The following is a 54,363-nucleotide window of genomic DNA, read 5'->3' as shown; positions in this document are numbered from 1 at the left end:
GGCAGGCGATCGAGGTGCCCGGATCGGTCGAGACACCCGGCCGCTCGGGCTTCTCGTTCGGGTCGAAATCGGGCTCGGCGCCGGCCTTCTGTCCAGGCGTGAGCTTCGGCCATTCCACGCCCTCGTCGTCGTCCGGCTCGCCGGGCGCGGGCAGGGTGCCTTCGGCGGGCGGTGTTGCCGATGCGGGGGTGGCGCCCGGCGTCTCTGTCGACGGCGCGGCAGGCGGGGTGTCCTGAGCCGCGCTGCGAGTCGGGGGGGCCGTCGTGGTGGGCGCTGCCGAGGGCACGACGATATCCGGCAGCTTCGGCGTGCCTTCCAGATCGAGATCGAAGGGGCGCTGCGGCGGCAGCGGCGCGCGCACGCGCTCGCCCTCTTGGGCAATGGCCGTCGTCGTGGAGAGCAGGACGAAGAGCGCCGGGGCGAGACGGGCGCGCAGGCAGGCAGGGTTCATTATGCCGCCGGTGCCTGTGGGAGTTCAGGTTCGGGGGCGGGCGGAAAAGGTCGAAACATCGAAGGCCTTTCGGAAGGCAACACCCGCCGGGCCGCAACGATTCGGCACGGTGAACGGATTGATGCCATCCTCGCGGAGCTGCAAATACGCGTTTCGAGCCGATTTTCGCCCCGGATATCCGAAGCGCTGCCCGAGCGCCTGCGAATTCTGCCCCATTCTGCGCTGCATTCAACCCACTCGCGCAATTGTGCGGCGCGGCGGAGTCTTGCTTCATTCTAATCGAGGGTCTAAGCGACTGGGACAGCGCGTCGCCCCGCGGCCGTCTGAAGTGAGTCCGACCATGCAAGCTGTTCCGGTGCCATCCATCCTGAGTGACTACCTGCCGCTGGTGCTGTTCATCGGCGTCTCGGCGGTCATCGGCCTGGCCCTGCTGATCGCCCCATTCGCGATCGCCTATTCGAAGCCGGACGCGGAAAAGCTCTCGGCCTACGAATGCGGCTTCAACGCCTTCGACGATGCGCGCATGAAGTTCGACGTCCGGTTCTATCTGGTCGCGATTTTGTTCATCATCTTCGATCTGGAAGTCGCTTTCCTGTTCCCTTGGGCCGTCGCCTTCGGCACCCTCGGCTGGTATGGTTTCTGGTCGATGATGGTGTTCCTCGGCGTTCTGACCGTGGGCTTCGTCTACGAGTGGCGCAAGGGCGCGCTGGAGTGGGACTGACTGTCCGGTCGCGAGGCGGCGTTCCGCTTCCTATCTGACAGGCTGAAGGTCACGAGGATTTAGTTCATGGCAATCACAGCGATCGATCGCGGCGACCCGCTCGTCGCGCCGGCACCGAGGGGGCTGCTCGGCCCCGACGGCAAGCCCATGGGCACGCGTGACCCGTTCTTCGTCGAGATCAACAACGAGCTTGCCGACAAGGGCTTCCTCGTCACCGCGACCGACGATCTGATCAACTGGGCCCGCACCGGCTCGCTGATGTGGATGACGTTCGGCCTGGCATGCTGCGCCGTCGAGATGATGCAGCTCTCGATGCCGCGCTACGACGTCGAGCGCTTCGGCTTCGCGCCGCGTGCCTCTCCGCGCCAGTCCGACGTGATGATCGTGGCGGGCACGCTGACCAACAAGATGGCTCCGGCCCTGCGCAAGGTCTACGACCAGATGCCGGAGCCGCGCTACGTCATCTCGATGGGCTCCTGCGCCAATGGCGGCGGCTACTATCACTACAGCTATTCGGTGGTTCGCGGTTGCGACCGCATCGTCCCGATCGACATCTATGTCCCGGGCTGCCCGCCGACGGCCGAGGCGCTGCTCTACGGCGTGCTGCTGCTGCAGAAGAAGATCCGGCGCACCGGCACGATCGAGCGCTGAGCGCTGTTTCGGTCGATGCCGCAGGCGATGAAGGTGAGACGATGAGCGAAGCGCTCGTACAACTCGGCGAAGAGATCAAGGCCGCGCTGCCCGGCGCGGTGACGGAGGCGGTCGTCGCCTTCGAGGAGCTGACGATCCATGCCGAAGCAGCCTCGATCGTCGAGGTACTGCGGACGCTCTACAGCGATCCGCGCTTCCGCTTCGTGAACTTCACCGACATCGCTGGCGCCGACTATCCCGGCCGCGAGAAGCGCTTCGACGTCGTCTACCATATGCTGGCGCCGCACCATAACCGCCGCATCCGCGTCAAGGTCCAGACCGACGAGGCGACGCCCGTTCCCTCCGTGATCGACGTCTTCCCGGCGGCGAACTGGTTCGAGCGCGAGGCCTACGACTTCTACGGCATCCTGTTCTCCGGCCATCCCGACCTGCGCCGCATCCTCACGGACTACGGCTTCGAGGGCTATCCGCTGCGCAAGGACTTCCCGCTGACCGGCTTCGTCGAGGTTCGCTACGACGACGAGCAGAAGCGCGTCGTCTACGAGCCGGTGAAGCTCAACCAGGAATTCCGCAACTTCGATTTCCTCTCGCCCTGGGAAGGCACGGATTACGTGCTGCCGGGCGACGAGAAGGCGAAGGGCGCGTAATGGCGGCTGGCGCGGAAAAACTGTCCGGTGGTTGTCTCTGCGGCTCCGTTCGCTTCACGGCTGTCGCCGCGAAGGCGGAGATGGACGTGTGTCATTGCGGCATGTGCCGGCGCTGGAGCGGCGGCGTGCTGATGACGGTGCCGTGCACGGATGTCGCGGTCGCGGACGAGGCGCATCTCGGCGTCTATCACTCCTCGGAGTGGGGCGAGCGCGTCTTCTGCCGCAATTGCGGCACCAGCCTGTTCTGGCGGCAGCGTTCCGGAGAGGGGCATGTCGCGGTGGCGTTCCCGAGCCTCGACAATGCCCCCGGCCTCGCCTTTGCCGAGGAAATCTTCATCGACGAAAAGCCTGAACTCTATGCCTTCGCCGGCGAGCGGCGACGCAAGACAGGCGAGCAGGTGGTCGCAGAGTTCTTCGCTGCGCAGGAAGGCCGGCAATGACCGAGCACAACATCCGCAACTTCTCGATCAACTTCGGCCCGCAGCATCCGGCGGCGCACGGCGTCCTGCGCCTCGTGCTGGAGCTCGACGGCGAGGTGGTCGAGCGCGTCGATCCGCATATCGGCCTGCTGCATCGCGGCACTGAGAAGCTGATCGAGGCCAAGACCTATCTGCAGGCCGTGCCCTATTTCGACCGGCTCGACTATGTCGCGCCGATGAACCAGGAGCACGCTTATGCGCTCGCGGTCGAGCGCCTCGTCGGCGTGACCGTGCCGCGCCGCGGCCAGCTCATCCGCGTGCTCTATTCCGAGATCGGCCGCATCCTCTCTCATCTGCTCAACGTCACCACGCAGGCGATGGACGTCGGCGCGCTCACGCCTCCGCTCTGGGGCTTCGAAGAGCGCGAAAAGCTGATGATCTTCTACGAGCGCGCCTCGGGTTCGCGCATGCATGCGGCCTATGTCCGGCCCGGCGGCGTCCATCAGGACCTGCCGGTTTCGCTGATCCACGACATCGCCGAATGGTGCGACCCGTTCCTCAAGGTCTGCGACGATCTCGAGACGCTGCTGACCGACAACCGCATCTTCAAGCAGCGCAATGTCGATATCGGCGTGGTCGATCTCGAGACCTGCTGGAAATGGGGCTTCTCGGGCGTGATGGTGCGCGGCTCCGGCGCGGCGTGGGACCTGCGCAAGTCGCAGCCCTACGAGTGCTACGAGGAGATGGAATTCGACATTCCGATCGGCAAGAACGGCGACTGCTACGACCGCTACCACATCCGCATGGAGGAGATGCGCCAGTCCGTGCGCATCATGAAGCAGTGCTGCGACAAGCTGCTGGCTGCCGATGGCGGCGGGCCGGTCTCATCGCTCGACGGCAAGATGGTGCCGCCCAAGCGCGGCGAGATGAAGCGCTCGATGGAAGCGCTGATCCATCACTTCAAGCTCTACACCGAGGGCTACAAGGTGCCGGAAGGCGAGGTCTATGCCGCCGTCGAGGCGCCGAAGGGCGAATTCGGCGTCTATCTGGTCTCCGACGGCACCAACAAGCCCTATCGCTGCAAGATCAAGGCGCCGGGCTTCGCCCATCTCCAGGCCATGGATTTCATGTGCCGCAAGCACATGCTCGCCGACGTCTCCGCGATCCTCGGCTCGCTGGACATCGTGTTCGGGGAGGTCGATCGGTGAGCCGTCCCTCAGCCGTCTCTTGCAGAATCGTCGCCATCTGCCAGCGAGTCAGAGATGCTCGGGTCAAGCCCGAGCATGACGCGCGTGGAGTGAATTGATATGTCCGTCCGTCGTCTCGCGCCCGATCCGGTCCAGCCTGCCTCCTTCGCCTTCACCGCGGCGAATGAGAACTGGATCGACCAGCAGATCGCCAAGTACCCGGAAGGCCGGCAGGCCTCGGCCGTCATTCCGCTGCTGTGGAAAGCGCAGGAGCAGGAGGGCTGGGTTTCGCGCGCGGTGATCGAGACCGTCGCCCGGCGCCTCGGCATGGCGCCGATGCGGGTGCTGGAGGTTGCGACCTTCTACACCATGTTCAATCTGCAGCCGGTCGGCGAGTATTTCGTCCAGCTCTGCGGCACGACGCCCTGCGCCCTGCGCGGCGCCGAAGCGCTGAAGAAGGTCTGCGAGGACGTCATCGGCCCGCAATCGACCGTGACCGCCGACGGCAAGCTCTCCTGGCTCGAGGTCGAGTGCCTGGGCGCCTGCTGCAATGCGCCGATGGCGCAGATCAATGTCGACTATTACGAAGACCTGACGCCCGCCAATTTCCGCCAGCTCCTCGACGATCTGCGCAGCGGCCGCCCGACCAATCCCGGCCCGCAGAACGGCCGCACCGGCTCCGAGCCGGAAGGCGGCGGCGAGACCTTGAACGACAAGGCGCTCTATGACGGCTCGATGATCGGTGCTGGCGACTGGCAGAAGCGCATCGCCGAGCAGCGCAAGGCTGCGGCGGAAGCCGCAGCTGCCAAGGCTGCCGCAGAGGCGGAAGCCAAGAAGGCCGAGGCGGCCAAGGTGGACGCTACTCCGGCGGCCGCCGCCAAGCCGGCGAGCGAGACCGCCGCGCCGGCCAGGCCGAAGCCGTCCGACCCGGCTCAGCCGACCAGCGCCGCCCAGGATACGCCTTCCGCAGAGGGCAAGCCGAAGCCCACCYGGGCACGTGCTAAGACCGCCAAGAGCGGCGACAAGCCGGCAGAGTGAGGCATTAGGACATGCTCGCAGATCGCGACCGCATCTTCACCAATCTCTACGGCCTTCACGACCGCTCCCTGAAGGGTGCGATCCAGCGTGGCCATTGGGACGGCACCAAATTCATCCTGGAGCAGGGCCGGGACTGGATCATCGACGAGATGAAGAAGTCCGGCCTGCGCGGGCGCGGCGGCGCCGGCTTCCCGACCGGGCTGAAATGGTCGTTCATGCCCAAGCAGAGCGACGGGCGCCCCTCCTATCTCGTCGTCAATGCCGACGAGTCGGAGCCCGGCACCTGCAAGGACCGCGAGATCATGCGCAACGACCCGCATACGCTGGTCGAGGGCTGCCTGATCGCTTCCTTCGCCATGGGTGCAAATGCGGCCTATATCTATATCCGCGGCGAGTATGTCTGTGAGCGCGAGGCGCTGCAGCGAGCCGTCGACGAGGCCTATGAGGCCAAGCTCATCGGCAAGGACAACGTCCACGGCTATCCCTTTGATCTCTATGTGCATCACGGCGCCGGCGCCTATATCTGCGGCGAAGAGACGGCGCTGCTCGAAAGCCTCGAGGGCAAGAAGGGCATGCCGCGGCTGAAGCCGCCTTTCCCGGCGAATGTCGGCCTTTATGGCTGCCCGACCACGGTGAACAATGTCGAGTCGATCGCGGTCGCCCCGACCATCCTGCGCCGCGGCGCGGCCTGGTTCTCCTCGATCGGCACGCCGAACAATGTCGGCACCAAGCTCTTCTGCGTCTCCGGGCATGTGAACAAGCCCTGCAACGTCGAAGAGGCGATGGGCATTCCCTTCCGCGAGCTGATCGACAAGCATTGCGGCGGCATTCGCGGCGGCTGGGACAATCTCAAGGCGGTCATCCCCGGCGGCTCTTCGGTGCGCATGGTGCCGGCCGAGCAGATCATCGACACGCCGATGGATTTCGACTCGCTCTCGAAGCTGCGCTCCGGCCTCGGCACGGCGGCGGTGATCGTGATGGACAAGTCGACCGATATCGTCCGCGCCATCGCCCGCATCAGCCATTTCTACAAACATGAGAGCTGCGGCCAGTGCACGCCCTGCCGCGAGGGCACGGGCTGGATGTGGCGCGTCATGGAGCGCATGGCCGAGGGCCGCGCCCAGAAGCGCGAGATCGACATGCTGCTCGACGTCACCAAGCAGATCGAGGGCCACACCATCTGCGCGCTCGGCGACGCCGCGGCTTGGCCGATCCAGGGCCTGATCGCGCATTTCCGCCACGAGATCGAGCAGCGCATCGACGACTATGCCGCCAACCCGCACAGCGAGCCTGTGCGCCTGATGGCGGCGGAGTGAGACCATGACGAAACTCCTCATCGACGGCATCGAGGTCGACGTTCCGCCGGAGTACACTGTGCTCCAGGCCTGCGAGGCCGCGGGCGCCGAGGTGCCGCGCTTCTGCTTCCACGAGCGGCTCTCGATCGCCGGCAACTGCCGCATGTGCCTGGTCGAGGTGAAGGGCGGGCCGCCGAAGCCGCAGGCCTCCTGCGCCATCGGCGTGCGCGATCTGCGCCCCGGCCCGAACGGCGAGCCGCCGGTCGTCCTGACCAAGTCGCCGATGGTCAAGAAGGCGCGCGAAGGGGTGATGGAGTTCCTGCTCATCAACCACCCGCTCGACTGCCCGATCTGCGACCAGGGCGGCGAATGCGACCTGCAGGACCAGGCCATGGCCTATGGCGCGGACACCTCGCGCTATGCCGAGAACAAGCGCGCGGTCGAGGACAAATATATCGGCCCGCTGGTCAAGACGACGATGACGCGCTGCATCCAGTGCACGCGCTGCGTCCGCTTCACGACCGAAGTCGCCGGCGCCTCCGATCTCGGCGCCATCGGCCGCGGCGAGGACATGGAGATCACGACCTATCTCGAGCAGGCGATGAGCTCGGAGCTGCAGAGCAACGTCGTCGATCTCTGCCCGGTGGGCGCGCTGACCTCCAAGCCCTATCAGAACAAGGCCCGGCCCTGGGAGCTCTCCAAGACCGAGAGCATCGACGTGATGGACGCCGTCGGCTCGGCCATCCGCGTCGACTCGCGTGGCAAGGAAGTGATGCGCGTCCTGCCCCGCCTTAACGAGGCGGTGAACGAGGAGTGGATCTCCGACAAGACCCGCCACATCGTCGACGGCCTGCGCACGCAGCGCCTCGACCGGCCCTATATCCGCGAGAACGGCCGGCTGCGCCCCGCGAGCTGGAACGAAGCCTTCGCCGCCATCGCCGCCAAGGTGAAGGCCGCCTCGCCCCAGAAGATCGGCGCCATCGCCGGTGACCTCGCGGCGGTCGAGGAGATGTTCGCGCTGAAGGCGCTGATCGCCTCGCTCGGATCGGCCAATCTTGATGCGCGCCAGGACGGCACGAAGCTGCACCCGAAATTCGGCCGCGCGTCCTACGTCCTCAACGCCGGCATCGCAGGCATCGAGGATGCGACCTCGCTGCTGATCATCGGCTCCAACCCGCGCCGCGAGGCGCCGATCCTGAACGCCCGCATCCGCAAGCGCTGGCTGCGGGGCGATTTCAAGGTCAGCGTCATCGGCGAGAAGGCCGATCTCACTTACGCTTCCGACTATCTCGGCGCCGGTCCCGAAACGCTCGCCGAAATCGTCAAACCGGCCGAGGCCAAGGGCGGCAGGCCGATGGTGCTGGTGGGGCAGGGCGCTCTCGCACGCGCCGACGGCGAAGCGGTGCTCTCGCTCGCGGCCAAGGCGGCGCAGGCGCTCGGTGCCGTAACGGAGGGGTGGAGCGGCTTCGGCGTGATCCACACCGCGGCGTCCCGCGTCGGCGCGCTCGATCTCGGCTTCGTGCCCGGCGAAGGCGGCCTGGACGTTGCCGCCATGATCCAGCCCGGTGCGCTCGACGTGCTCTTCCTGCTCGGTGCCGACGAGATCGAGGTGCCGGAAGGTGCCTTCGTCGTCTACCAGGGCACACATGGCGACAAGGGCGCGCATCGCGCCGACGTCATCCTGCCGGGCGCTGCCTATACCGAGAAGTCCGGCACCTATGTGAACACGGAAGGCCGTGTGCAGATGGGCGACCGCGCCACCTTCCCGCCGGGCGATGCCCGCGAGGACTGGGCGATCCTGCGTGCGCTATCGGCCGCTCTGGGCAAGACGCTGCCTTTCGACTCGCTGTCGGGCCTGCGCAAGGCGCTCTACGAGGCGCATCCGCATTTCGCCGCGCTCGATGTCCTGCCGGGCAATGATGCGGCCGGCATCGGCCAGCTCGCAGGCCTCGGCGGCAAGACCGACAAGGCGGGGTTCGCCCCGGTCATCGGCGACTTCTATCAGACCAACCCGATCGCGCGTGCCTCCGCCGTGATGGCGGAATGCTCGGCGCTGGCCTCCGGCCGGCACCAGCAGGCGGCGGAGTAAGCGGCCATGAACTGGGACCTCGTCCTCGATATCGCGATCATCCTCGGCAAGAGCCTGCTGCTGCTGGTCTGCCTCTTGGTCTTCATCGCCTATATCCTGCTGGCCGACCGCAAGGTCTGGGCGGCGGTGCAGCTGCGCCGCGGCCCGAACGTCGTCGGTCCCTGGGGGCTGTTCCAGAGCTTCGCGGACCTGATCAAGTTCGCGCTCAAGGAGCCGATCATCCCGTCCGGCGCCAACAAGGGCATCTTCCTGCTGGCGCCGTTCATCTCCTGCCTGCTGGCGCTTGGCGCCTGGGCGGTGATCCCGGTGGCCGAGGGCTGGGCGATCGCCGACATCAATGTCGGCGTGCTCTACATCCTCGCGATCTCCTCGCTCGGCGTCTACGGCATCATAATGGCCGGCTGGGCCTCGAACTCGAAATACCCGTTCATGAGCGCGCTGCGCTCGGCGGCGCAGATGGTGTCCTACGAGGTCTCGATCGGCTTCGTCATCATCACCGTGCTGCTCTGCGTCGGCTCGCTGAACCTCTCGGCGATCGTCGAGGCGCAGCAGAACCGCGGCCTGGCGCATGCGCTGGGCGTGCCCTGGCTCAGCATCCTCAATTGGTATTTCCTGCCGCTCTTCCCGATGTTCATCGTCTTCTTCGTCTCGGCGCTGGCCGAGACGAACCGGCCGCCCTTCGATCTGGCCGAGGCGGAATCGGAGCTCGTGGCGGGCTTCATGGTCGAGTATTCCTCGACGCCGTACCTGCTGTTCATGCTCGGCGAATACGTGGCGATCATGACCATGTGCTCGCTGACGACGATCCTGTTCCTTGGCGGCTGGGCGCCGCCGGTCGCACTGCCGCCCTTCACCTGGCTGCCCGGCGTGTTCTGGTTCGCGCTCAAGGTCTGCCTGGTGTTCTTCATGTTCGCGCTGGTGAAGGCCTTCGTGCCGCGCTACCGCTACGACCAGCTGATGCGCCTGGGCTGGAAGGTCTTCCTGCCGCTCTCGCTCGCCAGCGTGGTGATCGTGGCGCTGGTGCTGCAGCTGACGGGCTGGGGTCCGGTCGCCGGATGAGTTGGGCCGGCCCGCTCGGCGCCCTGATCGGCTTCGGGCTCGGCCTGCTGGAATACCGGCTGATCTCGGCCGTGGTGATCGGGGCGCTCAGGCGCACGGATCGCTCGGAGACAGAGGCCGAGAAGGACGATTACGAGCGCCGCATCCGCATCCTGCGGTGGGCGCTGATGGCAATGACGATCGGCTTGATGCCGATCCTGGGTTTCGTGATCGGCCGGGCGCTGTTCGGCTGAGGATGGAAGGACGAAGGCGATGTCACTCGCGCAAGCCGCAAGGGGCCTGCTGCTGAAGGAGTTCGTCGGGGCTATCGGCCTGTCGATGCGCTACTTCTTCAAGCCGAAGGCGACGCTGAACTACCCGTTCGAGAAGGGCCAGCTCTCGCCGCGCTTCCGTGGCGAGCATGCGCTGCGCCGCTATCCGAACGGCGAGGAGCGCTGCATCGCCTGCAAGCTCTGCGAGGCGATCTGCCCGGCGCAGGCCATCACCATCGAGGCCGGTCCGCGCCGCAATGACGGCACGCGCCGCACGACCCGTTACGACATCGACATGACGAAGTGCATCTATTGCGGCTTCTGCCAGGAAGCCTGCCCGGTCGATGCCATCGTCGAGGGGCCGAATTTCGAGTTCGCGACCGAGACCCGCGAGGAGCTGTTCTACGACAAGGACAAGCTGCTCGCGAACGGCGCGCGCTGGGAGCGCGAGATCGCGCGCAACATCGCGATGGACGCGCCCTATCGGTGAGGTGAATTGCCGTCATGCTCGGGCTTGACCCGAGCATCTCGTGAAGAAGAAGGCTCCGACGCCTCGTTCTGCAGGAGATTCTCGGGTCTGCGCTTCGCTTCGCCCGAGAATGACGAACCTAGAGTGACAGACCCCCCGCGCGGTTGTCCCGCCCGGCGGGGCTGATTATAGACGCTCCAAATTGCTGCGGGACCGAGTCCCGGAGCACGAACCAAACGAGGACCGCTTCATAAAGGGGCGGAAAGGGCTGGCCGAGATGAATGCCGCAGCGGCTTTCTTCTATCTCTTCGCAGGGGTGACCGTGGCATCCGCCTTCATGGTGGTGGCCTCGCGCAACCCCGTGCATTCGGTGCTCTACCTGATCCTGGCCTTCGTCAACGCGGCCGGGCTGTTCATGCTGCTCGGCGCCGAGTTCCTCGCGATGCTGCTGGTCGTCGTCTATGTCGGCGCGGTCGCGGTGCTCTTCCTCTTCGTGGTGATGATGCTCGACGTCGATTTCGCCGAGTTCCGCCAGGGCTTCCTGAACTACCTGCCGATCGGCGCGCTGATCGGCTTCATCTTCGCGGTCGAGCTGCTACTGGTCGTCGGGGCCTGGGTCATCGATCCGCATATCGTCAAGGCGCCGGTCGCCGCGATCCCCGCCGGCATCACCAACACCGAGGCGCTCGGGCGAGTGCTCTACACCCAGTATGTCTATTACTTCCAGGCGGCCGGCCTCGTGCTGCTCGTCGCGATGATCGGCGCCATCGTGCTGACGCTGCGCGAGCGCCACGGCATCAAGCGCCAGCATGTCCCGACCCAGAACGCCCGCACCAAGGACGCGGCGATGGAGGTCAAGCAGGTGCCCTCGCGCGCCGGCGTTCCGGAGGAGATGGCATGATGACGATCGGACTGGGCCACTATCTCGCGGTCAGCGCCATCCTGTTCACGCTCGGCGTGCTCGGCATCTTCGTCAACCGCAAGAACATCATCGTCATCCTGATGTCGATCGAGCTCATCCTGCTCTCGGTCAACCTGAACTTCGTCGCCTTCTCGAGCTTCATGAATGACATCGTCGGCCAGGTCTTCGCGCTGCTCGTGCTCACGGTGGCAGCGGCCGAGGCCGCGATCGGCCTCGCCATTCTCGTCGTCTACTTCCGCAACCGCGGCTCGATCGCGGTGGAAGACATCAACATGATGAAAGGCTGAGCGCGCCGCCGCGCCTGGACCTCACGCCCATGTATCACGCGATCGTCTTCCTCCCCCTGATCGGCTTTCTGATCGCCGGCCTCTTCGGCCGGTTGATCGGCGCGCGCGGCTCCGAGATCGTCACGACCTCGCTGCTGATCGTCTCCGCTGTCCTGTCCTGGGTCGCCTTCGTCCAGGTCGGCTTCGGCCACGGCACGACGCGCATCCAGATCGCGAGCTGGATCTCGTCCGGCCAGTTGCAGGTCGACTGGGCCTTCCGCATCGACACGCTGACGGCGGTGATGCTGGTCGTCGTCAACACCGTCTCCTCGCTCGTGCACCTCTACTCGATCGGGTACATGCACGAGGATCCGCACCGGCCGCGCTTCTTCGCCTATCTCTCGCTGTTCACCTTCGCGATGCTGATGCTGATCACGTCGGACAACCTCGTCCAGATGTTCTTCGGCTGGGAAGGCGTGGGCCTGGCGTCCTATCTGCTGATCGGCTTCTGGTACCAGAAGCCCTCGGCCAACGCCGCCGCGATGAAGGCCTTCATCGTCAACCGCGTCGGCGATTTCGGGTTCTCGCTCGGCATCTTCCTCGTCTTCGTGCTGTTCGGCTCGGTCGGCTTCGACGCGATCTTCCCGCGTGCCGGCGAACTGGTCGGCCAGAGCTTCCGCTTCCTCGGCTATGACTGGAACGCGCTGACGCTAACCTGCCTGCTGCTCTTCATGGGAGCGATGGGCAAGTCGGCGCAGTTCCTGCTGCACACCTGGCTGCCGGACGCGATGGAAGGCCCGACCCCGGTCTCGGCGCTCATCCATGCCGCGACCATGGTCACCGCCGGCGTCTTCATGCTGGCGCGCCTGTCGCCGGTGTTCGAATACGCGCCGGTCGCGCTCACCGTCGTCGTCGTCATCGGCGCCACCACCGCCTTCTTCGCGGCAACGGTCGGCCTCGTGCAGAACGACATCAAGCGCGTCATCGCCTATTCGACCTGCTCGCAGCTCGGCTACATGTTCGTCGCGCTCGGCGTCGGCAATTACGGCGCCGGCATCTTCCACCTCTTCACCCACGCCTTCTTCAAGGCGCTGCTCTTTTTGGGCGCCGGCTCGGTCATCCACGCGATGCATCACGAGCAGGACATGCGCCACATGGGTGGCCTGCGGAAGCACATCCCGCTGACCGCGGCGGCGATGACGATCGGCACGCTTGCCCTGACCGGCTTCCCGGGCTTCGCCGGCTACTTCTCGAAGGATGCCATCATCGAGAGCGCCTATGCCTCGGTGGCGCATGGCGGCTTCGCCAGCTCCTACGCTTACGTCCTGCTGGTCGTCGCGGCCTGCATGACCTCTTTCTACTCCTGGCGCCTCTACTTCATGACCTTCGAGGGCAAGCCGCGCTGGGGCCATGATGCTCACGGGCACGATGCGCACGGCCATGACGACCATGCTCATGCGTCGCACGCGCAGGACGATCACGGCCATGACCACATGCCGCATGAGAGCCCCTGGGTGATGCTGATCCCGCTCGCCTTGCTCTCGGTCGGCGCGGTCTTCGCGGGTTACGTGTTCAAGGAGTACTTCATCGGCCACGACTTCGAGCATTTCTGGAAGTTGGCGCTGTTCATGGGCAAGGACAACCACATCCTGCACGCCATGCACGAGGTTCCGAAGTGGGTCGTCTGGTCGCCCTTCGTGGCGATGGTGATCGGCTTTGCGCTTGCCTACTACATGTATGTCCGCCGGCCGGACGTGCCGGGCAAGCTCGCTGCGGCGAACCCGGCGCTGTACCAGTTCCTGCTCAACAAGTGGTACTTCGACGAGCTCTACGACTTCCTGTTCGTCAGGCCCGCGAAGTGGCTCGGCCGCTTCCTGTGGAAGAAGGGCGATGGCCTGGTCATCGACGGCCTGGGGCCGGACGGCATCTCGGCCCGCGTGGTCGACGTGACCAACCGAGTGGTCCGGCTGCAGACCGGCTATCTCTATCACTATGCCTTCGCCATGCTGATCGGCGTCGCGGGCTTCGTGACCTGGTATCTTGTGACGCGCGGGTGAGATGATGTTGGGTTTCGGTATTCTCACCGGTCTTCTGGTCCTGCCGCTGATCGGCGCCGCCTTCATCCTGGCGCAGCGCGGCGATCAGGCCTCGGTCGACTCCAATGCCCGCTGGGCCGCGCTGGTCACGACGGTGCTGACCTTCGTGCTGGCCTGTGTTGCCTGGGGCCGCTTCGACCCCGCCAATCCGGGCTTCCAGATGGTCGAGACCCATGGCTGGGTTTCGGACGCCATCAAGTTCAAGCTCGGCGTCGACGGCTTCTCCTTCCCCTTTATCGTGCTGACGGCCTTCCTGATGCCGTTCTGCATCCTGGCGTCCTGGACCTCGGTCGAGAAGCGGGTGCGCGAATATATGGTCGCGTTCCTGATCCTGGAGACGCTGATGATCGGCGTCTTCGCGGCGCTCGATCTCGTGCTGTTCTACGTCTTCTTCGAGGCCGGCCTGATCCCGATGTTCCTGATCATCGGCATCTGGGGCGGCAAGCGGCGCGTCTACGCCTCCTACAAGTTCTTCCTCTACACGCTGCTCGGCTCGGTGCTGATGCTGCTGGCGCTGATGGCGATGTACTGGAACGCCGGCACTACCGACATCCCGACGCTGCTGGCGCACAAGTTCCCGTCGCAGATGCAGCCCTGGCTGTGGCTTGCCTTCTTCGCCTCCTTCGCGGTGAAGATGCCGATGTGGCCGGTCCATACCTGGCTGCCCGACGCACATGTCGAGGCGCCGACGGCGGGCTCCGTCATCCTGGCGGCGATCCTCTTGAAGATGGGCGGCTACGGCTTCATCCGCTTCTCGATCCCGATGTTCCCCGAAGCGTCGGCGATGTTCGCGCCGCTGGTCTTCGCGCTGTCGGTCATCGCCATCGTCTACACCTCGCTGGTGGCGCTGATGCAGGAGGACATCAAGAAGCTGATCGCCTACTCCTCGGTGGCGCATATGGGCTTCGTCACCATGGGGCTGTTCACCCTGACGCCGCAGGGCATCCAGGGCGCGATGTTCCAGATGATGAGCCACGGGCTGGTCTCCGGCGCGCTCTTCCTCTGCGTCGGCGTGATCTACGACCGCATGCACACCCGCGAGATCGCCGCCTMTGGCGGTCTGGTGAACCGGATGCCGATCTATGCCGTGGTCTTCATGGTCTTCACCATGGCGAATGTCGGCCTGCCCGGCACGGCCGGCTTCGTCGGCGAGTTCCTGACGCTGGTCGGCGCCTTCCGCGCCAATCCCTGGGTCGCCTTCTTCGCGACCTCCGGCGTCATCCTCTCGGCTGGCTATGCGCTATGGCTCTATCGCCGCGTCGTGTTCGGCGAGCTGGTGAAGCCCGAGCTCAAGGACATCAAGGACCTGAACGGCCGCGAGATCGCGATCCTGGTGCCGCTCGTCCTGCTGACGATCTGGTATGGCGTGCAGCCGCACACGATCCTCGACGCCTTCGCGGCGCCGACCGAAGCGCTCATCAAGAACTATCAGGCCGCGCTCACCGCCGCGAAGACGGCGGTGGCGGCCGTGCAGTAAGGTTTCGTCATGGCTCTGCCCGCTCTCGGCCCGGCCCTGCCGGAAATCATCCTCGCCATCGGCGCCATCGTAATGGTGCTGGTCGGCGCGATCCAGGGCGAGCGCTCCACGCGCCTGCTGGAGGGCCTCGCGCTGCTGCTGCTGGCGGTCGCGCTGGCGCTGGTCGTCTCAGGCACCGGCAAGATGCTGACCTTCAACGACGGCTTCATCGCCGACGGCTTCGGCCGCTTCATGAAGGTGCTGACGCTGCTCGGCGCCGGCGCCGCCATCCTGCTCTCGGCCGATACGCTGCGGCGCCAAGGCACGATGCGCTTCGAATTCCCGATCCTCGTCGTGCTCTCGACCATCGGCATGATGATGATGATCTCGGCGAATGATCTCATCAGCCTCTATGTCGGCCTCGAGCTGCAGTCTCTGGCGCTCTATGTCGTCGCCGCCTTCGACCGCGACAACGCGAAGTCCACCGAGGCCGGCCTGAAGTATTTCGTGCTCGGCGCGCTGTCCTCCGGCATGCTGCTCTATGGCGGCTCACTGGTCTACGGCTTCACCGGCACCGTCACCTTCCCGGGCATCGCGGCCGCGACCCAGGGCGGCCATGCCGGCATCGGCCTGATCTTCGGCATCGTCTTCATCGCCGCCGGCCTTGCCTTCAAGATCTCGGCCGTGCCGTTCCACATGTGGACGCCGGACGTTTATGAGGGCGCGCCGACCCCTGTCGCAGCCTTCTTCGCCTCTGCGCCCAAGATGGCCGCCATGGCGATGGTGATCCGCGTCTTCATCGGCGCGTTTCCGGGCGCGATCAACGATTGGCGCCAGATCATCGTCTTCATCTCGATCGCCTCGATGGCTCTCGGCGCCTTCGCCGCGATCGGCCAGCGCAACATCAAGCGCCTGCTCGCCTACTCCTCGATCGCCAACATGGGCTATGCGCTGGTCGGCCTCGCCGCCGGCACGGCCGAGGGCGTGCAGGGCGTGATGACCTATATGGCGATCTATCTCGCCACGACGCTCGCCGCCTTCGCCTGCGTGCTGATGATGCGCCGCGACGGCAAGCTGGTCGAGGACATCTCGGAACTCGCCGGCCTGTCCCGCACCAATGGCTGGATGGCGTTTGCGATGTCGATGATGATGTTCTCGCTCGCCGGTATCCCGCCGCTCGCCGGCTTCTGGGCGAAGTGGTACGTCTTCTTGGCCGCGATCAATGCCAAGCTCTATGTGCTCGCCGTCGTCGGCGTGCTCACCAGCGTCGTCGGTGCCTATTATTATCTGCGCCTGGTGAAGGTGATGTATTTCGACGATCCGAAGCCGGCCTTCGAGAAGGCGGATCTCGGCGTGCGCACCGTGCTGCTGATCTCAGCCGTCTTCGTGCTGGCGCTCTCGTTCCTGCCGGCGCCGCTCTTCGACACGGCGGCTGCGGCGGCGAAGTCGCTGTTTTGAGCGACAGGCTCGTCATGCTCGGGCTTGATCCGAGCATCTCCTGCCAGAGATTCTCGGGTCTGCGCTTCGCTTCGCCCGAGAATGACGGTCTCGTCCTTGCCGGATGGACCCATGCTCGGTGAAGCGGCTCGCGCTGCCGGCTACCGGCTGATCATCCGTGACGAGGTCGGCTCCACCATGGAGGAGGCCCGTCGCGCGCTCGATCAGGGCGAGCCGGGCAAGCTCTGGATCGTCGCCCGCAGCCAGAATGCGGGCCGGGGGCGCCACGGCCGGCAATGGGGCTCACCGCCCGGCAATCTCTACTCCAGCCTTCTGCTGACCGACCCCTGCGAGCCGGCGCTGGCACCGCAGCTCGGCTTCGTGGTCGGGCTCGCTTTGCATGACGCAGCCGCGAAGCTGCTTGGCCCGGCCGCCTCCGGGCTGAAGCTGAAATGGCCGAACGACCTGCTGCTCGACCGCGCCAAGACGTCGGGCCTGCTGCTGGAGGGCGAGAGCCGGGCAGGGCGGCTCAACGTCATCGTCGGCTGCGGCGTCAATATCGCCTCCTGCCCGTCGGAGACGCCCTATCCGGCGACCTTCCTCAAGGCGTTGGCGCCACAATCCAGTGTCGAGACCATGCTGACGGGGCTCAGTGACGCTTTCGCCCAGCGCTTTGCCGTCTGGTCCCAGCCGGGCGGCTTCGGCCCGATCCGCGCCGCCTGGCTCGAACGCGCCGCCTTCCTCGGCGAGACCATCACCATCCGCTTGCCGGAAGGCCCTCTCGCCGGCCGCTTCAGTGGCCTCGACGCCTCCGGGCGTCTCGAACTCGAAACCGAGACCGGCCGCCGCATCATCGATGCGGGCGACCTGTTTTTCGGGACGCCTTGAGGTGGCAGGTGGCGACGCTGGCCTGCCGCGTCGCCACCGTGCTAAAGGAAATTCCCGGTTCAACGTGGTCATCCCGGGCGGCCGAAGGACGACCCGGGATCCATGCCGGAATGCCGACCGGAAAGGTTCCGGCATGGATCCCGGATCTTCGCTTCGCTTCGTCCGGGATGACCCGCGTTTTCCGAAACAGATTCCAGGAATCCGCGACCGGCATGCGATGAGGCATGCTGCGGGCGGTTCTCCGTGCCTGCAGGATCATCCGTGACCCGTTCCAGCGACCAGCTCGTCTTCGTTCCCCTCGGCGGCCTCGGCGAGATCGGCATGAACGCCGCCCTTTACGGCTTCGGGCCGGAGGGGCGGCGCAAATGGATCCTGGTCGATTGCGGCCTGTCTTTCGCCGGGCCGGAGGCACCGGGCGTCGATATCGTCCTGCCAGATCTGCGCTACATCATCGAGGAGCGCGCAAACCTTCTGGGCATCGTCATCACCCATGCCCATGAGGACCATATCGGCGCGCTCGCGGCACTCTGGCCCTCCCTGCGCGCACCGGTCTACTGCACGCCCTTCGCCGCTGGCCTGCTCGCAACGCGCCGCCTGTCGGAGCCGGGCGCGCCCAAGGTCGAGATCAATGTCGTGCCGCAGGGCGGGTTCGTCACGCTCGGCCCGTTCGACATCGAGTTCGTGCCGGTCGCGCACTCCATCCCCGAATCGAACGCGCTCGCCATCCGCACGCCGGCAGGCCTCGTCGTCCATACCGGCGACTGGAAGATCGATCCGACGCCGCGCGTCGGCCTGCCGACCAACGAGAAGCGCCTGCGCGAGCTCGGCGAGGAGGGCGTGCTGGCGCTGGTCTGCGATTCGACCAACGTCATGCGCGACGGCACGAGCCCTAGCGAGGCGGACGTCGCGGCCAAGCTCAAGGAGCTGGTGGCCTCGGCGCCGGGCCGTGTCGCCGTCACCACCTTCGCTTCGAATGTCGCGCGGCTGCGGGCCGTCGCCGAGGCCGCGATCGCGAATGACCGCGAGGTCGTCGTCGTCGGCCGGGCCATGGACAGGGTCATCGATGTCGCGCGCGAATGCGGTTATCTCGACGGCATCCCCGGCTTCCGCCCGGTCGACGCCTATGGCTACCTGCCGCGCGACAAGGTCGTGGCGCTGGTGACCGGCAGCCAGGGCGAGCCGCGTGCCGCGCTCTCGCGCATCGCTTCGGACGATCATCCCGAGATCGCGCTGTCGCCGGGCGACCGCGTCATCTTCTCTTCCCGCACCATCCCGGGCAACGAGAAGGCGGTCGGCAACATCCTGAACGCGCTGGCGCGCGACCGGATCGAGATCATCACCGACCGCACCCATCTCGTCCATGTTTCGGGCCACCCGCGCCGTGAGGAGATGGCGCGGCTCTACGGTTGGCTGAAGCCGCAGATCGCGATCCCCGCACATGGCGAGGACCTGCACCTCGCCGAGCATGAAACCTTCGCCCGCAGCCTCGGCGTCAAGCATGTGCTGCGCGCCGGCAACGGCGATGTCGTCGCGATCACGGCGGAGGGCGCGCGCAAGGTCGACGAGGCTCCGCATGGCCGGCTCTACCAGGACGGCTCACTGCTGGTGAACGCGTTGGAGAAGACGATTTCTGAGCGTCGCCGCCTGTCCTTCGCCGGGGTCGTCTCGATCGCGGTCGCCATCGACGAGAAGGGTGGCATTTCCGGTGAGCCGGAGATCGCCGTGCTCGGCCTGCCGCCGCGGACCCGCGACGGCACCGATTTCGACGAATACGTCGCCGATACGGTCGCCGAGTTGCTCGAAGGCATTCCGAAGGCCCGCCGCCGCGATCCCGAGGCCCTACGCAACGCGCTTGAGCGCGGCGTGCGTAGCGCCGTCAACGAGGAGTGGGGCAAGAAGCCGCTGGTGCATGCGCTGGTGATCGAGGTGTAGTACGGGGCGCAGCGCCCCGCCGGAGAAGACGAAGATGATCGGACGCCTCAATCATGTCGCCATCGCCGTGAAGGACCTCGCGGCCTCGACGACGCTCTATCGCGATACGCTTGGCGCGCGCGTCTCGCAGCCGCTGCCACAGCCGGAGCACGGCGTCACGGTCGTCTTCGTCGAACTGCCGAATACCAAGATCGAGCTGCTCGAGCCGATGGGCGCCGACTCGCCGATCGCCAAGTTCCTCGAGCGCAATCCGGACGGCGGCATTCATCACATCTGCTACGAGGTCGACGACATCCTGGCCGCGCGAGACCGCCTGAAGGCGCAGGGCGCGCGCGTGCTCGGCTCAGGCGAGCCGCGCATCGGCGCCCATGGCAAGCCGGTGCTGTTCCTGCACCCCAAGGACTTCCTCGGCACGCTGGTCGAGCTCGAACAGGCCTGAATCCGATGAGCGATATCACTTTCCTCGGCGAGCCGGAGCCCGGCTCGCCGCGCCCGTTCAGTGCCGCCACCGTCGCCGGCGGGCTGATCTTCGTCTCCGGTCATTCGGCCCCGCATGATCCCGCGCGTGGCATTCACCGCGGCGAGACCCCGGCCGACGAGGTGCGCAATGCGCTGGGCCGGATCACCGAGATCCTGGCCGAGGCCGGCAGCGCGCTCGACCGTGTCGTCCAGATGACGATGCTGATCACCGACCCGGCCGATTACGCCGCCTGCAACGCCGAGTATGTGAAGCATTTCCCGAACGGCCTGCCGGCGCGTCACACTGCGCGCTTCGGCGTGCCGACGCAGGCGCGTGTCGCGTTCTCCTGCATCGCCCTGGCCGGGAGGGGCGCATGAATGTCGTCGGCGGGCTCGCCCTTTACTTCGTGATCTGGTGGATCACGCTCTTTGCCGTGCTGCCTTTCGGCATCCGCAGCCAGCAAGAGGCGGGCGATGTCGTCGAGGGAACGGAACCGGGCGCGCCCATCCTGCCGGGCTTGCTCAAAAAGGCGGCAATCACGTCGGTGATCGCGGCGATGATCTTCGCCGGCGTCTGGTATGTCTGGGTGACTTACGACATCTGACGCAAGACTTCTGCGAGCAGCAAGACTTCCGCGAGTAGATCCGGAGCCTGCTGCATTTTCGAGGAAACGGCGGTCATCCCGGACGGCGCGAAGCGCAGATCCGGGATCCATGCCTGAACCTCGATCGGATGCGCTCCGGCATGGATCCCGGGTCAAGCCCGGGATGACGGCGTGGTTCGGCGCAAAATCAGCAAGGCTCTAGGCGAAACGACCGACTTCGGTATGCCCAAAAGAAAAAGGCAAGGCGGATGCCTTGCCTTGGGTAGTCTGCTTTTTACCGCTGCATCGGCGCACATTCAAAGGTGCGACTCATATGCAAGGCGGGCGTTTGTTCCTCCCGAGACCTGGTCCGCAGCGCTCTGCTCGCAGAGCGCTCCCAGCGCCAGAAGGATTAGCCGATTGTGACGGCCCTGTCATCAGTTTAGGCAGTCATAGCCTCGAATTTTTGCAAGATTAGTCTCCACTGCACTTGTGCAGTGCAGCATGAGCGATTCGGTGGCATTGGATATGCCTTGTTCCGGCCAAAGGATGCGGCTATCGACCGGCCATCCGCCGGGCTCGCTGGCGGCCATGGAGATGTTCATGCTGCGCAGCTCGCTCGCCGCCCTTGCCGTCGTCGCTTCCCTCGGTTTCGCCCAGGCCCAGAGCCCGAAGCCCGATCCGGAAAACACCGTCGTGCTCGAGACCAAGGACGGCCCGGTCACGATCCGCCTGCGGCCGGACCTCGCGCCCAAGCATGTCGCGCAGATCAAGGCGCTGGTGAAGCGCGGCTTCTATGACGGCATCGTCTTCCACCGCGTGATCGACGGCTTCATGGCCCAGACCGGCGACCCGACCGGCACCGGCACCGGCAAGTCCGATATGCCGAACCTGCCGGCCGAGTTCACCCCGACGCCCTACAAGGTCGGCTCCGTCGGCATGGCGCGCTCGCAGTCCCCGGATTCGGCGAATTCCCAGTTCTTCATCTGCTACGAGGGCTGCAGCCCGCTGACCGGCCAGTACACGCTGTTCGGCGAGGTCGTCTCGGGCATGGACGCGGTGCGCAAGATCAAGAAGGGTGCACAGGGCAGCGGCCAGGTGACCGGCCCCGACAAGATCATCCGCATGCGGATGGCATCCGACGCCAAGTGAGATGAAGCCGGGGAGGGCCGGGACCATGCAGCAAACGGCCCTCATCGGCATTCTCGCAGCGCTCGTCTTCAGCGCCGGCGCAGCGGTGGCGCAGGACACGCGCGATCTCGGGCTGCCGCCGGCCTCCGGCTCGCAGAACCCGGTCCTGCCGCCGCCCTCGGGCTCCCAGAACCCGATCCTGCCGCCGCAGAGCGGCCAGCGCTACAATCCCGGCATCGGCGGGCCATTCAGCGGCGACAACGACATTCCGGGCATGCAGCAGCGCCGTGTCGGCCCGCAGACGCAGACCCTGATGCGCCGCGGCGGCGAGATCGGCCTCGTCGGCTCGCTCTCGCCCGAGACGCAGCAGGAGGGCGGCGAGACAGTCGACAAGCTCTCCGATATCGCGCCGGCCTTGCGGCGCTGCTGGAGCCCGCCGCCGCTTCCGGGTGACCTGACCGGCGCGATGGCCTCCGTCCGCTTCAGCCTGCGCCGTGATGGCAGCCTCTTCGGCCAGCCGCGCGTGACCTGGGAGACGCGCCGCGGCGACGCGGCGTTCCAGAAGCGCTTCACCGAATCTGCGGTTGCCGCCATCCGCTCCTGCACGCCGATGAGGTTGTCGAAGGGCCTCGGAGCGAGTATCGCGGGGCGACCCTTCACCATACGCTTCCACGGCCGCACGCCGTCCAACGAAAGGCAAAGCTGATGTCCCACGATCCCGAGAACACCATCGTCATGGAGACGACCAAGGGCCCCGTCGTCATCAAGCTGCGTCCCGACCTCGCTCCCGGCCATGTCGAGCGCATCAAGCTGCTGGCCCGCGAGGGCTTCTATGACGGCATCGTCTTCCATCGCGTCATCGACGGCTTCATGGCCCAGGTCGGCTGCCCGCACGGCACCGGCACCGGCGGCTCGAGCTATCCGGACCTGAAGCAGGAGTTTAACGCCGAGCCGCATGTCCGCGGCATCTGCTCGATGGCGCGCTCCCAGAACCCGAACTCGGCCAACAGCCAGTTCTTCATCGTCTTCGACGATGCCCGCTTCCTCGACAAGCAGTACACCGTCTGGGGCGAGGTCGTCGAAGGCATGGACAACGTCGACAAGATCAAGCGCGGCGAGCCGGTGCGCGATCCCGACTCGATCGTATCGATGAAGGTGATGGCCGACGCGGCCTGAGTATTTCGTTCAAGACGAGCCCTCGTTCCGGCCCGCGAGACGCAAGCTGCGTTCCGCCCCGGAATGAGGGCTCGTTGCTTTTTGGAAGAGATTTGACCGGATGGATGTCGGCCTCTTCGATTTCGACCTGCCGGAAGACCGTATCGCGCTGAGGCCCGCAAGCCCGCGCGATGCGGCGCGCCTGCTCGTCGTGCGCCCGGATGCGCCCGAGCCGTTGCAGGATCGCGGCATCCGCGATCTCGTCTCGCTGCTCGAGCCCGGGGACGCGCTCGTCCTGAACGATACGCGCGTCATTCCCTCGCGCCTGCGCGGGCGGCGCCATCGCGGCGCGGATTCGGCCCGCATCGAGATCATGCTCCACAAGCGCGAGAGCGAGGACCGCTGGCTGGCCTTTGCGCGGCCGGCTAAGAAGCTGGCGCTAGGCGAGACGGTGGTCTTCGATTCGGAGGGCGCCAGCAATGCCTGCGAGCTCGGCCGCCTGCGTGCCGAGGTCATTGCCAAGAGCGAAGGCGGCGAGGTCGAGCTGCAATTCAGCCTGACGGGCGCCTATCTCGACGAGGCGATCGCGCGGCTCGGCGAGTTGCCGCTGCCGCCCTATATCGCCGGCAAGCGCCCGACCGACGATGCCGATACCACCGACTACCAGACGAATTTTGCTCGGAAGGATGGTGCCGTCGCGGCGCCGACCGCCGGGCTGCACTTCACGCCGGAGCTGCTCGCGGCGCTCGATGCGCGCGGCGTCAGCAGCCATTTCGTCACGCTGCATGTCGGCGCCGGCACCTTCCTGCCGGTGAAGGCGGAGGACACCGACGAGCACCGCATGCATGCCGAATGGGGCACGGTCTCGGCCGAGACGGCTGACGCGCTGAACGCTGTGAAGGCGAAGCGCGGGCGCATCGTCTGCGTCGGCACGACGTCGCTGCGGCTGATCGAGAGCGCGGCGGGGGAGGACGGCACCATCCGGCCCTTCTCGGGCGACACGGCGATCTTCATCACGCCAGGCTATCGCTTCCGTGCCGTCGACCTGCTGATGACGAACTTCCACTTGCCGCGCTCGACGCTGTTCATGCTCGTCTCCGCCTTCTGCGGGCTCGACATGATGAAACTTGCCTATTCCCATGCGATCGCAGCGGAATACCGCTTCTACTCCTATGGCGACGGCAGCCTGCTGTTCCGGGCCGACGCGCCGCGGGATTGAGAAGCCGATCCGGCTCGCATTCCCGGCCTGAAAATGCTACCGGGCTTCCCAACAGGGAATTTGATAATCAATGGCCGATATTTTTCGCGAGATCGAAGAGGAAGTCCGCCGCGACAAGGCGGCGGAGCTCTGGAGGAAATATGGCTGGATCGTCACCGGCCTTGCCGTGCTGGCTGTCCTCGCCGTGGCGGGCTGGCAGTTCTGGCTGCATCGCGAGAATCAGGCCTCGCAGGCCGTCGGCGCCCGCCTCGAAGCGGCGCTGAAATCCTCCCGCGACGGCGACAGCACGCAGGCCGAGACGATCCTCAAGGAACTGGCTGACAGCGCGCCTGCCGGCTATCGCCAGATCGCGCGTTTCCGCCTTGCCGGCGAGACCGCCAAGCGTGATGCGGCTGCGGGTGTCGCCGCCTTCGACGCGCTTGCCAATGATGCGGCGCTGGACGCGACCTATCGCGATCTCGCCAGGCTGCGCGCCGGCATCCTGCGCGTCGATCTCTCGCCCTATGCCGAGGTCAAGACGGCGCTGGAACCGCTGGCCGTTCCGCAGGGCGTCTGGCGCCACTCGGCGCGCGAATTCCTCGGCATCTCCGCGCTCAAGGCCAACCAGTTCGACGACGCCGGCCGCTGGTTCGACGCCGCGATCACCGATCCGCAGGCGCCACAGGCTCTGCGCCAGCGCGTCGAGCTCTATCTCGCTCTGGTCCGCGGCGGCCCCGTTACGGTAAAGAACTGAACCGGAGCTCCGCTCCCAACGCTTCCGTCGCCCCGCTCCGGCAATGTCGCCTGGCCGGGGTGACGATGGAATGTGAAGTCTGATGACAGCCATCGTCGCCCTCATCGGCCGGCCCAATGTCGGCAAGTCGACGCTGTTCAACCGGCTCGTCGGCAAGAAGCTCGCCCTGGTCGATGACCGGCCGGGTGTCACGCGCGATCGCCGCGAGGGCGACGCCACGCTCGGCCATCTCCGTTTCAAGGTCATCGACACCGCCGGTCTCGAAGAGGCCGATAAGGATTCGCTCCTCGGCCGCATGCGCGCCCAGACCGAGACCGCGATCGCCCAGGCCGATGTCGTTGTCTTCATGATCGATGCCCGCCTCGGCCTGACGCCGATGGATCAGCCCTTCGCCGATCTGGTGCGCCGTTCCGGCAAGCCCGTCATCCTTCTCGCCAACAAGGCCGAGGGAAAGAAGGGCACCGAGGGCATCATCGATTCCTACTCGCTCGGCCTCGGCGATCCCGTGCCGTTCTCGGCCGAGCATGGCGAGGGCACGGCCGATCTGCTCGAGGCGCTGGTGCCCTTCATCCCGGACGAGCCCGAGGAAGAAGAGGAAGACGCCTGGGCGGATGTCTCGGCGGAGGACGCGGAGGAGGATGCCAATCCCGACCGGCCGCTGCGGGTCACCATCATCGGCCGTCCGAACGCCGGCAAGTCGACGCTGGTCAACCGCATGATCGGCGAGGAGCGGCTGCTGACCGGTCCGGAAGCCGGCATCACCCGCGACACCATCTCGGTCGACTGGGAATGGCGCAGCCGCAAGGTCAAGCTCTTCGACACCGCCGGCATGCGCAAGCGCGCCCGCATCGAGGAGAAGCTGGAGAAGCTGTCGGTGGCGGATTCGCTACGCGCGATCCGCTTCGCCGAGGTCGTCGTCGTGCTGCTCGACGCCACCATCCCCTTCGAGAAGCAGGACCTGACGCTGGTCGACCTGACCGAGCGCGAGGGCAGGGCCGTCGTCATCGGCCTGAACAAATGGGACCTCGTCGCCGACAAGCAGGGCCTGCTCGCCGAGCTGAAGGAAAAGGCCAGCTACCTGCTGGCGCAGGTGCGCGGCGTGCCGATCATTCCGCTGTCCGGGCTGGCCGGCGAGGGCATCGACCGGCTGATGCAGGCGGTGTTCTCGGCCTATGATGTCTGGAACCGCCGCGTCTCGACCGCGCGTATCAACCGCTGGCTGGAAGGCGTGCTCTCGGCCCATCCGCCGCCGGCCGTGGCGGGACGGCGCATCAAGATCCGCTACATGACACAGGCCAAGGCGCGCCCGCCGACCTTCGCGCTGTTCGGCAATCAGCTCGACCATCTGCCGGTGTCCTACACCCGCTATCTGGTCAACAACCTGCGCGAAGCCTTCGAACTGCCGGGCACGCCGATCCGCCTGCACAGGCGCGGCGGCGAAAATCCCTATGACAAGGAGCGCAAGGGCTGATGAGGGTCGCGGTCGTCGGTGCCGGTATCGCCGGGCTTTCCACCGCCTGGTCGCTGAACAAGCGCGGGCATGAGGTCACCCTGTTCGAGCAGGCGGCGCGGATTCCCAATCCCTATGCCGCTTCGGGCGACCAGCACCGCATCATCCGCCGCGCTTATGGCGGCGCCGATGGCTACGCCCGCACCATCACCGAGGCTTTCGAGGCCTGGGAGGAGCTCTGGGCCGATCTGGGCGTGCGTCATTACGCAGCCTGCGGGGTGCTCGGCATTTCCCAGACCGAGGGCGACGAGGGCGAGGACTATCGCCAGGGCCTGGACCGCATGGGCTCGCCGTATGAGCTCTATGATCCGGCCGAGGCCGCCAGGCGCTATCCGTTCCTCGATCCGGCGACGATCCGCTACGCCTATCTCAGCCCGGAAGGTGGGGCGCTGTTTCCCGCCCGTATCGCCGCCGACATGGTGAGATTGCTGCGCGAGCGGGGCGTGTCGATCCGCGAAGGCGTGGACGTGACGGCGATCGAGCCCGAGTCGGGCAAGCTGACTCTGGCCGATGGCGAGGCCGCGAGCTTCGATCGCATCGTCGTTTCTGCCGGCGCCTGGGTGCTGAAGCTCCTGCCGGAGCTCGCCGATGCCTTGACGACCTATCGCACGGCAATCGCCTATCTCGATCCGCCTGAGGATCTCAAGGCCGCCTGGGAGGCGGCGCCGGCCATCGTCGATGTCGGCGGCACGGTCGACGGCTATGTCCTGCCACCGGTCGACGGTACCGAGTTGAAGGTGGGTGCCGGTGTCCACAAGCGCCAGCGCCAGCCCGACGAGGATCGCGAGCCCCGGCCGGGCGAGGGCGAGCAGATCCGCGATTATTTCTCGCCGCCCTTCGCGCGCGTCGACGAGTACCGGGTCAAGCGCGTGGCGAGCTGCGCCTACACCTTCACGGCTGACCGCAAGTTCCTGTCGCGCGAAATCGGCCGCGTCACCGCGGTTTCGGCCTGCTCGGGCCATGGCTACAAGTTCGGCGCGGCGGTCGGCCGGCGTGTCGCGGCGGCGGTGGAGAACGGCGATCAGGCCGGGTTGCTGCGCTGGCTGCGGGCCGAGTGACGAGAGCGGGGCGCGCATGCTCGAAACCGTGAGCGCGCTCTTCGTCGACCTGGACCGGAAGGTGCTGCTCGGCCTGCGCGCCGTCTGGAAGCAGGCCTGGCCCGGCCATTGGGACGCGATCGGCGGGCGTGTCGAGCTGGGCGAGGCTCTCGAACAGGCGCTGATCCGCGAATGCCGCGAGGAGGTGGGGCTGACGCCGACGCGCTACGAGCTGGTGCTGTCGGAGGCCGAGCGCTTTCCGGAACGCAACGGCGCAGCTCTCCACCACATCTATGTCGTCAGTACCTGGGATGGCGGCGAAGCCATCAATCTCGTCGACGAGCACGACGAGATCCGCTGGTTCAGCCTCGATGAGATGGCGGCGCTGCCGAACCTCACCATCCCGGATCTGATCGGGCTTGCGCGGGCATCCCTGCGCTGAGGCAGAGAGCGGATCAGGCCGGCAGCTGCGGCGTGAGCACCTTGCCCTGCGGAAAGTCGAAGATCGTGCCGCTCTCCGCCCAGCCCGGCGAGGCGAGCGCGACGAGATGCGGCGCCAAATCCTCCGGTGTCCTCAGCGTTTCCGGGTCTTCGCCCGGCATCGCCTCGGCCCGCATCTTGGTGCGCAGCGGCCCCGGATTGACCAGCATGACCTTGACCGGCGTGGTCGCCGTCTCGGCCGCGTAGGTGCGCCCCAGAGCCTCCACGGCGGCCTTGGAAATCGAATACGGCCCCCAATACGCCGAGCACTTATGGGCGGCGCCCGACGACATTAGCAGCACGCGGCCCGCATCCGAGGCGCGCAACGCCGGATCGAGCGATTTGATCAGCCGCCAGTTCGCAGTGACGTTGATGTCGAGCACCTTCGCCCAGTCCTTCTCCGTCGCATGGCCGAGCGGGGTGAGGGAACCGAGGATGCCGGCATTCGCCAGCAGGATGTCGAGCTTGCCCCAGCGCTCCAGCAGAGCAGGGCCGAGCTTCTCCAGCCCGCCGGCATCCGAGAGATCGAGCGGCACCAGCGTGGCGCTGCCACCGATCGCCCGGATCGCGTCGTCGAGCTCCTCGAGCGCCCCTGAGGTGCGGGCGAGCGCGACGATATGCGCGCCAGCCTGGGCGAAGGCCAGGGCCGCGGCGCGCCCGATTCCGCGCGACGCGCCGGTGACGAGCGCGATGCGCCCCTCGAGAGCCTTGGTCATGGGATGGTCCGCTGGTTCAGCCGGCTTCGGCCAGCAGGGAGATCTGCTGCTTGGCGCTCTCGCCGATCACGTCGGTCAGCGAGGTCGGATAGTCGCCGGTGAAGCAATGGTCGGTGAATTGCGGCCGGGCCGGATCGCGCCGCTCATGGCCCATCGCACGATAGAGCCCGTCGACGGAGATGAAGGCCAGCGAATCGGCTCCGACGAACTGGCGCATCTCTTCGAGGGAGTGCGTTGCGGCGAGCAGCTTCTCGCGGTCCGGCGTGTCGATGCCGTAGTAGTCGGGATGGGTGATCGGCGGCGAGGAGATGCGGAAATGCACCTCGCGGGCGCCGGCCTCGCGCATCATCTTCACGATCTTGAACGAGGTCGTGCCGCGCACGATCGAATCGTCGACCAGCACGATGCTCTTGCCCTCGACGACCGAGCGGTTGGCCGAGTGCTTCAGCTTGACGCCGAGCTCGCGGACCTTCTGCGTCGGCTCGATGAAGGTGCGGCCGACATAGTGGTTGCGGATGATGCCGAGTTCGAAGGGAATGCCGCTCGCCTGCGCATAGCCGAGCGCGGCCGGCACGCCGGAATCCGGCACCGGCACGACGACGTCGGCATTGGCCGGGGATTCCTGCGCCAGCACCGCGCCCATCGCCTTGCGGTGCTCATAGATGCTGCGGCCCTTCACGACGGAGTCGGGGCGGGCGAAATAGATGTACTCGAAGATGCAGGGCCGCTCGGCGACGGGCGGGAAGGGCTTGTGGCTCTCGATGCCGCTGTCGGAGATGATCACGACCTCGCCGTTCTCGACCTCGCGGACGAACTTCGCGCCGATGATGTCGAGCGCGCAGGTCTCGGAGGTCAGGATCGGGCAGCCGTCGAGATCGCCCAGCACCAGCGGGCGGATGCCGAGCGGGTCGCGCGCGCCGATCAGCTTCTTGTTGGTCATGCCGACGAAGGCATAGGCGCCCTCGATCTGGCGGATCGCCTCGACGAAGCGCTCGACGAAATGCTGCTTGCGGCTGCGCGCGACGAGATGCAGCAGCACCTCGGTGTCGGAGGTCGACTGATAGATCGCGCCGTCGCGGACGAGGTTGCGGCGCAACGTGAGCCCGTTGGTGAGATTGCCGTTATGCGCCACGGCGAAGCCGCCGCCATGCAGCTCGGCGAAGAGCGGCTGGACGTTGCGCAGGATCGTTTCGCCCGTCGTCGAATAGCGGACATGGCCGATCGCCTGCTTGCCCTGGAGCTTGTCGATGACGCTCGCTTCCGAGAAGGCGTCGCCGACAAGTCCGAGCCGGCGCTCCGAATGGAAGCGCTTGCCGTCGAAGGAGACGATACCCGCCGCCTCCTGGCCGCGGTGCTGGAGCGCGTGCAGGCCGAGCGCCGTGAGCGCAGCTGCGTCGGCATGGCCGTAAATGCCGAAGACGCCGCATTCCTCCCGCAGCCGGTCGGCATTGGGATCGAAGGCGGTATCAGTCTCGGTCTGCGAGATCATGGCGAGCTCCACGCGCTGGGACGGACTCTCTACGTGTCAATTAGGGACGGGTTGGGGCGGGCGCAACCGGTGCCGCCGTCGCCGGGGTACGCGGTTCCTCTGCCGGGGCGTCGGTGGCTTCCTCCGCCTTCTGCTTTTTCAGCAGGTTCTTGATGAAATCGGCGTTGACGTCCTGCGGCAGCATCCCGATCAGCGAGCGGCCGGTTTCCTCCAGCATGGGCTTGGCCTTGGCGTCCTTCGCCCAGACCGGCATCTTCTCGCTGCCGACCAGCGCCGCGAAGAAGAGGTAGCCGATCACCGCCAGCAGCAGGCCGCGCGCCGCGCCGAAGACGAAGCCGAGCGTGCGATCGAGCGCGCCGATGCGCGAGTCGAGCACGAAGTCGGAAACCCGCGCCGTCACCAGCGATACGACGATCAGCGTGGCGAGGAACAGCGCGGCTATCGAGGCGACGAGCGCGATCGTGTCCTGCGCCGAACTCGCTGGAATATACTGCTTCACGAAAGGCACGAGTTGCGGGTGGAAGACCCAGGCGACTGCCGCGGCAGCAACCCAGGAGGCGATCGCAAGCACTTCGCGCGTGAAGCCGCGCACGGCCGCGAGCAAAGCCGAGATCAGAACCACGCCGATGACGACGAGATCGAGAATGGTTACAGGCATGGAAGGGCCGCTTTGCTATGGTCTGGTGCCGGCCAGCCTGAGATAAGGTGGCCGTTTCGGCTTTGCTATACGCGTTCCAGGCCTCTGCGTCACCCTTTCGGCGAAGTCATTTCACATCTCTGCGAGGTGCGCGCGCCGCGATATCGGCAACGAGTTCCGTGACATGGCTGAAACGGCGCAAGCTGAGGCCGTTGCCGTCGCCGTGGTCCGCGCCGCCAGACGGCATCAGCGCCGCCTCGAAGCCGAGCTTCGCCGCCTCCCTGAGTCGGGCCGCCGCGACCGAGACGGGCCGCATCGCGCCCGACAGGGCGATCTCGCCGAAATAGACGGATTCCTGCGGCAGGATGGCTCCCGTCAGCGAGGAGACGAGCGCCGCCGCCACCGCGACATCGGCGGCCGGCTCGTTGACGCGCAGGCCGCCGGCGACGTTGAGGTAGACATCATGCTGGCCGAGCCTGAGGCCGCCATGCGTTTCCAGCACGGCCAGCACCATGGCGAGGCGGCTGTTCTCCCAGCCGACCACGGCGCGTCGCGGCGTGCCTAGAGCGGTCGGCGCGACCAGCGCCTGGATCTCGACCAGCACGGGCCGCGTGCCCTCGATGCCGGCGAAGACGGCCGCGCCCGGCGCCGGCTGATCCCGGCCTGCGAGGAAGAGCGCCGAGGGATTCGTCACCTCCGACAACCCCTTGCCGGTCATCTCGAAGACGCCGATCTCGTCGGTGGCGCCGAAGCGATTCTTCTGGCCCCGCAGGATGCGGAAGGAATGCGCTCCTTCTCCTTCGAACGACAGCACGGCGTCGACCATATGCTCGACCACGCGCGGCCCGGCGATCTGGCCGTCCTTGGTGACATGGCCGACGAGGATCAGGCAGGCGCCGCTGGTCTTGGCGTAGCGGATCAGCGCCTGGGCCGAGCCGCGCACCTGCGTCACGGTGCCCGGCGCGCTCTCGACCTCGCCCGACCACATCGTCTGGATCGAATCGATGACCACGAGGGCAGGGCGCTGGCCCTGCCCGAGCGTCGCGACGATGTCCTCGACATTGGTCTCGGCTGCCAGATCGACCGGCGCGTCGGCCAGGCCCATCCGCTCGGCCCTGAGGCGCACCTGGCCGGTCGATTCTTCGCCGGAGACATAGACGACACGCTGGCCGCCGAGTGCGAGCGCCGCGCAGGCCTGCATCAGCAGCGTCGACTTGCCGATGCCGGGGTCGCCGCCGATCAGCAGCACCGAGCCCGGCACGAAGCCGCCGCCGGTGACGCGGTCGAGCTCACCGATGCCGGAGACGATGCGCGGCGCGTCCTGCGTCTCGCCCTTCAGCGTCTCCAGCGCGAAAACGCGACCACGCGCCCGCCCGCTAGAGGGGCGGCCGCCGCCGGGAACTGGCGCCGCCTGCGCCTCCTCGACCAGCGAGGACCATGTTCCGCATGCGTCGCATTTGCCCTGCCAGCGGTGATAGACTGCGCCGCAGGCTTGGCAGTGATAGGTCGGAGCGCGCTTGGCCATCAGTGAGGCTCCGTCGTCATTCCGGGGCATCGCGCAGCGATGAGCCCGGAACCCAGAACCGATGCCCGCATTCGTCTTGGCATCGCCATTGCCGCTCGTCTTGAAACCGCATCAGTTCTGGGTTCCGGGCTCGCGCCTGCGGCGCGCCCCGGAATGACGGCGGTGGCGGTCACGCGCTCAAAGCCCCACATACCGCCGCGCATAACGGCGGCCGAGGCTGGTCAGGATCTCGTAGCCGATCGTCTTGGCGCCAGCGCCAACGGCTTCGAGGTCGAGCGCGCCGCCGATCAGCGTCACGTTCGCCCCGCGCTGCGCGGCAGAGGCCGGCGCGTCGCTGACGTCGATGATGATAAGGTCCATCGAGACGGAGCCGACGAAGGGGCAGACGACGCCGTCGAGGAGCGCCGATCCGCCGGCGAGGCTGTCTGTCCAGCTGCCGTTGCGCGGGTAGCCGTCGGCATAGCCGAGGCAGATGGTCGCGAGCTTGCGCTTCCCCTTGGCCGTCCAGCGACCGTTATAGCCGACCTGCGTGCCACCCTCGACCTCTCGAACCTGGATGATGCGCGCCTGCAGCCCGATCACCGGCTGCATCGGGTTCGGCTGCCCGGGCGTGGGGTTGCCGCCATAGAGGGCATAGCCCGGCCGCGTCAGCTGGTAGGACGGACAACCTTCGAGGAAATGGCCCGAGGAGTTCTTCAGCGAGGCCGGAATGCCGGGCAGGGCAGCCGTGATCTCGGCGAAGGCTGCGATCTGGCGGGCATTGGCCGGATCGGTCTCGACCTCCGACGACGCGAAATGGCTCATCACCAGGCCGATATCGGCCGCCGCGATCACGCCGGATTTCTCGCGGGCGAGATTGAGCCCTTCCCCGGCCCAGAGTCCGAGCCGGTTCATTGCCGTGTCGACATGCAGTGCCGCTGGCCGGACCTTCGCGCCCGTCTGGCGGAAGGAGGCCCACTCGAGCAGTTCCTCATGCGAGCCGAGCACCGGCGACAGGCCATGCTGCGCATAGACGTCGCAATTGCCCGGCAGCAGCCCGTTCAGCACGTAGATCGTGGCTTCCGGCGCGACGCTGCGCGCGCGGATGCCCTCCGAGACATGCGCGACGAAGAAGCTGCGGCACCCCGCCCTGGCGAGAGCCGTCACGGCAGGTTCGATGCCGATGCCGTAGGCGTCGGCCTTGACCACCGCGCCTGCCTCCGTGCCGGCGCGCTCGCCGAGGAGGCGCCAGTTCGAGACGAGTGCGGCGAGGTCGATGGTCAGGGTCGCGCCATAGGCGCCGGAAACAGGCGTGTCGAAAGGCATTATTCGCGGTCCGGAATGCGGAGTTCGTCGGCGCGGTCGGAGAAGCGCGTGACATCGGCGTCGAACTGGAGGGCGATCGTTCCGGTCGGGCCGTGGCGCTGCTTGCCGATGATCAGTTCGGCGACGCCATGTGCCGCCTCCATCTCGATCTGCCACTTGTTGTGGTCTTCGGTGCCGGGGCGCGGCTCCTTGCCCTTGAGGTAGTATTCCTCCCGGTAGACGAACATCACCACGTCGGCGTCCTGCTCGATCGAGCCGGATTCGCGCAGGTCCGAGAGTTGCGGGCGCTTGTCGTCGCGGCTCTCGACCTGGCGCGAGAGCTGGGAGAGCGCGATGATCGGAACCGAGAGCTCCTTCGCCAGCGCCTTCAGGCTGGTCGTGATCTCGGTTAGCTCCTGCACGCGGTTCTGGCTGTTCTTGGAAGAACCGGAGAGCAGCTGGAGATAGTCGATGAAGAGGACATCCAGCCCCTTCTGCCGCTTGAGCCGCCGGGCGCGGGCGACGAGCTGCGCGATCGAGATGCCGCCGGTCTGGTCGATGTAGAGCGGGATACGCTCAATCTGCGCCGCGACGTCGGTCAGCCGGGCAAAATCGGCCTCGGTGATGCGGCCCTGCCTGATCTTGTAGGAGGAGATGCCGGACTGCTCGGCGACGATACGGGTCGCGAGCTGGTCGGACGACATTTCGAGCGAGAAGAAGGCCACGACGCCGCCGTCGACCGTCTTGATCGTCCCATCCGTCTGGCGCTCGCCGCGCCAGGCCTTGGCGATGTTGAAGGCGATATTGGTGGCGAGCGATGTCTTGCCCATGGCCGGACGGCCGGCCAGCACGATGAGGTCTGAGGGCTGCAGGCCGCCCATGCGCTGGTCGAGGTCGCGCAGGCCCGACGAGATGCCGGAGAGGCCGCCGGCGCGCTGATAGGCGCTGGCCGCCATGTCGATGGCGAGCCGGAGCGCTCCGTCGAATTTCTGGAAACCGCCCTCGTAGCGGCCCTTTTCCGCCAGCTCGTAAAGCTTGCGCTCGGCATCCTCGATCTGTTCGCGCGGCGCCATCTCGACCGGAGCGTCATAGGCGACGTTGACGAGGTCCTCGCCGACGCCGATGAGCAGGCGGCGCACCGCGAGGTCGTAGATCGTGCGTCCGTAATCGCCGGCGTTGATGACGGTCGTCGCCTCGGCGGCGAGGCGGGCGAGGTACTGGCTCGGCGTGATGTCGCCGAGGTCGAGGTCGTTGACGAAGGTCTTGAGCGTGATCGGCGTGGCGAGCTTGCCAGCGCGAACCATGCTGGAGCTCAACTCGAAGACGCGCTGGTGGATCGGCTCGAAGAAATGGTCCGGCAGCAGGAAGTCGGAGACGCGGTAGAAGGCGTCGTTGTTGACCAGGATCGCGCCTAGAAGCGCCTGCTCGGCCTCGATGTTGTGAGGCTGGACGCGATAGTCCGCCTCACGATTTTCGAGGCGTGCGACGAGGGCTGTAGCGGGGGCCATGACCGTCCCGATAAATCAATGCTGATTGAAAATTCAAGTCGACAACCGGCCGCACCAGCACGCACCCGCGGCCATGTCGAGGGGGCAGTAGTCCACTACTCTGCCAATTTGCGCCAGCAGTGTTCCCCGCAGTTCACAGCTGCTCAAAAAGAAAGGCGCCGTGTTGCCACGGCGCCCTTGACTCACTTGGGGAGCTGCAAGGCTCAGCGATCGTCGTCGCCGGCCTCGGCCAGCGCCGCGCCGACCTCGAGGCCGAGATCGTCGAGATCGAACTCCTCCCGGGCGGTGACGTTCTCGCCGGCGGCCTGACGGTGAGCTTCCTCAGCCGAGCGGGCGACGTTGACGGTGACGGTGACCGAAACTTCCGGATGCAGCACGACCGGGACGGTGTGCAGGCCGAGCGTCTTGATCGGGGTGTTGAGCGTCACCTGGCCGCGCGCGACGTGGAAGCCGTCCTTGGTCAGCGCCTCGGCGATGTCGCGGGTCGAGACCGAGCCGTAGAGCACGCCGGACTCGCCGGACTGGCGCAGGATGATGACGCTCTGGCCGTTCAGGCGCTCGGCGACCGCGTCGGCCTCGGACTTCAGCTCGAGGTTGCGGGTCTCGAGCTCGAGCTTCTGGCTCTCGAAGCGCTTCTTGTTCTCCTCGGTGGCGCGCAGGGCCTTGCCGCGGGCGAGCAGGTAGTTGCGGCCGAAGCCGTCGCGCACGCGCACGACTTCGCCCATCTGGCCGAGCTTGGCGACGCGTTCGAGCAGGATCACTTCCATGGGTCTTCTCCTTCAGGTCTTTTTAGTCAGGTTTCAGGATTGGGTAGGCGGAGGCGGCAGCACGACCCGCTTGCGCAGGCCGAGAAGCGTATCGATCAGGCCGGCGACCGCGAGCAGCGGCGTCAGCACGGCCTGCATCACCACGAGCGCGACGTAGACCGAGATCAGCATCGGCAGCCGCCAGGGGCGGCCGCGCGAAATGTCGTGCAGAAGGCAAAGCCCGCTGAACATGAAGGCGGCGAGCAGCGCGCCGACGAGAGCCGTCGCGGCCACGCCGATGAAGCCGCCGGCCGCGGCGGCGACGGCCGCCGCGATCAGGAGCAGCAGCGCCTGCCGCGGCAGGGAGGCCGACGGGATAAAGGGCCAGGGGCGCGGCAACCGGTCCGACATCTTCACGGTGCGCGCCGCCAGCCAGAGATTGGCGGTGATGGTGGTGACGAAGGAGGCGCCGATGCCGAGCGGCACGGCCGGAGCCAGGCTCTGCGCGAGCTCCGGCACCTTGATGTCGGCGGGCAGCGTGATCAGCTGGCCGCGCACCATCTCGTTCAGCAGGTTCTCGATCATGCGCGCGATCACCTTGCTGTAGGTGTCGTAGTCGGTGGTCATCACCAGCGCGCTGCCGACGGTGGCGAGCGCAGCGGTCGCTGCGATCCAGAGCAGAAGGTTGCCGAGCGGATACCACTCGACCTTGCCCTGGCTATCGCCGCGGGCGAGCAAAGCGAGATAGGCGATCCACCAGGCCGGAAGCCCGATGATGAGGGCGAAGGCGATGCCGCCCGTCGGGGCGAGCGCAACGGCGACGGCGAGCGCGCCCGCGGCCGTGGCGAATAGCCCGGAGCGGTGGTTCCAGCCGAGGGATGCGATGAAGATCGGGAGGGGGGCAGCTGAATACAGCAATGCGGCCAGCGGCGATCCGGTGATCACCACTGAGAAGAGCAGGGCCGAAACGAGGCCCGCGCCGATGCCGACAATCGGAATCATCCGTCCGTCCTGCTGTCCCGCTGCTCGCTGGCCATCTTTCGGCATCCGGTTCTTCCGAAAAGTGGTTTCCACTTTTCGGGCCCGATGCCTTGGCCCGGCAGGGTGAGAGGCTCCTGGCCTCAACGAACCCGGTGGAGTCTCACCGCCGGGCGACTGATTGAACTTGAAAACGAAATCCGGAGGCGCCGGGCGCCTCCGGAAAGAGCGTCACCCGCTCAGCGGATGACGTAGGGCAGCAGGCCGAGGAAGCGGGCGCGCTTGATCGCCTGGGCGAGCTCGCGCTGCTTCTTGGCGGAAACCGCCGTGATGCGGGACGGAACGATCTTGCCGCGCTCGGAGATGTAGCGCGAGAGCAGACGGACGTCCTTGTAGTCGATCTTCGGAGCGCCTTCGCCCGAGAAGGGGCAGGACTTGCGGCGACGGAAGAAGGGGCGACGGGCGCCAGCGGATGCAGTCGACATGGATCAAGCCTCCGCTTCGGCGGTTTCGGTCACTTCGTCATCGCGACGCGGACGATCACGGCGCGGGCCGCGCTCGAAACGGTCGCCGCCGCGCTCGCCGCGCTCGTCACGATCACGCTTCTGAAGCATGGCCGACTGGCCTTCCTCGAGCTCCTCGACGCGAACGGTCAGGAAGCGCAGGATGTCCTCGTTGATGCGCATCTGGCGCTCCATCTCCAGCACGGCGGCGGAGGGAGCCTCGATGTTCAGCAGCGTGTAGTGCGCCTTGCGGTTCTTCTTGATGCGGTACCCGAGGGACTTGACGCCCCAGTACTCGACCTTGCGGATGGCGCCGCCATTCGCTTCGATGACGCCCTTGAACTGCTCGACAAGAGCTTCAACCTGCTGCGCGCTGACATCCTGCCGCGCGAGCAGAACATGCTCGTACAATGCCATATGTGGCCTTCCTTGTTTCACCCTGCTTCGCCCGGCGCGGAGCCCTCCGAGCCCTGGATAAGGCCCGACAGGATTTCTTCGAAGGCGGAGACACGGGATGCCGGCCTGAGAAACAAGCCTGCGCGCGTCCATGCGGACATGCGCCATCCGTTCAGCCTCCGGCCGAACAAGCAGGAGGCGGTGGTTACAGTGTCCGGTGCGCCATGGCAACCGGAATCTGCCGGGAAAGGCGGGTCGCGGAGCGGAAAACTCGGGCTCCGTGCTTGACTTGGCGGCAAAACCGATGTGACAGCGCCCGTCATAATATAGAGAAGTTATTAAGGACGAGGCGCCCCACATGACGACAGCGTTCATCTTTCCCGGCCAGGGCTCGCAGGCCGTCGGCATGGGCAAGAGCCTGGCCGAAGCCTTCCCGGCGGCGAAGGCCGTGTTCGACGAGGTCGATGCGGCGCTCTCGCAGAAGCTCTCGGCCGTGATGTGGGATGGTCCGTTGGACGAACTGACGCTGACGGCCAACGCCCAGCCGGCACTGATGGCCGTCAGCCTCGCGGTCGTGCGCGTGCTTGAGAGCGAGGCAGGGCTCGACCTGAAGCGCGACGCCGCCTTCGTCGCCGGCCACTCGCTCGGTGAGTATTCTGCGCTAGCCGCCGCCGGCACCTTCTCCATCACGGACGCTGCCCGGCTGCTGCGCATCCGCGGCGACGCCATGCAGAAGGCGGTTCCGGCCGGGCAGGGCGCGATGGCGGCCCTTCTTGGTGCGGAACTCGATCTGGCGCGTTCGATCGCTTCCGATGCCGCGCAGGGCGAAGTCTGCGAGGCCGCGAACGACAATGGCGGGGGCCAGGTCGTGCTGTCCGGCGCCAAGGCCGCGGTCGAGCGGGCGATTGCTCTGGCTGGCGAGCGCGGCGTCAAGCGCGCCATGCTGCTGCCGGTTTCCGCTCCGTTCCATTGCGCCCTGATGCAGCCGGCCGCCGATGCGATGCGAGAGGCCCTTGCAAAGGTCGCGATGCAGGCTCCGGTGGTGCCGGTCGTGGCCAATGTCGGCGCGGCGCCCCTGAGCGATCCGGAGGCGATCCGGGCTTCGCTCGTCGCGCAGGTCACAGGTACGGTGCGCTGGCACGAATGCGTCCAGGCGATGGCGGCTGCGGGCGTCACCAATTTCGTCGAGCTCGGCAGCGGCAAGGTGCTCGCCGGCCTGGTCAAGCGTATCGTCGCAGGCTCGGCGCCGGTCTCGATCGGCACGGCGGAGGACATCGCGGCTTACAAGGCCCGCAACGCCTGAGGGCGAGGGCCCAGAACGGGCAATAACGGCAGGACGCCGAAAAAAGGGAGCGAACATGTTTGATCTGACCGGCCGCAAGGCCCTGGTCACCGGCGCTACCGGTGGCCTTGGCGGAGCCATTGCGCGAACCCTTCATGCGCAGGGCGCGAGCATCGCGATCTCCGGCACGCGCGCGGAAGCGCTGGAGGCTCTGGCGGCCGAGCTCGGCGAGCGCGTCGTCGTGGCGCCCTGCAACCTCTCCGACAAGGATTCGGTCGAGGCGCTGGTGCCGGCGGCCGAGGAAAAGCTCGGCGGGCTCGACATCCTCGTCAACAATGCCGGCATCACGCGCGACAACCTGTTCCTGCGCCTGAAGGACGAGGACTGGGACAGCGTTATCGCGGTCAATCTCACGGCTGCCTTCCGCCTGTCGCGCGCCGCCGTGAAGTCGATGATGCGCAGGCGCTACGGCCGAATCGTCTCGATCGGCTCCGTCGTCGGTACGATGGGCAATCCGGGCCAGGGCAATTACGCAGCCGCCAAGGCCGGTCTGATCGGCATGTCGAAGGCGCTCGCGGCCGAGGTCGCAAGCCGCAACATCACCGTCAACGTGGTCTCGCCGGGCTTCATCGAGTCGCCGATGACGCAGGCGCTGAACGACAAGCAGCGCGAGGGCATTCTTTCGGACGTGCCGATGGGGCGGCTGGGTGCCGGTACGGATATCGCAGCCGCCGTCGCCTATCTCGCCAGCGCGGAAGCCGGCTACGTGACCGGGCAGACGCTGCACGTCAACGGCGGAATGGCAATGATATAAGCGTGTTAGAGCCAATTCTGGATTGGTTCTGATAAGTCTACGGCGCTCTCGCCAGCCTCGAAAGGGTATGTTAACTAGCGCCGTCGCGCTGCCGTCCGGTAAGCCGAGGGGACTTGACGAAACCTTGGTTGTTGCGTTTGTGCAGGCTTCGAGCTTTCCGGATCGCGGGCATCGTCACGATGGCGCGGTGGCTGGGAATGAGGTCCATAATACGCGTCGCGTCCCTGCGATGCGTTTTCAGTTTCTAAGGAAGAGACTCATGAGCGATGTCGCCGAGCGCGTGAAGAAGATCGTGGTCGAGCACCTCGGCGTCGAGCCCGAGAAGGTCGTCGACGGCGCCAACTTCATCGAAGACCTGGGCGCGGACAGCCTCGACACCGTCGAGCTCGTGATGGCCTTCGAGGAAGAGTTCGGCGTCGAGATCCCGGATGATGCGGCCGAGACGATCGTGACGGTCGGCGATGCCGTGAAGTTCCTCTCGTCGAAGAGCGCCTGATCGGCCCCAAGGGCTGATCGACGCAGAAAGCATCATGGCTTCTCGCAGTTTTCCGATGCGACGCGTTGTCGTGACCGGACTCGGCATGGTGACGCCGCTCGCCTGCGGCGTCGAGCCGAGCTGGGCGCGTCTGCTTGCCGGCGCCAGCGGCGCCGGCCCCATCACCAGCTTCGACGCCAGCGACCTGCCGGCGCGGATCGCCTGCAACATCCCGCGGGGTGACGGCAGCGACGGGACCTTCGATCCCGACCAGTGGATGGAGCCGAAGGAGCAGCGCAAGGTCGACGATTTCATCGTCTTTGCGATGGCGGCCGCCACGCAGGCGCTGAGCGATGCCGGCTGGAAACCGGAAAGCTACGAGGACCAGATCAGGACCGGCGTCGCCATCGGCTCCGGCATCGGCGGGCTCGGCGGCATCTACGAGGCCTCGCTCCTGCTCAAGGAGCGCGGCCCGCGCCGGCTCTCGCCGTTCTTCATCCCCGGCCGCCTAAGCAATCTGGCCGCCGGCTATGTCTCGATCGAGCATGGCCTCAAGGGGCCGAACCACGCCGTGGTCACGGCCTGTTCGACCGGCGCCCATGCCATCGGCGACGCCTCGCGCATGATCGCGCTCGGCGATGCCGAGGTGATGGTCGCAGGCGGCACCGAATCGGCGATCAACCGCATCGGCATCGCGGGCTTCTGCGCCTGCCGGGCGCTGTCGACCGGCTTCAACGACACGCCCGAGAAAGCCTCGCGTCCCTATGACAAGGATCGCGACGGCTTCGTGATGGGCGAAGGTGCCGGCGTCGTCGTGCTCGAGGAACTCGAGCACGCGCTGGCCCGCGGCGCGAAGATCTATGCCGAGGTGGTCGGCTATGGCATGTCGGGCGACGCCTACCACATCACCTCGCCTTCCGAGGATGGCGACGGCGCCTATCGCTGCATGCAGGCGGCACTGGACCGTGCCGGCATCACGGCGGGGGATCTCGACTACATCAACGCCCACGGCACCTCGACGCCGCTCGGCGACGAGATCGAGCTGCGTGCGGTGGAGCGCCTGCTGTCCAATGCGCCCAAGCGCCCCTCGATGTCCTCGACCAAATCGGCGACCGGGCATCTGCTCGGCGCGGCCGGCGCGATCGAGGCGATCTTCACGATGCTGGCGATCCGCGACCAGATCGCGCCGCCGACGATCAATCTCGACAACCCTTCGGTCGAGACCGATATCGACCTCGTGCCGCATGTCGCGCGCAAGCGCGAGATCGATTACGCCCTGTCGAATTCCTTCGGCTTCGGCGGCACCAACGCCTCGCTCGTCATGCGGCGCTACCAGCCCGACGGCTGATCGGCAGGGAATAGCGCCGTTTTGCCATAATGTTGGGTAGAGTGGGGCGCCTACGTGGGCGAATGCGCGATTCCGCGTTCACAGCCACGAGGAAACCGGTTCTAATGCAGCGGTTTCAAATCTGATGCGCTCGGTGCCACGGTTGTCCGGGCGCCCGGTCGTGTCGAGATATTCTACCTTATGCTGCGAGCGTCTTGATCGTGAATGATACGCCCCGCGTCGCCCCGAAGAGTCCGAGCGAGGCCCTCAAGCCCGTAGCGCCGCCGGCGCCGCCGCCCAAGGTGCGTCGCCGCCGTCGAAGCCCCTTCCTGTCGATGCTGAGCGGCCTGTTCACGGTTGCCCTGGTCGGCGCGGGGGTCGTCGGCGCGGGCATCGCAATCGTCTCCAACCAAAGCAAGGCACCGGGCCCGCTCGCCGGCGACCGCGTCCTCATCATCCCCAAGGAAAGCGGGCTGACCGAGATCGCTGAGTTGCTGCAGCGCGAGGGTCTGATCGAGCACCCGCTGAGCTTCCGCGTCTCCGCGATCATGGGCGGCGACTGGCACAAGCTCCAGGCCGGCGAATACCTGTTCAAGGCCCGCGTCAGCCCGCAGGAGATCCTCGATATCATCTCCAGCGGCAAGGTGGTCGAGCATTCGATCACCGTCCCCGAAGGGCTGACGAGCGAGCAGATCGTGGCCCGCCTGCGCGACAATGAACTGCTGACCGGCGAGGTCGCCCAGGTGCCCAAGGAAGGCTCGATCCTGCCCGACACCTATCGATTCCCGCGCGGTTTTTCGCGGCAGGCGATCATCGATCGCATGGCGCGCGACCAGCGCGTGGTCCTCGGCCGGATCTGGGAGCGGCGCCCCGCCGATCTGCCGATCAAGACGCCGGCGGAGCTCGTGGTTCTCGCCTCGATCGTCGAGAAGGAGACCGGCCGCGCCGATGAGCGTCCGCGTGTCGCGGGCGTCTTCATCAACCGCCTGAACCAGAAGATGAAGCTGCAATCCGACCCGACGATCGTCTACGGCCTCGTCGGCGGCAAGGGCACGCTCGGCCGCCCAATCCAGCGCAACGAGATCACGCAGGCGACGCCCTACAACACCTATGTCATCAGCGGCCTGCCGCCGGGGCCGATCGCCAATCCCGGCCGCGCCGCGATGGAGGCGGTGGTCAACCACTCGCGGACGAAGGACCTCTACTTCGTCGCCGATGGCAGCGGCGGCCACGCCTTCGCCGAGTCGCTGGACCAGCACAACCGCAATGTCGGCCGCTGGCGCCAGATCGAGACCACGCGCGGCCAGCAGCAGGGCGGCAAGCCGTCAACCGAATCCGTCGACAAGGTCGAGCCGCCCCCGTCTCCGGACAACCGCACCGAGGCGCCGGCGACGACGCAGCCGGCCGCCGATGGCGCCGGCGTTCCCGTGGCTCAGCCGGCCGGTGCCCTGGCCGGGACCCGCGCACGCGCTTTCGACGCCTCGGAGGGCACGGCGCGCGATCCGCTGCTCAACAAGAGCTTCGATCTGAACTCGCCCAAGCAGGTGCCGCAGCTCAAGCCCTGAGCGGCGGCCCTGATCGCAGGCGCCATCCCCATTTTCCGCCATGGCGGCGCTTGCCCCCTTTGGAACGCGCCACTACGGTCCCGCCGCATCACAAGGGAGGCGGCGACAGGCCATGGCCATCGAAAGCATGACGGGCTTTGCCCGCGCCGCCGGCACCGCCGGCATCCATGGCTGGGCCTGGGAAATCCGCAGCGTCAACGGGCGTGGGCTCGATCTGCGCGTTCGGGTCCCGCCCGGCTTCGAAATCCTGGCCGAGGCGGCGCGCAAGCGGCTGGCCGGCGCCTTCTCCCGCGGCACCCTCCACGTCAATCTGGCCGTGACCAGCGATGCGGGGCCGGCACGCCCGCGTGTCAATGAAGCTGTTCTCGCCGCCCTTCTACAGGCGATCGAGCGGTTGCCGCCGGCCGCCGGTATCAATCCGCCCTCCTATGACGGCCTGCTCGGCATTCGCGGCGTCGTTGAATTCGCTGATGAGGCGCAGGACGCTCTGGGCTCCGTCGATGCTCCGGCGCTGGCAGGGTTGGAGGCGGTATCCCTTGCCCTGAAGGAAGCGCGAGCTTCCGAGGGCCGCGCGCTCGAAGCGATCGTCCTTGGCCATCTCGAAACCATCGCCCGGCTGGCAGGCGAGGCCGAGCGGCATCCGGCCCGCAGCGGCGACGCGATCCGGGCGCGCATCGCCACGCAGGTCGAGGCGTTGATGGTGGCCAACAATGGCTTCGATCCCCAGCGCCTGCATCAGGAGGCAGCGCTGATCGCGGTCCGCGCCGATATCCGCGAGGAGATCGACCGGCTGCACGCACATGTCGCCGCGCTGCGTGAGCTGTTGGCCAAGGGCGGCCCGATCGGCCGCAAGCTCGATTTCCTGGCCCAGGAATTCGGCCGCGAGGCCTCGACGCTCTGCGCCAAGGCCAATGATCCCGGCCTGTCGCGCATAGGCCTCGAATTGCGCACGGTCGTGGACCAGATGCGCGAGCAAGTTCAGAACGTGGAGTGAGCCTCGATGGCTGAAACCGTCCGTCCGGCCCGGCGCGGCCTGATCATGATCATGTCGTCGCCGTCGGGCGCGGGGAAGTCGACGCTGACCCGCACGCTCTCGAAATCTCCGAACGAGACGAATCTCGACCTGTCTATCTCGGTGACGACGCGCCCGAAGCGTCCTTCCGAGATCGACGGCGTGCACTACCACTTCATCGATCGCGAGACCTTCGACGAGATGCGCCAGCGCGATGAGCTGCTGGAGTGGGCCGAGGTGCACGGCAATGGCTACGGAACCCCGCGCAAGCCGGTCGAGAACTCGCTGAAAGCCGGCCGCGACGTGCTCTTCGACATCGACTGGCAGGGCACGCAGCAGATCCTCGAGAAGGCGCGCGAGGACGTCGTTTCGATCTTCATCCTGCCGCCCTCGATGGCCGAGCTGCGCTCCCGCCTAGTCCGGCGGGCGGAGGATGCGCCCGAGGTGATCGCCAAGCGCCTCGCCAATGCGCGCGAGGAGATCGCGCGCTGGACGGTCTACGACTACGTCATCGTCAATGACGATCTCGAGAAGGCCTATGAGGCGGTTCGTTCGATCCTGGCTTCCGAGCGCCTCAAGCGCAGCCGTGCCACGGGATTGGCAGCCTTCGTCGAGGGACTGCTGACCGAGCAGCTCTGAACGGCGCCCTGGCCAGCGCTGGAGCGTGCTGATTTTGCACGGAACCACGCCGTCATCCCGGGCTTGACCCGGGATCCATCCCGGAGCCTATCCGGCGGATCGTCGGGCATGGATCCTGGATCTGCGCTTCGCGCCGTCCGGGATGACAAGTCTTTCCACCAAAACGCAGCAGGCTCTAGATCGCAGCCAAGGCGTTCGCCAGCCGCACGAAGCCGGAGACCGGAATCTCCTCGGCCCGCGCCGTCTCGTCGAGGCCGGCGGCGGCGATGATCGGGGCCGGATCCGACAGGACCGCCTTCAGGCTCTGCCGCAGCATCTTGCGCCGTTGGCCGAAGGCCGCGAGCGTGACGCGTTCGAGCAGGCGCCGGTCGCAGGGCTCAGGGTGCTCGCGCGGGATGAGCTGGACGATCGACGAGGTGATCTTGGGCTGCGGTACGAAGGCGCTGCGCGGCACGTCGAACAGGATCTTCGTTTCGCAGCGCCAGTTCGACAGCACGGCAAGGCGGCCGTAATCCGCGCGCTCCTCTGGCGAAGCCACGATCCGCTCCGCGACCTCGCGCTGGAACATCAGCGTGAGCGAACGCCACCAGGACGGCCAGGGCTCGAGGCTGAGCCAACCGACCAGCAGCGGCGTGCCGATGTTGTAGGGCAGGTTGGCGACGATCTTCGCTTTCTGACCTCGGAGGTGCGGCGACAGGTCGACCGCGAGAGCATCGCCGTCGATGATGTCGAGCCGCCCCGGATAATAGGCGGCGATCTCGGCTAGCGCCGGCATGCAGCGCCGGTCGCGCTCGATCGCGATCACCCGTCCAGCCCCGTTCGCGAGCAGCGCCCGAGTCAGCCCGCCGGGGCCGGGTCCGATCTCCACGATGGTCTCGCCTTCGAGCGGCCCGGCCGCCCGGGCGATCCGGCTCGTCAGGTTGAGATCGAAGAGAAAGTTCTGCCCGAGCGCCTTCTGCGCCATCAGGCCGTGGCGCTCCACCACCTCGCGCAGTGGCGGCAGGTCGTCGATCTGGCTCATGCCGCTTCCGCCGGTGTTTGGGTCTCTGCCATGCGCGCTGCGAGCTTAAGGGCCGCACAGAGGCTGTCGGGACGTGCGATGCCCTTTCCGGCGATGTCGAAGGCCGTGCCATGGTCCGGCGACGTTCGGATGAATGGCAGGCCGAGCGTGACATTCACGCCTTTGTCGAAGGCGATCGTCTTGATCGGGATCAGCGCCTGATCGTGATACATTGCCAGCGCCGCATCGTAACCGGCCCGTGCGCGGGCGTGGAACATCGTATCGGCCGGATACGGGCCGCGCGCATCGATTCCCTCTGCCCGCAGCTCGGCGATGGCCGGAGCGATGATCTTCATGTCCTCGTCGCCCATCGCGCCGTTCTCGCCGGCATGGGGATTGAGGCCACTGAAGGCGAGACGCGGCGTGGCGATGCCGAAGCGGGCTGTCAGCTCGGCCGCGACGATCCGCGCCGTCTCGACGATGAGCTGGGTCGTCAGCAATTCCGGCACGCGGCGCAGCGCCTCGTGGATCGTGACCGGCACGACCGCGAGTTCATCGCACCAGAGCATCATCACCGGCCGCGGCTCGACACCGCCATCCGCCGCGAGATGAGCGAGATATTCCGTATGGCCGGGATGCCGGAAGCCGGCCTGGTAGAGCACCGATTTGGCGATCGGATTGGTCACGACGGCGCCGGCCTTTCCCGTCCTGACCGCAGCGACGGCGTGGTCGATCGAAGCGATCGTGGCCGGTGCGGTGGCCGGATCAGGCGTGCCGGGCGTGACGGCAATACCGCTGTCGAGGGCGATGACCGGAAGGGCATCCGCAAACGTCTCGTTGACTTCATGCCAGTCGCAGATCCGCAGCGGGACCTGCCATCCCAGGCCATCGGCGGTCTGGGCAAGATGGCCGGGGCTGGCGATGCAGGCGAAGGGCGGCAGGTTGCGCTCCCGGCGTTCGAGCCAGGCCCGCAAGGCGAGTTCCGGTCCGATGCCGGCCGGATCGCCCTGTGTCAGCGCGAGGGGCAAGGACGGCAAGGGCAAACTCCGCGCGTCGGAAGGGGAACTCGGGCCGCCGTGGGGGCCCGGAGTATTACTGGCCGACGCCGTCGCCCGTGGTGGAGGTGCCGCCGAGGTTCTGCTGGTAGCTCAGTTCGCCCAGCGTGCGCAGCTCGAGACGGAACATGACGGTGCGGGTGTCCTTGGTCGCCCCCGCCTGCCGGTCGGCATAGCTCTGCGAATAGCTGATGTCGAAGATGGTGCACTCGTCGGTGTAGTTGATCCCGAGCGAGGTCGAGGCGGTCTGGAGCGGACCGGTGTTGGGATAGACCGGCATCGCCGCCACGGCCGGTGCCGCCAGATAGGAGGCATAGGCATCGCGATAGCGCTCGCGGTCGTATTTATATTTGTCCAGATCGAACAGCACGCCGGCCCGCAGGCGCCAGTTTTCGGCGACGCGGAGCGAACCATTGAGAGATAGGCCCTCGCGCCGGCGGGAGATGCCGAGATCCGGCTGCGGCTCGTAGCGGCCATAGCCGACCGAGGCCGAGATGATGCTGTTCGAATAGGTCGCTGCGGCATCGATCCGCTGCGCCTCGAATGTTGTCGCATTCAGACGGGCGGCGCCGGTCAGGAAGAAGCCCTGGAACGGGGAAATCTGAGCGCGGGTGACGATGTCCGAGCTGTCCGTATCGAGGCCGGAATTGAGACCGGTATTGAGGAGGTCGCTGATCGGGAAGGAATTGCGGCCGCCGAGCTGGAAGGACTGGCCCACCAGGAAATTGGCGAATGCGTCCTTGCCGAACCGCCCAGTATAGAGCGCGCCGACATTGGCGCGGCTGCCGCCCTCGACACGATCGTAACCGGAGAACTTGCTGCTCCACTCGAACAGGTTCGTCGCGTCGAAGACGAGGCTCTGGGCATCTTCGTTGGCGATGCGCAGGCTGTTGGTTTCGTTCGGCCGCGCCACGATCTGGGCGACGGGCTCGATGATATGCGTGCCCCAGCCCGTCTTGGCGACGAAGGGGTAGCGATACATCAGGCCGATGGCCGGCATGGCGCGCCCGAAAACCTCGTCGGAGGTATCCGCGATCGTCGCGACGCGCGAATTGATGACGCCGCTGGTATCGGGATTGATCGAGAAGATGTCGGCCCGCAGCGAGGCGTAGGGCGTCCATATTTGCCCGAGTGGGTCGATGAAATTGCGCCGCCAGGCCACCTGTGCCGTCGCGCGCGAAACATTGCCGGCGAGGCCGCGGACCAGGCAGGTGTTTTTCTGATAGACGGCGCAGCCGTCATAGAGCGAATAGCTCGGCGTCGTGATCAGATAGGTCTTCTGCTGCGGCAATTCCGAGAAGGCTGCCGTGTTTCGAGTCAGGCTCGTGACGTTGACGCTGAAGTCGAGCTCGCCGCCGAGAAAGGACGGCTTGTGGATGCGCTTGTCGTAGTCCAGCACCGGCAGCACGACGGGCTGCTGCTTCTGCCAGTCCTGATAGTTGAGGGGCTGGAAATAATAGCCGCGCAGGTCAAACCACGCGGTCGCGCTCTGGCCGTTCAGATAGGCCGTCGAGATCGATTCCTGTAGATAGGTGGTGCTGCTCAAGCTCTCGTTGCGGATGCGATAGTTCTTGTAGAACCAGCGATCCGTCGACATCGAGGCGTTCCAGCCGAACGTCCAGCTCTGATTGATGAAGAACTTGCCGTTCGTCTCGACCGAGCCGCGGAACTCCTTGTCGCGCGGGCCCAGCGGGCTAGCCAGGAACGCATCCTTGTCTTGCTGGAAGATCCCGGAGGCGCGGATCGCATAGGAGCCACTCACCAGGCGATGGCGCCATTCCGCCTGGCCGAGCACGCCCTGACGGGTCAGGAAAGTCGGCGTCAGCGTCAGATCGTAGTTCGGCGCGAGATTGAGGAAATAGGGCAGTCCGACGCCGAATCCGAGCGCCGAGGTGTTAATGAACTTGGGCGACAGGAAGCCGGACTTCCGCTTCACCGTCGAATCCGGGCCCGACATATAGGGCAGATAGGCCATCGGGATGCCGGCGAATTCCAGCCGTGCGTCCTCGTAGTAGATCGTCTGCTCGGACTTCTTGTGGATGATCCGGGCGGCGCGCACCTGCCAGAGCGGCGGACGCTCCGGGTTGTCCTTGCAGGGCTCGCAGGCKGTGTAGATGCCCTTCTCGAAGACGAAGGTCTCGCCGTCGGTGCGCTCGGCGCGCGGCGCCGAGAAACGGGTCCGATCGGGGTTCACGACTCGCAGGGAATCGATGAAGCCGTCGCGGAAATCGTCGGTCAGGTTGAACTTGTCGCCGGTGATGACCGTGCCGTTGGTTTCGGTGATGCGGGCGTTGCCGACGGCGATGACGCGCTTGCTGGCCTGGTCATAGACAACGCGGTCGGCCTCGATCGTGCGGCCCTGATACAGGATCTGCACATCGCCGACGGCTGCGACCGTCTTCTTGTCGTTGTCGTACACGAGCTCGCGCGCGTCGACGACCATCCGGTCCTGCGGCTTGGCGGCGGCCGCAGGCGCGGGCTGCGAGCCGGCAGCCCGATTCTGGGCATAGGCCGGCCCGGCCAGCAGATAGGCAAGGCTGGAGGCGAGAGCGGTCGCCGCAGCAAAGCGTGCCACGCGATTCACCGCCAAAACCATCCGTTAAACCCAAAATTAACCATAGGCACAGTACGATTCACCCGTCTTCCTGATGGAGGAGGGCGAGGGCTCCCAGCATTGTCCCCAATGCAGCTGGCAGCCACGCCGCGACGATCGGATTGACGATTCCCGACGATCCGAGTTCCTCCGACAGTTGTGTCGCAACATAGAGCACGAACCCGGCCGCGACGCCACCTATCACCAACTTGGTGACGCCACCAAACCGGAAAAATCTTAAGGAAACGGATGCGGCCACCAGGACCATGGCGATCAGCAGCAGCGGGCGTGCCATAAGCGCCTGATACCGCAGTTCGTATGGGGTTGTGTCGAGGCCGGCGCGCTGCGTGCGGTCGATGACCGCAGGCATCGACCAGAAGCCCACCGCATCGGGTGGCGTGAAGCTCTGGCGCATCTGTTCCGGCTCCAGGGTCGTCGCAACCATGTAGCTCGCGAAATTCTGTGGCTGTTCCGAGGCCGACGTCGTGCGCGCGTCGCTGAGTTCCCAGTTTCCGGGGCGCAGCACGGCCTGCCGTGCATCGATCCGCTCCTTGAAGGAGCCATCCGGATTGAAGATGAAGAACGTCACCTGCGAAAGGCCGTCCTCTTCGGGCAGGGCGCCGCCGGCGCGGATGATGGCCTGGCCATCGACGCTGCGCTGCCGCAGCCAGATATCCTGGGCCGCCCCGGTCTTGCCGCTCGCACGGACGAACAAGCGTGTCTCGAGGGCTGTCGCCTTGCGCTTCAGATCCGCGGCGAGGGGGTTGTAGATCATGATCGAAATCAGGCCGACCACGCCTGCGACGGCGGCGGCGGGCTGCAGGAACTGCCAGGCGGAGACGCCGACCGAGCGAGCGACCACCAGCTCGAGCTTGCGGCTCAACGTGAGCAGCGCGAACATCCCGCCGAACAATGCGGCAAAGGGGAAGATCTGCTCGGCGACCGCCGGGGCGCGAAATAGCGCGAGCTGAACGATCCGCGGCGTGGTGGCGATCGGCGAATCGCCGGCGCGGCGCATCAGCTCGACGAAATCGAGCGTGCCGATCAGGAAGAAGAAGGTGCCGAAGACGCTGAGGATCGCGCGGGCGAAGCGCTTCGTCAGATAGCGGCCGAAGGTCGAGAAGAGCAGCATCACGCGCGCCGGAAACGAGCCGCAAGACCGGCGAGTGGCAAGGTCAGAGGGGCAGCGAGGCGCGCCAGGAAGGGCCGCAGTCGCTCGCCGTAGAGAATGAAGGCCGTCGCCAGAACGATGGCGGCAATCGGCAGGATATAGAGCAGGGCCGCTGCGAAGGGCGAGCGTACGCTTGCGGTCCAGGCGGCGTAGGCGGCGATGCGTGTCGCGCCGACGATCATGATCGCGGCCTGGATCGCCAGCGCCCGTCCTTGGCGCGTGGTGCGCGCTTCGCCGATCGCCGCGAAAGCAATCAGCATGAAGGCAAACGGATAGAGCGGCGCCGACAGGCGGTTATGCAGCTCGGCCCGGAACCGGCCTTCCTGGATCTTGTAATAGTTTTCGTTCGGATCCTGGTTCAGGAGCTGCCAGGTCGAGCGTTCACGCGGCTTGTAGATCACCTTGTCGCCGTCGGCTTCGCCGGGGCCGCCGCTCGGATCGCCGGTCAGCGCCGAGAGGTTCAGCGCATAGCGCTCGAACGAGATGATCGAGGTCGTGGTGGTGTTCTTGGTTTCACGCTGGATGGTGCCTTTCTCCAGCATCAGGAAGCTCTGTCCTTCCGCCTCCACCGTCCGCCCGCGCTCGGCAAGATAGATCGAGGGCTGCGCCGGGTCGCGACGGTCCTGCATGAAGATGCCGACCAGCGAGTCGCCGGCCTTTTCGCGATAGTGGAAGGTCACGCCGGAATCGAGCGAGACGAACTGTCCCTCCTTCACGACGTTGGCGACGAAGTCGGCCCGGATCAGCGTGATCAGGTCGCGCAGCATACGGAAACTCGTCGGCATCACGGAAATGCTCATCCAGGCGACGACGATCGCCGTGATCGCGGTCAAGGCGAGGAACGGCCGGGTGATCCGGTGGGGCGCCACGCCGGCGGCGTTCATCACGATCAGCTCGGAATCGCCGTTGAGCTTGTTGAGCGTATAGAGCGTCGACATGAACAGCGCGACAGGCGCGATGCCGGCGATCAGGGCCGGCAAGGACAGCAGCGTGACCGTCAGGAAGATCAGCACCGTCTGGCCCTTGCCGGTGATCAGATCGACCTCGCGAAGGGCCTGCGTGACCCAGATGACACCTGTGAGACCGAGCAGCAGCACGATCGCCGCGCCCGCCGCAGTCTTCAGGATGTATCGGTCGAGGCGGTTGAGCAGCACGCGTCGCTTCCGGCAGGCGGGGAGTTTAGAGACTTCCCGAGGTGGTTCGTCGGACACTCCCTATGGTATAGCCGCGTCCCCGGCGCAAACGGGAATCGTTTGGGGTCGGCCTTACCGGTGTCCTTCCCACGCACTTGTCGCAAGATTGTGAGCGGATCATGTCGCAACGCCTGAAGCTCGAGATCAAAGCCCCCGCCGCCGTTGAAGGGCAGGATCTCGTGATCCTGGTCTCGGATCGGCTCGCCTTGCCGCGTGCGGCCGAAACCGCTGCGGGCGAGGCGGCGCAGACGCTGCTGACGCGAGCCGCGCGGGCCGAGCGCTTCAAGGGGAAGGCCTATGCCGGCCTGACCTTGCCCGCTCCGGAAGGGTCCGCCTACGAGCGACTGATCGTCGTCGGCGTCGGCAGCGAGGACGACCAGGGCGAGCTGGATTTCGTCAGGCTCGGCGGCGCCATCGCCGGCCGGCTCGGCGCGGGCCGCACGGCGGAGATCGTCCTGGCGTTGCCTGCCGGCGCGATCGAGGCGCGGCAGGGTGCCGAGCTGGCGCTTGGCCTGAAGCTGCGGGCGTATGCGTTCGATCGCTACAAGACGAAGACCAAGGACAAGGACGAGGCCGAGCCGACTGCGGTGACGCTGCGCGCCGCCGATCCGGCTGCGCTCAAAAAGACGGTGAAGGCGGCAGACGCCATCGCCGGCGGCGTCGTGCTGGCACGCGATCTCGTGAACGAGCCGCCGAACGTGCTCTATCCCGAGGAATTCGCCGACCGGGCCGCCAAGCTGAAGAAGCTCGATGTCGAGGTCGAGATCCTCGACGAGAAGGATCTGAAGAAGATCGGCATGCGCGCGCTGCTCGGCGTCGGGCAGGGGTCGCGGCGCGAGAGCCGCGTCGCCATCATGCGCTGGAACGGAGCCGGCAAGGACGAGAAGCCGGTCGCCTTCGTCGGCAAGGGCGTGACCTTCGACACCGGCGGCATCTCGCTGAAGCCCGGTGCCGGCATGGAGGATATGAAGGGCGACATGGCCGGCGCGGCCTGCGTCGTCGGCCTCATGCATGCGCTTGCCGCCCGCAAGGCCAAGGTCAACGCGATCGGCGTGATCGGCCTCGTCGAGAACATGCCTGATGGTAACGCCCAGCGCCCGGGCGACATCGTCACCTCGCTCTCGGGCCAGACCATCGAGATCATCAATACCGACGCCGAGGGCCGGCTCGTCCTCGCCGACGTGCTCTGGTACACGCAGGAGCGCTTCAAGCCGCGCTTCATGATCAACCTGGCGACGCTGACCGGCGCGATCCTCGTTGCGCTGGCGCAGGAGAATGCCGGCCTGTTCAGCAACAATGACGAGCTTTCCAAGCGTTTGACGGCCGCCGGAATCGCCACCGGCGAGACGGTCTGGCGCATGCCGCTCGGCAAGGCCTACGACAAGATGATCGATTCGAAGTTCGCCGACATGAAGAACTCGGCCGGGCGCTATGCGGGCTCGATCACCGCGGCGCAGTTCCTGCAGCGCCATGTCAACGATACGCCCTGGGCGCATCTCGACATCGCCGGCACAGGGATGGCCGCGAAGGACAGCGAGATCAACCGGTCCTGGGGCCCGGGCTGGGGCGTGCGCCTGCTCGACCGGCTGGTCGCCGACCACTACGAAGGCTGACGTGGTTGCCTCGTCGTTCTCAGATCGAACCGCTGCCGTCATCCCGGACGGAGCGAAGCGAAGATCCCGGGGCAAGCCCGGGATGACGGCGAGGGTTTCACATAAGGGCAGAGCATTCCACGGAGGACCGTCTCTGGTGTTGATGGAGAACGGTTTCGATGGCTGAAATCCTGTTCTTCCATCTGCAGTCCCGCCCGCTTGAGCAGGTCCTGCCGACGATTCTCGACCGGGCGTTGTCGCGTGGCCAGAAGGTCGTCGTCGAGGTCTCCAGCCAGGAGCGGCTGAGCGTGGTCGACGATCACCTGTGGAGCTACGCGGATGACAGCTTCCTGCCGCATGTCACGGCGATGGAGGCGGATGCGGCGCAGAATCCGGTGGTCGTCACCACGCAGCCGCATAACCCCAACGCCGCGCAGGTGCGGGTCTGCGCCGATGGTGTTCGCATTCCCGACGCAATGCAGGAATACGAGCGCGTCGTTCTGATATTCGACGGAGACGATCCCGAGGCGCTCACCGCTGCCCGCGAGGATTGGAAGAAGGCCAAAGCCTCGGGCCATGCCGCCAGCTACTGGCAGCAGGACGACGCCGGCCGCTGGGAGAAGAAAGCGTGAGACTGCCTGTTCTGTTTGTCTGCGCCGCGACGCTCGCGGGCTGCTCGGTCGATATGGGCGGTTTCGCCTTCCAGTCTGAAACCAAGGGTGGCGTCACCACCACGACGACCAGCAGCGCCAGCGCCGGCATCTCGACGCAGGAGCCCGTTCTGACTCCGGAAGGCGAATGCAGCGTCGGCGCTTCGCTCGACCCCTCGACGCGCCCGTTGCCGAAGGAGATCGCGCCCGGCATCACCGAATGCGAGCTGGTCAAGCTCAAGGGCACGCGCCCGACCGACGTGCTGGTCGGCGAGAGCGGCAAGGGCCAGCGCGAGGTCCAGGTGCTCTATTCCGAGCCTGGCGGGCGCGAGATTTACATGTTCACCGACAACCGCCTGAGCCGGATCGTCAAGCCGGGGCAGGGGTGAGGCGAAGGGGCGATGCGCTCTCTTGGAATTGGCGATGTCTGCTTTCGAACGGCGGGCTCAACTGATCGCCGCAACACACTCGGCGAACCTCTCGGCTGGGGTTTGATAGAGCAAGGTCTTTCTGGGCCGTTCGTTGAGCTGACGGGCGATGGCGCTGAGCTGGGCCTGGCTTTGCAGGGACAGGTCGGTTCCGTGGGGAAGATACTGGCGCAGGAGCCGGTTGGTGTTCTCGTTCGAGCCAC

Annotated in this window: 57 protein-coding genes (1 of these 57 only partly in view); 39 read left to right on the top strand and 18 right to left on the bottom strand. The window is 66.5% G+C overall.

The window, feature by feature from the left end; genetic code table 11:
* Positions 1 to 451, bottom strand: partial view of a YcbK family protein gene (locus tag AC1DVA_RS08900; protein ID WP_476805639.1) — the 5' portion only. Its footprint begins 260 nt before the window's first position; 451 of the gene's 711 nt are visible here — the first part of the coding sequence; its start codon is at positions 449 to 451; the stop codon falls past the left edge of the window.
* 340 nt (positions 452 to 791) lie between these two features.
* Here AC1DVA_RS08900 and AC1DVA_RS08895 point away from each other — a divergent pair, with 340 nt between their 5' ends.
* The 21 genes from AC1DVA_RS08895 to AC1DVA_RS08795 all read left to right on the top strand — a co-directional run bounded on the left by AC1DVA_RS08895 (position 792) and on the right by AC1DVA_RS08795 (position 20,338).
* Positions 792 to 1,172: an NADH-quinone oxidoreductase subunit A gene (locus AC1DVA_RS08895; protein ID WP_442864984.1), complete on the top strand. Its 381-nt coding sequence runs from the start codon at positions 792 to 794 to the stop codon at positions 1,170 to 1,172.
* A 66-nt stretch (positions 1,173 to 1,238) separates the two neighbouring features.
* Positions 1,239 to 1,823, top strand: coding sequence for a NuoB/complex I 20 kDa subunit family protein (locus tag AC1DVA_RS08890; RefSeq protein ID WP_265053621.1), 585 nt, complete (start codon positions 1,239 to 1,241; stop codon positions 1,821 to 1,823).
* Between the two features lie 41 nt (positions 1,824 to 1,864).
* On the top strand, positions 1,865 to 2,470 hold the full coding sequence (locus tag AC1DVA_RS08885; protein ID WP_476805638.1) for an NADH-quinone oxidoreductase subunit C: 606 nt from the start codon (positions 1,865 to 1,867) through the stop codon (positions 2,468 to 2,470).
* Positions 2,470 to 2,910, top strand: a complete 441-nt coding sequence (locus AC1DVA_RS08880) for a GFA family protein (protein WP_476805637.1) — start codon at positions 2,470 to 2,472, stop codon at positions 2,908 to 2,910. Before AC1DVA_RS08885 ends, AC1DVA_RS08880 begins: the two co-directional genes overlap by 1 nt.
* Positions 2,907 to 4,097: an NADH-quinone oxidoreductase subunit D gene (locus AC1DVA_RS08875; protein WP_265053618.1), complete on the top strand. Its 1,191-nt coding sequence runs from the start codon at positions 2,907 to 2,909 to the stop codon at positions 4,095 to 4,097. The genes AC1DVA_RS08880 and AC1DVA_RS08875 overlap by 4 nt, the downstream gene beginning before the upstream one ends.
* Positions 4,098 to 4,196: 99 nt before the next feature.
* Positions 4,197 to 5,114, top strand: coding sequence for an NADH-quinone oxidoreductase subunit NuoE (gene nuoE, locus AC1DVA_RS08870; protein WP_476805636.1), 918 nt, complete (start codon positions 4,197 to 4,199; stop codon positions 5,112 to 5,114).
* Positions 5,115 to 5,125: 11 nt separating this feature from the next.
* Entirely contained in the window at positions 5,126 to 6,430 is a 1,305-nt protein-coding gene (gene nuoF, locus AC1DVA_RS08865; RefSeq protein WP_476805635.1) for an NADH-quinone oxidoreductase subunit NuoF, read from the top strand.
* Positions 6,431 to 6,434: 4 nt separating this feature from the next.
* Complete coding sequence (gene nuoG / locus AC1DVA_RS08860) at positions 6,435 to 8,498, top strand: NADH-quinone oxidoreductase subunit NuoG (protein ID WP_476805634.1); 2,064 nt, start codon at positions 6,435 to 6,437, stop codon at positions 8,496 to 8,498.
* 6 nt (positions 8,499 to 8,504) lie between these two features.
* Complete coding sequence (gene nuoH, locus AC1DVA_RS08855) at positions 8,505 to 9,557, top strand: NADH-quinone oxidoreductase subunit NuoH (protein ID WP_265053613.1); 1,053 nt, start codon at positions 8,505 to 8,507, stop codon at positions 9,555 to 9,557.
* Positions 9,554 to 9,790 (top strand): hypothetical protein, encoded by a 237-nt coding sequence (locus AC1DVA_RS08850; protein ID WP_476805633.1) that lies wholly within the window; start codon positions 9,554 to 9,556, stop codon positions 9,788 to 9,790. Before nuoH ends, AC1DVA_RS08850 begins: the two co-directional genes overlap by 4 nt.
* Positions 9,791 to 9,809: 19 nt before the next feature.
* Positions 9,810 to 10,298, top strand: coding sequence for an NADH-quinone oxidoreductase subunit NuoI (gene nuoI / locus AC1DVA_RS08845; RefSeq protein ID WP_038367698.1), 489 nt, complete (start codon positions 9,810 to 9,812; stop codon positions 10,296 to 10,298).
* Between the two features lie 256 nt (positions 10,299 to 10,554).
* Complete coding sequence (locus AC1DVA_RS08840) at positions 10,555 to 11,178, top strand: NADH-quinone oxidoreductase subunit J (RefSeq protein WP_265053611.1); 624 nt, start codon at positions 10,555 to 10,557, stop codon at positions 11,176 to 11,178.
* A complete protein-coding gene (gene nuoK, locus AC1DVA_RS08835; protein ID WP_265053610.1) occupies positions 11,178 to 11,486 on the top strand; it encodes an NADH-quinone oxidoreductase subunit NuoK in 309 nt (102 codons plus the stop codon). The genes AC1DVA_RS08840 and nuoK overlap by 1 nt, the downstream gene beginning before the upstream one ends.
* Positions 11,487 to 11,515: 29 nt before the next feature.
* Positions 11,516 to 13,522 carry an NADH-quinone oxidoreductase subunit L gene (nuoL, locus tag AC1DVA_RS08830; RefSeq protein ID WP_476805632.1) on the top strand — a complete coding sequence of 669 codons (2,007 nt, stop codon included), beginning with the start codon at positions 11,516 to 11,518 and terminating at the stop codon, positions 13,520 to 13,522.
* A 4-nt stretch (positions 13,523 to 13,526) separates the two neighbouring features.
* Entirely contained in the window at positions 13,527 to 15,038 is a 1,512-nt protein-coding gene (locus AC1DVA_RS08825) for an NADH-quinone oxidoreductase subunit M (protein ID WP_476805631.1), read from the top strand.
* 9 nt (positions 15,039 to 15,047) lie between these two features.
* A complete protein-coding gene (nuoN, locus tag AC1DVA_RS08820; protein WP_476805630.1) occupies positions 15,048 to 16,475 on the top strand; it encodes an NADH-quinone oxidoreductase subunit NuoN in 1,428 nt (475 codons plus the stop codon).
* Positions 16,476 to 16,586: 111 nt separating this feature from the next.
* On the top strand, positions 16,587 to 17,342 hold the full coding sequence (locus tag AC1DVA_RS08815) for a biotin--[acetyl-CoA-carboxylase] ligase (RefSeq protein ID WP_476805629.1): 756 nt from the start codon (positions 16,587 to 16,589) through the stop codon (positions 17,340 to 17,342).
* A 261-nt stretch (positions 17,343 to 17,603) separates the two neighbouring features.
* Positions 17,604 to 19,274, top strand: coding sequence for a ribonuclease J (locus tag AC1DVA_RS08810; RefSeq protein ID WP_265053606.1), 1,671 nt, complete (start codon positions 17,604 to 17,606; stop codon positions 19,272 to 19,274).
* Positions 19,275 to 19,308: 34 nt separating this feature from the next.
* On the top strand, positions 19,309 to 19,713 hold the full coding sequence (mce, locus tag AC1DVA_RS08805; protein ID WP_265053605.1) for a methylmalonyl-CoA epimerase: 405 nt from the start codon (positions 19,309 to 19,311) through the stop codon (positions 19,711 to 19,713).
* A 5-nt stretch (positions 19,714 to 19,718) separates the two neighbouring features.
* Entirely contained in the window at positions 19,719 to 20,111 is a 393-nt protein-coding gene (locus AC1DVA_RS08800) for a RidA family protein (RefSeq protein WP_476805628.1), read from the top strand.
* Complete coding sequence (locus tag AC1DVA_RS08795) at positions 20,108 to 20,338, top strand: DUF1467 family protein (RefSeq protein WP_476805627.1); 231 nt, start codon at positions 20,108 to 20,110, stop codon at positions 20,336 to 20,338. The genes AC1DVA_RS08800 and AC1DVA_RS08795 overlap by 4 nt, the downstream gene beginning before the upstream one ends.
* A 416-nt stretch (positions 20,339 to 20,754) precedes the next feature.
* Here the strand turns inward: AC1DVA_RS08795 and AC1DVA_RS08790 are convergent, their stop codons facing one another.
* A complete protein-coding gene (locus AC1DVA_RS08790) occupies positions 20,755 to 20,922 on the bottom strand; it encodes a hypothetical protein (protein ID WP_476805626.1) in 168 nt (55 codons plus the stop codon).
* Here AC1DVA_RS08790 and AC1DVA_RS08785 point away from each other — a divergent pair.
* The 8 genes from AC1DVA_RS08785 to AC1DVA_RS08750 all read left to right on the top strand — a co-directional run bounded on the left by AC1DVA_RS08785 (position 20,921) and on the right by AC1DVA_RS08750 (position 27,544).
* A complete protein-coding gene (locus AC1DVA_RS08785) occupies positions 20,921 to 21,469 on the top strand; it encodes a peptidylprolyl isomerase (RefSeq protein WP_265054832.1) in 549 nt (182 codons plus the stop codon). The genes AC1DVA_RS08790 and AC1DVA_RS08785 overlap by 2 nt on opposite strands.
* A 25-nt stretch (positions 21,470 to 21,494) precedes the next feature.
* The gene (locus AC1DVA_RS08780; protein ID WP_476805625.1) at positions 21,495 to 22,154 is read left to right on the top strand and encodes a hypothetical protein; all 660 of its coding nucleotides are present in this window, start codon (positions 21,495 to 21,497) and stop codon (positions 22,152 to 22,154) included.
* The gene (locus tag AC1DVA_RS08775) at positions 22,154 to 22,624 is read left to right on the top strand and encodes a peptidylprolyl isomerase (RefSeq protein WP_265053601.1); all 471 of its coding nucleotides are present in this window, start codon (positions 22,154 to 22,156) and stop codon (positions 22,622 to 22,624) included. Before AC1DVA_RS08780 ends, AC1DVA_RS08775 begins: the two co-directional genes overlap by 1 nt.
* Before the next feature lie 100 nt (positions 22,625 to 22,724).
* Complete coding sequence (queA, locus tag AC1DVA_RS08770) at positions 22,725 to 23,822, top strand: tRNA preQ1(34) S-adenosylmethionine ribosyltransferase-isomerase QueA (RefSeq protein WP_476805624.1); 1,098 nt, start codon at positions 22,725 to 22,727, stop codon at positions 23,820 to 23,822.
* Positions 23,823 to 23,892: 70 nt separating this feature from the next.
* Positions 23,893 to 24,555 carry a tetratricopeptide repeat protein gene (locus AC1DVA_RS08765; RefSeq protein ID WP_476805623.1) on the top strand — a complete coding sequence of 221 codons (663 nt, stop codon included), beginning with the start codon at positions 23,893 to 23,895 and terminating at the stop codon, positions 24,553 to 24,555.
* Positions 24,556 to 24,637: 82 nt separating this feature from the next.
* On the top strand, positions 24,638 to 26,026 hold the full coding sequence (gene der, locus AC1DVA_RS08760; protein ID WP_476805622.1) for a ribosome biogenesis GTPase Der: 1,389 nt from the start codon (positions 24,638 to 24,640) through the stop codon (positions 26,024 to 26,026).
* Complete coding sequence (locus AC1DVA_RS08755) at positions 26,026 to 27,123, top strand: NAD(P)/FAD-dependent oxidoreductase (RefSeq protein ID WP_476805621.1); 1,098 nt, start codon at positions 26,026 to 26,028, stop codon at positions 27,121 to 27,123. The genes der and AC1DVA_RS08755 overlap by 1 nt, the downstream gene beginning before the upstream one ends.
* Before the next feature lie 16 nt (positions 27,124 to 27,139).
* Positions 27,140 to 27,544, top strand: a complete 405-nt coding sequence (locus tag AC1DVA_RS08750) for an NUDIX hydrolase (RefSeq protein ID WP_476805620.1) — start codon at positions 27,140 to 27,142, stop codon at positions 27,542 to 27,544.
* Between the two features lie 13 nt (positions 27,545 to 27,557).
* Here the strand turns inward: AC1DVA_RS08750 and AC1DVA_RS08745 are convergent, their stop codons facing one another.
* The 10 genes from AC1DVA_RS08745 to rpsF all read right to left on the bottom strand — a co-directional run bounded on the left by AC1DVA_RS08745 (position 27,558) and on the right by rpsF (position 37,385).
* The gene (locus tag AC1DVA_RS08745; protein ID WP_476805619.1) at positions 27,558 to 28,298 is read right to left on the bottom strand and encodes an SDR family NAD(P)-dependent oxidoreductase; all 741 of its coding nucleotides are present in this window, start codon (positions 28,296 to 28,298) and stop codon (positions 27,558 to 27,560) included.
* Between the two features lie 16 nt (positions 28,299 to 28,314).
* A complete protein-coding gene (gene purF, locus AC1DVA_RS08740; protein ID WP_265053594.1) occupies positions 28,315 to 29,787 on the bottom strand; it encodes an amidophosphoribosyltransferase in 1,473 nt (490 codons plus the stop codon).
* A 40-nt stretch (positions 29,788 to 29,827) separates the two neighbouring features.
* Complete coding sequence (locus tag AC1DVA_RS08735; RefSeq protein ID WP_265053593.1) at positions 29,828 to 30,445, bottom strand: CvpA family protein; 618 nt, start codon at positions 30,443 to 30,445, stop codon at positions 29,828 to 29,830.
* A gap of 106 nt (positions 30,446 to 30,551) precedes the next feature.
* Positions 30,552 to 31,949 carry a DNA repair protein RadA gene (radA, locus tag AC1DVA_RS08730; RefSeq protein ID WP_476805618.1) on the bottom strand — a complete coding sequence of 466 codons (1,398 nt, stop codon included), beginning with the start codon at positions 31,947 to 31,949 and terminating at the stop codon, positions 30,552 to 30,554.
* A 177-nt stretch (positions 31,950 to 32,126) separates the two neighbouring features.
* Complete coding sequence (gene alr / locus AC1DVA_RS08725; RefSeq protein ID WP_476805617.1) at positions 32,127 to 33,254, bottom strand: alanine racemase; 1,128 nt, start codon at positions 33,252 to 33,254, stop codon at positions 32,127 to 32,129.
* Positions 33,254 to 34,741, bottom strand: a complete 1,488-nt coding sequence (locus AC1DVA_RS08720) for a replicative DNA helicase (protein ID WP_265053590.1) — start codon at positions 34,739 to 34,741, stop codon at positions 33,254 to 33,256. Before AC1DVA_RS08720 ends, alr begins: the two co-directional genes overlap by 1 nt.
* 203 nt (positions 34,742 to 34,944) lie before the next feature.
* Entirely contained in the window at positions 34,945 to 35,508 is a 564-nt protein-coding gene (gene rplI / locus AC1DVA_RS08715) for a 50S ribosomal protein L9 (RefSeq protein WP_265053589.1), read from the bottom strand.
* A 33-nt stretch (positions 35,509 to 35,541) separates the two neighbouring features.
* Positions 35,542 to 36,489 (bottom strand): DUF2232 domain-containing protein, encoded by a 948-nt coding sequence (locus AC1DVA_RS08710; protein ID WP_476805616.1) that lies wholly within the window; start codon positions 36,487 to 36,489, stop codon positions 35,542 to 35,544.
* Between the two features lie 215 nt (positions 36,490 to 36,704).
* Complete coding sequence (gene rpsR, locus AC1DVA_RS08705) at positions 36,705 to 36,950, bottom strand: 30S ribosomal protein S18 (protein ID WP_038367644.1); 246 nt, start codon at positions 36,948 to 36,950, stop codon at positions 36,705 to 36,707.
* 3 nt (positions 36,951 to 36,953) lie between these two features.
* Positions 36,954 to 37,385, bottom strand: coding sequence for a 30S ribosomal protein S6 (gene rpsF / locus AC1DVA_RS08700; protein ID WP_265053587.1), 432 nt, complete (start codon positions 37,383 to 37,385; stop codon positions 36,954 to 36,956).
* 337 nt (positions 37,386 to 37,722) lie between these two features.
* Between rpsF and fabD the strand changes: the two genes are divergently transcribed.
* The 7 genes from fabD (at position 37,723) to gmk (ending at position 44,478) form a co-directional block, all read left to right on the top strand.
* Positions 37,723 to 38,667: an ACP S-malonyltransferase gene (gene fabD, locus AC1DVA_RS08695; protein ID WP_476805615.1), complete on the top strand. Its 945-nt coding sequence runs from the start codon at positions 37,723 to 37,725 to the stop codon at positions 38,665 to 38,667.
* Positions 38,668 to 38,722: 55 nt separating this feature from the next.
* Entirely contained in the window at positions 38,723 to 39,460 is a 738-nt protein-coding gene (gene fabG, locus AC1DVA_RS08690; RefSeq protein ID WP_476805614.1) for a 3-oxoacyl-[acyl-carrier-protein] reductase, read from the top strand.
* 259 nt (positions 39,461 to 39,719) lie between these two features.
* Complete coding sequence (locus AC1DVA_RS08685) at positions 39,720 to 39,956, top strand: acyl carrier protein (RefSeq protein ID WP_055727516.1); 237 nt, start codon at positions 39,720 to 39,722, stop codon at positions 39,954 to 39,956.
* 55 nt (positions 39,957 to 40,011) lie between these two features.
* Entirely contained in the window at positions 40,012 to 41,283 is a 1,272-nt protein-coding gene (gene fabF / locus AC1DVA_RS08680; protein ID WP_476805613.1) for a beta-ketoacyl-ACP synthase II, read from the top strand.
* A 200-nt stretch (positions 41,284 to 41,483) separates the two neighbouring features.
* Positions 41,484 to 42,827, top strand: coding sequence for an endolytic transglycosylase MltG (gene mltG / locus AC1DVA_RS08675; RefSeq protein WP_265053583.1), 1,344 nt, complete (start codon positions 41,484 to 41,486; stop codon positions 42,825 to 42,827).
* Between the two features lie 112 nt (positions 42,828 to 42,939).
* Positions 42,940 to 43,821: a YicC/YloC family endoribonuclease gene (locus tag AC1DVA_RS08670; RefSeq protein ID WP_476805612.1), complete on the top strand. Its 882-nt coding sequence runs from the start codon at positions 42,940 to 42,942 to the stop codon at positions 43,819 to 43,821.
* Between the two features lie 6 nt (positions 43,822 to 43,827).
* Positions 43,828 to 44,478 carry a guanylate kinase gene (gmk, locus tag AC1DVA_RS08665; protein ID WP_265053581.1) on the top strand — a complete coding sequence of 217 codons (651 nt, stop codon included), beginning with the start codon at positions 43,828 to 43,830 and terminating at the stop codon, positions 44,476 to 44,478.
* A gap of 175 nt (positions 44,479 to 44,653) precedes the next feature.
* Here gmk and rsmA read toward each other — a convergent pair whose 3' ends face one another.
* Genes rsmA through lptF form a run of 5 tightly spaced genes read right to left on the bottom strand, consistent with a single transcriptional unit; the run spans position 44,654 to position 51,451 of the window.
* Entirely contained in the window at positions 44,654 to 45,499 is an 846-nt protein-coding gene (gene rsmA / locus AC1DVA_RS08660; protein ID WP_265053580.1) for a 16S rRNA (adenine(1518)-N(6)/adenine(1519)-N(6))-dimethyltransferase RsmA, read from the bottom strand.
* Positions 45,496 to 46,521, bottom strand: coding sequence for a 4-hydroxythreonine-4-phosphate dehydrogenase PdxA (gene pdxA, locus AC1DVA_RS08655; protein WP_476805611.1), 1,026 nt, complete (start codon positions 46,519 to 46,521; stop codon positions 45,496 to 45,498). Before pdxA ends, rsmA begins: the two co-directional genes overlap by 4 nt.
* 49 nt (positions 46,522 to 46,570) lie before the next feature.
* Positions 46,571 to 49,108, bottom strand: coding sequence for an LPS-assembly protein LptD (locus AC1DVA_RS08650; RefSeq protein WP_476805610.1), 2,538 nt, complete (start codon positions 49,106 to 49,108; stop codon positions 46,571 to 46,573).
* Positions 49,109 to 49,166: 58 nt separating this feature from the next.
* On the bottom strand, positions 49,167 to 50,258 hold the full coding sequence (lptG, locus tag AC1DVA_RS08645) for an LPS export ABC transporter permease LptG (protein WP_476805609.1): 1,092 nt from the start codon (positions 50,256 to 50,258) through the stop codon (positions 49,167 to 49,169).
* Complete coding sequence (gene lptF, locus AC1DVA_RS08640; protein WP_265053576.1) at positions 50,258 to 51,451, bottom strand: LPS export ABC transporter permease LptF; 1,194 nt, start codon at positions 51,449 to 51,451, stop codon at positions 50,258 to 50,260. The genes lptG and lptF overlap by 1 nt, the downstream gene beginning before the upstream one ends.
* Positions 51,452 to 51,609: 158 nt before the next feature.
* Here lptF and AC1DVA_RS08635 point away from each other — a divergent pair, with 158 nt between their 5' ends.
* The 3 genes from AC1DVA_RS08635 (at position 51,610) to AC1DVA_RS08625 (ending at position 54,121) form a co-directional block, all read left to right on the top strand.
* The gene (locus AC1DVA_RS08635; RefSeq protein WP_476805608.1) at positions 51,610 to 53,103 is read left to right on the top strand and encodes a leucyl aminopeptidase; all 1,494 of its coding nucleotides are present in this window, start codon (positions 51,610 to 51,612) and stop codon (positions 53,101 to 53,103) included.
* Positions 53,104 to 53,261: 158 nt separating this feature from the next.
* Entirely contained in the window at positions 53,262 to 53,714 is a 453-nt protein-coding gene (locus AC1DVA_RS08630) for a DNA polymerase III subunit chi (RefSeq protein WP_265053574.1), read from the top strand.
* Positions 53,711 to 54,121 carry a hypothetical protein gene (locus tag AC1DVA_RS08625; RefSeq protein WP_265053573.1) on the top strand — a complete coding sequence of 137 codons (411 nt, stop codon included), beginning with the start codon at positions 53,711 to 53,713 and terminating at the stop codon, positions 54,119 to 54,121. The genes AC1DVA_RS08630 and AC1DVA_RS08625 overlap by 4 nt, the downstream gene beginning before the upstream one ends.
* 57 nt (positions 54,122 to 54,178) lie before the next feature.
* On the opposite strand, the gene AC1DVA_RS08620 is transcribed toward AC1DVA_RS08625, so the two are convergent.
* Positions 54,179 to 54,363: transposase (locus AC1DVA_RS08620; protein WP_476805607.1), on the bottom strand; the 185-nt coding region annotated here is incomplete at its 5' end.

It is taken from the genome of Allobosea sp. P4_C6, assembly GCF_056402015.1.
Note: the sequence above shows the minus strand (reverse complement) of the source record. Positions and strands in the feature narration are given on the sequence as shown.

Excerpts from the sequence above, each read along its gene's own strand:
- AC1DVA_RS08895 (WP_442864984.1), top strand. The coding sequence starts at position 792 with ATGCAAGCTGTTCCGGTGCCATCCATCCTGAGTGACTACCTGCCGCTG.
- AC1DVA_RS08890 (WP_265053621.1), top strand. The coding sequence starts at position 1,239 with ATGGCAATCACAGCGATCGATCGCGGCGACCCGCTCGTCGCGCCGGCA.
- AC1DVA_RS08885 (WP_476805638.1), top strand. The coding sequence starts at position 1,865 with ATGAGCGAAGCGCTCGTACAACTCGGCGAAGAGATCAAGGCCGCGCTG.
- AC1DVA_RS08880 (WP_476805637.1), top strand. The coding sequence starts at position 2,470 with ATGGCGGCTGGCGCGGAAAAACTGTCCGGTGGTTGTCTCTGCGGCTCC.
- AC1DVA_RS08875 (WP_265053618.1), top strand. The coding sequence starts at position 2,907 with ATGACCGAGCACAACATCCGCAACTTCTCGATCAACTTCGGCCCGCAG.
- nuoF (WP_476805635.1), top strand. The coding sequence starts at position 5,126 with ATGCTCGCAGATCGCGACCGCATCTTCACCAATCTCTACGGCCTTCAC.
- nuoG (WP_476805634.1), top strand. The coding sequence starts at position 6,435 with ATGACGAAACTCCTCATCGACGGCATCGAGGTCGACGTTCCGCCGGAG.
- nuoH (WP_265053613.1), top strand. The coding sequence starts at position 8,505 with ATGAACTGGGACCTCGTCCTCGATATCGCGATCATCCTCGGCAAGAGC.
- AC1DVA_RS08850 (WP_476805633.1), top strand. The coding sequence starts at position 9,554 with ATGAGTTGGGCCGGCCCGCTCGGCGCCCTGATCGGCTTCGGGCTCGGC.
- nuoI (WP_038367698.1), top strand. The coding sequence starts at position 9,810 with ATGTCACTCGCGCAAGCCGCAAGGGGCCTGCTGCTGAAGGAGTTCGTC.
- AC1DVA_RS08840 (WP_265053611.1), top strand. The coding sequence starts at position 10,555 with ATGAATGCCGCAGCGGCTTTCTTCTATCTCTTCGCAGGGGTGACCGTG.
- nuoK (WP_265053610.1), top strand. The coding sequence starts at position 11,178 with ATGACGATCGGACTGGGCCACTATCTCGCGGTCAGCGCCATCCTGTTC.
- nuoL (WP_476805632.1), top strand. The coding sequence starts at position 11,516 with ATGTATCACGCGATCGTCTTCCTCCCCCTGATCGGCTTTCTGATCGCC.
- nuoN (WP_476805630.1), top strand. The coding sequence starts at position 15,048 with ATGGCTCTGCCCGCTCTCGGCCCGGCCCTGCCGGAAATCATCCTCGCC.
- AC1DVA_RS08815 (WP_476805629.1), top strand. The coding sequence starts at position 16,587 with ATGCTCGGTGAAGCGGCTCGCGCTGCCGGCTACCGGCTGATCATCCGT.
- mce (WP_265053605.1), top strand. The coding sequence starts at position 19,309 with ATGATCGGACGCCTCAATCATGTCGCCATCGCCGTGAAGGACCTCGCG.
- AC1DVA_RS08800 (WP_476805628.1), top strand. The coding sequence starts at position 19,719 with ATGAGCGATATCACTTTCCTCGGCGAGCCGGAGCCCGGCTCGCCGCGC.
- AC1DVA_RS08795 (WP_476805627.1), top strand. The coding sequence starts at position 20,108 with ATGAATGTCGTCGGCGGGCTCGCCCTTTACTTCGTGATCTGGTGGATC.
- AC1DVA_RS08785 (WP_265054832.1), top strand. The coding sequence starts at position 20,921 with ATGCTGCGCAGCTCGCTCGCCGCCCTTGCCGTCGTCGCTTCCCTCGGT.
- AC1DVA_RS08790 (WP_476805626.1), bottom strand. The coding sequence starts at position 20,922 with ATGAACATCTCCATGGCCGCCAGCGAGCCCGGCGGATGGCCGGTCGAT.
- AC1DVA_RS08780 (WP_476805625.1), top strand. The coding sequence starts at position 21,495 with ATGCAGCAAACGGCCCTCATCGGCATTCTCGCAGCGCTCGTCTTCAGC.
- AC1DVA_RS08775 (WP_265053601.1), top strand. The coding sequence starts at position 22,154 with ATGTCCCACGATCCCGAGAACACCATCGTCATGGAGACGACCAAGGGC.
- queA (WP_476805624.1), top strand. The coding sequence starts at position 22,725 with ATGGATGTCGGCCTCTTCGATTTCGACCTGCCGGAAGACCGTATCGCG.
- AC1DVA_RS08765 (WP_476805623.1), top strand. The coding sequence starts at position 23,893 with ATGGCCGATATTTTTCGCGAGATCGAAGAGGAAGTCCGCCGCGACAAG.
- der (WP_476805622.1), top strand. The coding sequence starts at position 24,638 with ATGACAGCCATCGTCGCCCTCATCGGCCGGCCCAATGTCGGCAAGTCG.
- AC1DVA_RS08755 (WP_476805621.1), top strand. The coding sequence starts at position 26,026 with ATGAGGGTCGCGGTCGTCGGTGCCGGTATCGCCGGGCTTTCCACCGCC.
- AC1DVA_RS08750 (WP_476805620.1), top strand. The coding sequence starts at position 27,140 with ATGCTCGAAACCGTGAGCGCGCTCTTCGTCGACCTGGACCGGAAGGTG.
- AC1DVA_RS08745 (WP_476805619.1), bottom strand. The coding sequence starts at position 28,298 with ATGACCAAGGCTCTCGAGGGGCGCATCGCGCTCGTCACCGGCGCGTCG.
- purF (WP_265053594.1), bottom strand. The coding sequence starts at position 29,787 with ATGATCTCGCAGACCGAGACTGATACCGCCTTCGATCCCAATGCCGAC.
- AC1DVA_RS08735 (WP_265053593.1), bottom strand. The coding sequence starts at position 30,445 with ATGCCTGTAACCATTCTCGATCTCGTCGTCATCGGCGTGGTTCTGATC.
- radA (WP_476805618.1), bottom strand. The coding sequence starts at position 31,949 with ATGGCCAAGCGCGCTCCGACCTATCACTGCCAAGCCTGCGGCGCAGTC.
- alr (WP_476805617.1), bottom strand. The coding sequence starts at position 33,254 with ATGCCTTTCGACACGCCTGTTTCCGGCGCCTATGGCGCGACCCTGACC.
- AC1DVA_RS08720 (WP_265053590.1), bottom strand. The coding sequence starts at position 34,741 with ATGGCCCCCGCTACAGCCCTCGTCGCACGCCTCGAAAATCGTGAGGCG.
- rplI (WP_265053589.1), bottom strand. The coding sequence starts at position 35,508 with ATGGAAGTGATCCTGCTCGAACGCGTCGCCAAGCTCGGCCAGATGGGC.
- AC1DVA_RS08710 (WP_476805616.1), bottom strand. The coding sequence starts at position 36,489 with ATGATTCCGATTGTCGGCATCGGCGCGGGCCTCGTTTCGGCCCTGCTC.
- rpsR (WP_038367644.1), bottom strand. The coding sequence starts at position 36,950 with ATGTCGACTGCATCCGCTGGCGCCCGTCGCCCCTTCTTCCGTCGCCGC.
- rpsF (WP_265053587.1), bottom strand. The coding sequence starts at position 37,385 with ATGGCATTGTACGAGCATGTTCTGCTCGCGCGGCAGGATGTCAGCGCG.
- fabD (WP_476805615.1), top strand. The coding sequence starts at position 37,723 with ATGACGACAGCGTTCATCTTTCCCGGCCAGGGCTCGCAGGCCGTCGGC.
- fabG (WP_476805614.1), top strand. The coding sequence starts at position 38,723 with ATGTTTGATCTGACCGGCCGCAAGGCCCTGGTCACCGGCGCTACCGGT.
- AC1DVA_RS08685 (WP_055727516.1), top strand. The coding sequence starts at position 39,720 with ATGAGCGATGTCGCCGAGCGCGTGAAGAAGATCGTGGTCGAGCACCTC.
- fabF (WP_476805613.1), top strand. The coding sequence starts at position 40,012 with ATGCGACGCGTTGTCGTGACCGGACTCGGCATGGTGACGCCGCTCGCC.
- AC1DVA_RS08670 (WP_476805612.1), top strand. The coding sequence starts at position 42,940 with ATGGCCATCGAAAGCATGACGGGCTTTGCCCGCGCCGCCGGCACCGCC.
- gmk (WP_265053581.1), top strand. The coding sequence starts at position 43,828 with ATGGCTGAAACCGTCCGTCCGGCCCGGCGCGGCCTGATCATGATCATG.
- rsmA (WP_265053580.1), bottom strand. The coding sequence starts at position 45,499 with ATGAGCCAGATCGACGACCTGCCGCCACTGCGCGAGGTGGTGGAGCGC.
- lptG (WP_476805609.1), bottom strand. The coding sequence starts at position 50,258 with ATGCTGCTCTTCTCGACCTTCGGCCGCTATCTGACGAAGCGCTTCGCC.
- AC1DVA_RS08635 (WP_476805608.1), top strand. The coding sequence starts at position 51,610 with ATGTCGCAACGCCTGAAGCTCGAGATCAAAGCCCCCGCCGCCGTTGAA.
- AC1DVA_RS08630 (WP_265053574.1), top strand. The coding sequence starts at position 53,262 with ATGGCTGAAATCCTGTTCTTCCATCTGCAGTCCCGCCCGCTTGAGCAG.